This window comes from Aeromonas sp. 61P, from assembly GCF_051919545.1.
Classification (GTDB): domain Bacteria; phylum Pseudomonadota; class Gammaproteobacteria; order Enterobacterales; family Aeromonadaceae; genus Aeromonas; species Aeromonas veronii.
The window spans coordinates 915,172-971,848 of the sequence record NZ_JBQBEL010000001.1 but is presented as its reverse complement, the minus strand read 5'-3'; the positions used below and the strand labels follow the sequence as shown (position 1 = coordinate 971,848).

The 56,677-nt window shown below is 58.6% G+C and carries 52 protein-coding genes, 1 tRNA gene and 3 pseudogenes (2 of these 56 running past the window's edge); 24 read left to right on the top strand and 32 right to left on the bottom strand.

Features of this window, described 5'->3' with window-relative positions; translation table 11 throughout:
- Positions 1–742, top strand: the 3' portion of a protein-coding gene (locus ACTG2O_RS04685; RefSeq protein WP_019446583.1) for an outer membrane protein assembly factor BamD. The gene continues 14 nt to the left of window position 1, outside the view; only the last 742 of its 756 coding nucleotides appear in the window; its start codon lies off the left edge, out of view; the stop codon is at positions 740–742.
- 149 nt (positions 743–891) lie between these two features.
- On the opposite strand, the gene ACTG2O_RS04680 is transcribed toward ACTG2O_RS04685, so the two are convergent.
- The 8 genes and pseudogenes from ACTG2O_RS04680 to yqhD form a co-directional block, all read right to left on the bottom strand.
- Positions 892–2,220, bottom strand: coding sequence for a CoA-disulfide reductase (locus ACTG2O_RS04680; protein WP_236285049.1), 1,329 nt, complete (start codon positions 2,218–2,220; stop codon positions 892–894).
- Between the two features lie 98 nt (positions 2,221–2,318).
- Positions 2,319–3,719, bottom strand: a complete 1,401-nt coding sequence (locus ACTG2O_RS04675) for an L-cystine transporter (protein ID WP_439975399.1) — start codon at positions 3,717–3,719, stop codon at positions 2,319–2,321.
- Between the two features lie 133 nt (positions 3,720–3,852).
- On the bottom strand, positions 3,853–5,154 hold the full coding sequence (locus ACTG2O_RS04670) for an L-cysteine desulfidase family protein (RefSeq protein ID WP_041201971.1): 1,302 nt from the start codon (positions 5,152–5,154) through the stop codon (positions 3,853–3,855).
- Positions 5,155–5,175: 21 nt separating this feature from the next.
- Positions 5,176–5,844, bottom strand: a complete 669-nt coding sequence (locus tag ACTG2O_RS04665) for a helix-turn-helix transcriptional regulator (RefSeq protein ID WP_139412118.1) — start codon at positions 5,842–5,844, stop codon at positions 5,176–5,178.
- 147 nt (positions 5,845–5,991) lie between these two features.
- Positions 5,992–6,771: a substrate-binding periplasmic protein gene (locus ACTG2O_RS04660; protein ID WP_279497100.1), complete on the bottom strand. Its 780-nt coding sequence runs from the start codon at positions 6,769–6,771 to the stop codon at positions 5,992–5,994.
- Positions 6,772–6,869: 98 nt separating this feature from the next.
- Entirely contained in the window at positions 6,870–8,354 is a 1,485-nt protein-coding gene (gene pntB / locus ACTG2O_RS04655) for a Re/Si-specific NAD(P)(+) transhydrogenase subunit beta (protein ID WP_005339759.1), read from the bottom strand.
- Positions 8,355–8,365: 11 nt separating this feature from the next.
- Positions 8,366–9,890: pseudogene (gene pntA / locus ACTG2O_RS04650) on the bottom strand (Re/Si-specific NAD(P)(+) transhydrogenase subunit alpha).
- Positions 9,891–10,397: 507 nt separating this feature from the next.
- Positions 10,398–11,561, bottom strand: coding sequence for an alcohol dehydrogenase (yqhD, locus tag ACTG2O_RS04645; protein WP_439975398.1), 1,164 nt, complete (start codon positions 11,559–11,561; stop codon positions 10,398–10,400).
- 157 nt (positions 11,562–11,718) lie between these two features.
- On the opposite strand from yqhD, the gene ACTG2O_RS04640 reads away from it, so the two are divergent.
- Positions 11,719–12,621 (top strand): AraC family transcriptional regulator, encoded by a 903-nt coding sequence (locus ACTG2O_RS04640; protein ID WP_439975397.1) that lies wholly within the window; start codon positions 11,719–11,721, stop codon positions 12,619–12,621.
- A 17-nt stretch (positions 12,622–12,638) separates the two neighbouring features.
- Positions 12,639–13,151: a lipocalin family protein gene (locus ACTG2O_RS04635; RefSeq protein WP_439975396.1), complete on the top strand. Its 513-nt coding sequence runs from the start codon at positions 12,639–12,641 to the stop codon at positions 13,149–13,151.
- A gap of 65 nt (positions 13,152–13,216) precedes the next feature.
- Here ACTG2O_RS04635 and ACTG2O_RS04630 read toward each other — a convergent pair whose 3' ends face one another.
- Complete coding sequence (locus tag ACTG2O_RS04630) at positions 13,217–15,109, bottom strand: methyl-accepting chemotaxis protein (protein ID WP_439975395.1); 1,893 nt, start codon at positions 15,107–15,109, stop codon at positions 13,217–13,219.
- Between the two features lie 207 nt (positions 15,110–15,316).
- Positions 15,317–15,814: a lactoylglutathione lyase family protein gene (locus ACTG2O_RS04625; protein ID WP_042054839.1), complete on the bottom strand. Its 498-nt coding sequence runs from the start codon at positions 15,812–15,814 to the stop codon at positions 15,317–15,319.
- A gap of 100 nt (positions 15,815–15,914) precedes the next feature.
- Between ACTG2O_RS04625 and ACTG2O_RS04620 the strand changes: the two genes are divergently transcribed.
- Positions 15,915–16,787: a LysR family transcriptional regulator gene (locus ACTG2O_RS04620; RefSeq protein WP_439975394.1), complete on the top strand. Its 873-nt coding sequence runs from the start codon at positions 15,915–15,917 to the stop codon at positions 16,785–16,787.
- A gap of 145 nt (positions 16,788–16,932) precedes the next feature.
- Here the strand turns inward: ACTG2O_RS04620 and ACTG2O_RS04615 are convergent.
- Positions 16,933–17,009, bottom strand: a tRNA-Trp gene (locus tag ACTG2O_RS04615).
- Positions 17,010–17,210: 201 nt separating this feature from the next.
- On the opposite strand from ACTG2O_RS04615, the gene ACTG2O_RS04610 reads away from it, so the two are divergent.
- The 5 genes from ACTG2O_RS04610 (at position 17,211) to ACTG2O_RS04590 (ending at position 20,120) form a co-directional block, all read left to right on the top strand.
- The gene (locus ACTG2O_RS04610; RefSeq protein WP_439975393.1) at positions 17,211–17,753 is read left to right on the top strand and encodes a hypothetical protein; all 543 of its coding nucleotides are present in this window, start codon (positions 17,211–17,213) and stop codon (positions 17,751–17,753) included.
- Positions 17,754–17,852: 99 nt separating this feature from the next.
- A complete protein-coding gene (locus tag ACTG2O_RS04605) occupies positions 17,853–18,047 on the top strand; it encodes a hypothetical protein (protein ID WP_133249581.1) in 195 nt (64 codons plus the stop codon).
- Positions 18,028–18,948 carry an aspartate carbamoyltransferase gene (pyrB, locus tag ACTG2O_RS04600; RefSeq protein WP_005339735.1) on the top strand — a complete coding sequence of 307 codons (921 nt, stop codon included), beginning with the start codon at positions 18,028–18,030 and terminating at the stop codon, positions 18,946–18,948. Before ACTG2O_RS04605 ends, pyrB begins: the two co-directional genes overlap by 20 nt.
- A gap of 15 nt (positions 18,949–18,963) precedes the next feature.
- Positions 18,964–19,428: an aspartate carbamoyltransferase regulatory subunit gene (gene pyrI, locus ACTG2O_RS04595; protein ID WP_005339730.1), complete on the top strand. Its 465-nt coding sequence runs from the start codon at positions 18,964–18,966 to the stop codon at positions 19,426–19,428.
- A 200-nt stretch (positions 19,429–19,628) separates the two neighbouring features.
- Positions 19,629–20,120, top strand: a complete 492-nt coding sequence (locus ACTG2O_RS04590) for an arginine repressor (RefSeq protein WP_005339728.1) — start codon at positions 19,629–19,631, stop codon at positions 20,118–20,120.
- 132 nt (positions 20,121–20,252) lie between these two features.
- Here ACTG2O_RS04590 and ACTG2O_RS04585 read toward each other — a convergent pair whose 3' ends face one another.
- From ACTG2O_RS04585 to arcA, 4 genes are all read right to left on the bottom strand, one after another.
- Positions 20,253–21,659 carry a YfcC family protein gene (locus tag ACTG2O_RS04585; RefSeq protein WP_040070076.1) on the bottom strand — a complete coding sequence of 469 codons (1,407 nt, stop codon included), beginning with the start codon at positions 21,657–21,659 and terminating at the stop codon, positions 20,253–20,255.
- 123 nt (positions 21,660–21,782) lie between these two features.
- Positions 21,783–22,787: an ornithine carbamoyltransferase gene (argF, locus tag ACTG2O_RS04580; RefSeq protein WP_005339721.1), complete on the bottom strand. Its 1,005-nt coding sequence runs from the start codon at positions 22,785–22,787 to the stop codon at positions 21,783–21,785.
- Positions 22,788–22,866: 79 nt separating this feature from the next.
- Complete coding sequence (arcC, locus tag ACTG2O_RS04575) at positions 22,867–23,793, bottom strand: carbamate kinase (protein WP_265776091.1); 927 nt, start codon at positions 23,791–23,793, stop codon at positions 22,867–22,869.
- 62 nt (positions 23,794–23,855) lie between these two features.
- Complete coding sequence (gene arcA / locus ACTG2O_RS04570; protein ID WP_005339718.1) at positions 23,856–25,076, bottom strand: arginine deiminase; 1,221 nt, start codon at positions 25,074–25,076, stop codon at positions 23,856–23,858.
- A gap of 747 nt (positions 25,077–25,823) precedes the next feature.
- On the opposite strand from arcA, the gene ACTG2O_RS04565 reads away from it, so the two are divergent.
- The 3 genes from ACTG2O_RS04565 (at position 25,824) to ACTG2O_RS04555 (ending at position 27,112) form a co-directional block, all read left to right on the top strand.
- The gene (locus ACTG2O_RS04565; RefSeq protein ID WP_174218990.1) at positions 25,824–26,000 is read left to right on the top strand and encodes a hypothetical protein; all 177 of its coding nucleotides are present in this window, start codon (positions 25,824–25,826) and stop codon (positions 25,998–26,000) included.
- Between the two features lie 97 nt (positions 26,001–26,097).
- Entirely contained in the window at positions 26,098–26,745 is a 648-nt protein-coding gene (locus ACTG2O_RS04560) for an AAA family ATPase (protein ID WP_005339716.1), read from the top strand.
- Between the two features lies 1 nt (position 26,746).
- The gene (locus ACTG2O_RS04555; RefSeq protein WP_139405392.1) at positions 26,747–27,112 is read left to right on the top strand and encodes a CopG family transcriptional regulator; all 366 of its coding nucleotides are present in this window, start codon (positions 26,747–26,749) and stop codon (positions 27,110–27,112) included.
- 740 nt (positions 27,113–27,852) lie between these two features.
- On the opposite strand, the gene hemN is transcribed toward ACTG2O_RS04555, so the two are convergent.
- The 4 genes from hemN to ACTG2O_RS04535 form a co-directional block, all read right to left on the bottom strand.
- Positions 27,853–29,226, bottom strand: a complete 1,374-nt coding sequence (gene hemN / locus ACTG2O_RS04550; protein WP_019445786.1) for an oxygen-independent coproporphyrinogen III oxidase — start codon at positions 29,224–29,226, stop codon at positions 27,853–27,855.
- 31 nt (positions 29,227–29,257) lie between these two features.
- Positions 29,258–29,698: a DUF2489 domain-containing protein gene (locus ACTG2O_RS04545; RefSeq protein WP_019445785.1), complete on the bottom strand. Its 441-nt coding sequence runs from the start codon at positions 29,696–29,698 to the stop codon at positions 29,258–29,260.
- 11 nt (positions 29,699–29,709) lie between these two features.
- Complete coding sequence (gene yihI / locus ACTG2O_RS04540) at positions 29,710–30,294, bottom strand: Der GTPase-activating protein YihI (protein WP_439975392.1); 585 nt, start codon at positions 30,292–30,294, stop codon at positions 29,710–29,712.
- An 836-nt stretch (positions 30,295–31,130) separates the two neighbouring features.
- Entirely contained in the window at positions 31,131–31,748 is a 618-nt protein-coding gene (locus ACTG2O_RS04535; RefSeq protein WP_005339710.1) for a c-type cytochrome, read from the bottom strand.
- Between the two features lie 142 nt (positions 31,749–31,890).
- Between ACTG2O_RS04535 and yihA the strand changes: the two genes are divergently transcribed.
- On the top strand, positions 31,891–32,547 hold the full coding sequence (yihA, locus tag ACTG2O_RS04530) for a ribosome biogenesis GTP-binding protein YihA/YsxC (RefSeq protein WP_026034975.1): 657 nt from the start codon (positions 31,891–31,893) through the stop codon (positions 32,545–32,547).
- A gap of 776 nt (positions 32,548–33,323) precedes the next feature.
- Here the strand turns inward: yihA and ACTG2O_RS04525 are convergent.
- The 9 genes and pseudogenes from ACTG2O_RS04525 to ACTG2O_RS04485 all read right to left on the bottom strand — a co-directional run bounded on the left by ACTG2O_RS04525 (position 33,324) and on the right by ACTG2O_RS04485 (position 40,084).
- Positions 33,324–33,584: a DUF1488 domain-containing protein gene (locus ACTG2O_RS04525; protein ID WP_019445781.1), complete on the bottom strand. Its 261-nt coding sequence runs from the start codon at positions 33,582–33,584 to the stop codon at positions 33,324–33,326.
- Positions 33,581–34,399: a shikimate dehydrogenase gene (gene aroE / locus ACTG2O_RS04520; RefSeq protein WP_439975391.1), complete on the bottom strand. Its 819-nt coding sequence runs from the start codon at positions 34,397–34,399 to the stop codon at positions 33,581–33,583. Before aroE ends, ACTG2O_RS04525 begins: the two co-directional genes overlap by 4 nt.
- A 103-nt stretch (positions 34,400–34,502) precedes the next feature.
- A complete protein-coding gene (gene hemF, locus ACTG2O_RS04515) occupies positions 34,503–35,411 on the bottom strand; it encodes an oxygen-dependent coproporphyrinogen oxidase (protein WP_005357520.1) in 909 nt (302 codons plus the stop codon).
- A 112-nt stretch (positions 35,412–35,523) separates the two neighbouring features.
- A complete protein-coding gene (locus tag ACTG2O_RS04510) occupies positions 35,524–36,084 on the bottom strand; it encodes a Sua5/YciO/YrdC/YwlC family protein (RefSeq protein ID WP_019445779.1) in 561 nt (186 codons plus the stop codon).
- A gap of 135 nt (positions 36,085–36,219) precedes the next feature.
- Positions 36,220–36,723 carry a 5-(carboxyamino)imidazole ribonucleotide mutase gene (gene purE, locus ACTG2O_RS04505; RefSeq protein WP_005339704.1) on the bottom strand — a complete coding sequence of 168 codons (504 nt, stop codon included), beginning with the start codon at positions 36,721–36,723 and terminating at the stop codon, positions 36,220–36,222.
- A gap of 74 nt (positions 36,724–36,797) precedes the next feature.
- Complete coding sequence (locus ACTG2O_RS04500; RefSeq protein ID WP_236285043.1) at positions 36,798–37,355, bottom strand: DNA topoisomerase family protein; 558 nt, start codon at positions 37,353–37,355, stop codon at positions 36,798–36,800.
- A 55-nt stretch (positions 37,356–37,410) separates the two neighbouring features.
- Complete coding sequence (locus ACTG2O_RS04495; RefSeq protein WP_005339699.1) at positions 37,411–37,884, bottom strand: DUF494 family protein; 474 nt, start codon at positions 37,882–37,884, stop codon at positions 37,411–37,413.
- Entirely contained in the window at positions 37,877–38,992 is a 1,116-nt protein-coding gene (gene dprA / locus ACTG2O_RS04490; protein ID WP_019445777.1) for a DNA-processing protein DprA, read from the bottom strand. Before dprA ends, ACTG2O_RS04495 begins: the two co-directional genes overlap by 8 nt.
- Before the next feature lies 1 nt (position 38,993).
- A pseudogene (locus tag ACTG2O_RS04485) lies at positions 38,994–40,084 on the bottom strand (LysM peptidoglycan-binding domain-containing protein).
- Between the two features lie 108 nt (positions 40,085–40,192).
- On the opposite strand from ACTG2O_RS04485, the gene def reads away from it, so the two are divergent.
- The 5 genes and pseudogenes from def to ACTG2O_RS04460 all read left to right on the top strand — a co-directional run bounded on the left by def (position 40,193) and on the right by ACTG2O_RS04460 (position 46,017).
- Positions 40,193–40,705: a peptide deformylase gene (gene def / locus ACTG2O_RS04480; protein WP_005357510.1), complete on the top strand. Its 513-nt coding sequence runs from the start codon at positions 40,193–40,195 to the stop codon at positions 40,703–40,705.
- A 12-nt stretch (positions 40,706–40,717) separates the two neighbouring features.
- A pseudogene (fmt, locus tag ACTG2O_RS04475) lies at positions 40,718–41,661 on the top strand (methionyl-tRNA formyltransferase).
- Positions 41,662–41,721: 60 nt separating this feature from the next.
- The gene (gene rsmB / locus ACTG2O_RS04470; RefSeq protein WP_019445774.1) at positions 41,722–43,014 is read left to right on the top strand and encodes a 16S rRNA (cytosine(967)-C(5))-methyltransferase RsmB; all 1,293 of its coding nucleotides are present in this window, start codon (positions 41,722–41,724) and stop codon (positions 43,012–43,014) included.
- An 87-nt stretch (positions 43,015–43,101) separates the two neighbouring features.
- A complete protein-coding gene (trkA, locus tag ACTG2O_RS04465; protein ID WP_005339689.1) occupies positions 43,102–44,478 on the top strand; it encodes a Trk system potassium transporter TrkA in 1,377 nt (458 codons plus the stop codon).
- Positions 44,479–44,574: 96 nt separating this feature from the next.
- Complete coding sequence (locus ACTG2O_RS04460) at positions 44,575–46,017, top strand: TrkH family potassium uptake protein (protein WP_005341967.1); 1,443 nt, start codon at positions 44,575–44,577, stop codon at positions 46,015–46,017.
- A gap of 240 nt (positions 46,018–46,257) precedes the next feature.
- On the opposite strand, the gene typA is transcribed toward ACTG2O_RS04460, so the two are convergent.
- On the bottom strand, positions 46,258–48,069 hold the full coding sequence (gene typA / locus ACTG2O_RS04455; protein ID WP_005339679.1) for a translational GTPase TypA: 1,812 nt from the start codon (positions 48,067–48,069) through the stop codon (positions 46,258–46,260).
- Between the two features lie 351 nt (positions 48,070–48,420).
- On the opposite strand from typA, the gene glnA reads away from it, so the two are divergent.
- The 5 genes from glnA to add all read left to right on the top strand — a co-directional run bounded on the left by glnA (position 48,421) and on the right by add (position 54,237).
- Positions 48,421–49,830, top strand: coding sequence for a glutamate--ammonia ligase (gene glnA / locus ACTG2O_RS04450; protein ID WP_005339672.1), 1,410 nt, complete (start codon positions 48,421–48,423; stop codon positions 49,828–49,830).
- 115 nt (positions 49,831–49,945) lie between these two features.
- Positions 49,946–50,530: a DUF4124 domain-containing protein gene (locus tag ACTG2O_RS04445; RefSeq protein ID WP_019445773.1), complete on the top strand. Its 585-nt coding sequence runs from the start codon at positions 49,946–49,948 to the stop codon at positions 50,528–50,530.
- A gap of 80 nt (positions 50,531–50,610) precedes the next feature.
- On the top strand, positions 50,611–51,666 hold the full coding sequence (gene glnL / locus ACTG2O_RS04440) for a nitrogen regulation protein NR(II) (RefSeq protein WP_019445772.1): 1,056 nt from the start codon (positions 50,611–50,613) through the stop codon (positions 51,664–51,666).
- A gap of 9 nt (positions 51,667–51,675) precedes the next feature.
- The gene (gene glnG / locus ACTG2O_RS04435) at positions 51,676–53,094 is read left to right on the top strand and encodes a nitrogen regulation protein NR(I) (protein ID WP_439975390.1); all 1,419 of its coding nucleotides are present in this window, start codon (positions 51,676–51,678) and stop codon (positions 53,092–53,094) included.
- Positions 53,095–53,235: 141 nt separating this feature from the next.
- Positions 53,236–54,237 (top strand): adenosine deaminase, encoded by a 1,002-nt coding sequence (gene add / locus ACTG2O_RS04430; protein ID WP_075116081.1) that lies wholly within the window; start codon positions 53,236–53,238, stop codon positions 54,235–54,237.
- A 151-nt stretch (positions 54,238–54,388) separates the two neighbouring features.
- On the opposite strand, the gene rmuC is transcribed toward add, so the two are convergent.
- Both rmuC and ACTG2O_RS04420 read right to left on the bottom strand, forming a co-directional pair.
- The gene (gene rmuC / locus ACTG2O_RS04425; protein ID WP_439975389.1) at positions 54,389–55,729 is read right to left on the bottom strand and encodes a DNA recombination protein RmuC; all 1,341 of its coding nucleotides are present in this window, start codon (positions 55,727–55,729) and stop codon (positions 54,389–54,391) included.
- A complete protein-coding gene (locus ACTG2O_RS04420; protein ID WP_005339659.1) occupies positions 55,726–55,941 on the bottom strand; it encodes a hypothetical protein in 216 nt (71 codons plus the stop codon). Before ACTG2O_RS04420 ends, rmuC begins: the two co-directional genes overlap by 4 nt.
- 140 nt (positions 55,942–56,081) lie before the next feature.
- Between ACTG2O_RS04420 and ACTG2O_RS04415 the strand changes: the two genes are divergently transcribed.
- A complete protein-coding gene (locus ACTG2O_RS04415; protein WP_005339657.1) occupies positions 56,082–56,603 on the top strand; it encodes a ferredoxin-type protein NapF in 522 nt (173 codons plus the stop codon).
- Between the two features lie 72 nt (positions 56,604–56,675).
- Here the strand turns inward: ACTG2O_RS04415 and ACTG2O_RS04410 are convergent, their stop codons facing one another.
- Positions 56,676–56,677 carry a 2-nt sliver of an Rrf2 family transcriptional regulator gene (locus ACTG2O_RS04410; protein WP_005339654.1) on the bottom strand. It continues 451 nt past the right edge of the window, so a 2-nt sliver of its 453-nt coding sequence is all that appears in the window; its start codon lies beyond the right edge, outside the window; only part of the stop codon is in view: it crosses the right edge, with 2 bases visible at positions 56,676–56,677.

The following is a 56,677-nucleotide window of genomic DNA, read 5'->3' as shown; positions in this document are numbered from 1 at the left end:
TCACCTGCTGATGTCGCTCGCCTTGGTCGCTACCTTGATCACAGGCTGTTCCAGCACCAAACCCAAGGTACCCGACGAACCGCCGGAGACCCTGTACCAGAAAGCACGCCTCAAACTGGACGTTGGCAATTACGTGCAAGCCACTGAATTGCTGGAGGCTTTGGACTCTCGCTACCCGTTCGGCGCCTACTCCAACCAGGTGCAGCTTGACCTCATCTATGCCTACTACAAGCAGGATGATACCGCTCAGGCGATCGCCAATATCGACCGTTTTATCCGCCTCAATCCGGCGCATAAAAATATCGATTACGTCTTCTATATGCGCGGCCTGACCAACATGGCGGCGGATTACAATTTCTTCCAGAGCCTGTTCGGTATCGATCGGGACGACAAAGACCCGGCTTATGCCCGTCAGGCATTCCAGGATTTCAAGACCCTGTTGCAGAACTACCCCAACAGTGTCTATGCCGCCGATGCCCGCGCCCGCATGATTGGCCTGAAGAATCGTCTGGCCCGATATGACCTGAGCGTGGCCGAGTATTATGTGAAGCGTGATGCACTGGTCGCGGCCGCCAACCGGGCCAAACTGATTGTCGAAACCTACCCCGACACAGCCGAAACCGAGAAGGCACTGGAGATCATGGTCGAGTCTTACGACGCCCTGAAGATGCCGCAGCTGGCCAAGCATGCCCGCGAAGTGCTGGCCAAGAACTACCCGGAGAACCGCCTCGGCCGTGGCTGAGTGATACGGATAAACCGGTAACAAAAAACCGATGCCTTGGCATCGGTTTTTTTATCGCTGCAATTTAGCCACTGATATTACCCGCAGGGGCTCTGCAGAGCTGGGGCAACGTAACAGCGCCTTCCCAACGCCGTCCGTCATCGCAACGCTTACTTCGCGACATTACCCGCTACGTTCAGGGCATCCCAGGTGCGGGAGAAGGGCGGCGCGTAGGCAAAATCCAGCATGCCGAGCTGCTCGGTGGTCACTCCCATGGTGATGGCCACCGCCAGCGCGTCGATACGATGTACCGCCCCCTTGCGACCGAGGATCTGGCCTCCCAGCAGCCGCTTGCTGCCCGCCTCGTAGACCAGCTTGACGTGGATGTCGGACTGACCCGGGCAGTAGTTGGTGTGGCACTTGTCCTTGATCACCACGGTGCGGTAATCGATGCCCATCGCCTTGGCTTCCTGCTCGGAGAGGCCGGTACGGCCCGCCTCCAGCCCCAACACCTTGAGCGCGGCAGAGCCGAGGGTGCCCGGGAACTCCTGCTCGGCACCCGCCAGGTTCTCGCCCACCATGCGCCCCAGCTTGTTGGCGATGGTGGCGAGCGGTACATAGACCTGCTGCTGCTTCACGCTGTGCCAGACGCTGGCACAGTCACCGGCCGACCAGATGTTGGCCAGCGAGCTGCGTCCCTGACGATCCACCTTGATGGCGCCGTTGCCGAGCCGCTCGATGCCGGTATCGGCCAGAAACTCGGTATTGGGCTTGACCCCGGTGCAGACCACCACGATATCGGCCTCGTACTCGCCCTGGCTGGTTCGCACGCCGGTCACCCGGCCATCCCCCAGCAGCGCTTCAACTCGCTCACCCAGATGGAGAGAGACCCCCTGCTCGCGCAGTTCGGTTTCGATGTGTTGGGTGATCTCGCCATCAAACGCGTCGGGGATGACCCGATCCGCCAGCTCGATGAGACGCACCTCTTTGCCCTGATGGACCAGTGCCTCGACCACTTCCAGCCCGATAAAGCCGGAGCCGATCACCACGGCGCGGCGATTGTTCTTGTCTTGCACCGCAGCTTTGAGCGCCAGCCCGTCGGCCATCCGGCGCAGACCGAATACCCCTTGCTGCTGCAGACCGGGGATGGGGGGCATCACTTCGCGGGCACCGGTGGCGATCATCAGCCGATCGTAGCGATCGGTGAAGGTGTCGCCGTTGTGCTCGACTGTCAGCGTCTGCGCGGCAGCATCCAGACTCAGCACCCGGTGGCCAATCTTGACCTCGATCCCCTTGGCGGCGAACTGCTCCGGGGTGAACTCGGCCATGTAGCCGGGCTCCTGAAACTCGTCGCCGACGAAGTAGGGCAGGCCGCAGGCACCGAAAGAGATCACCTCGGAGGCCTCATACACCACGATGTCGGCATCTTTGGCCAGACGGCGCGCCTTGGCCGCCGCACTCATACCGGCGGCTTCGCCACCGATGATCAGAATTCTCATTGTTTTTCCTCTCAATGGCGCAGGGAGGGCATGCCCTCCCTGCGGTCTATGACGGGAAAGGGTCACCCCTTTCCACAGGCAGATCAACCGACAGCAAATCAGACGGTGGACTCTTCGCCGTCCAGACTCACTTCGTGATCGCTGTTGAACACATGCATGTCGGTCTCGCCCATCAGACGGCTGGTGACCGTCCCTGCGGTGATGGAGCCGGAGACGTTGAGCGCGGTACGGCCCATGTCGATCAGCGGCTCGATGGAAATGAGCAGACCGGCCAGCGCCACCGGGAAGTCCAACGCGGAGAGCACGATCAGCGCGGCAAAGGTGGCGCCACCGCCAATCCCGGCCACCCCGAAGGAGCTGACGGTAATGATGGCGATCAGGGTCATGATAAAGCCGGGATCCATCGGGTTGACCCCGACGGTCGGGGCAATCATCACGGCCAGCATGGCCGGATAGATACCGGCACAGCCGTTCTGGCCGATGGTGGAACCGAAGGAGGCGGCGAAGTTGGCGATCCCCTCAGGAATACCCAGCGACTTGGTCTGGGTCTGCACGTTCATCGGAATGGAGCCCGCACTGGTGCGCGAGGTGAAGGCAAAGGCCAGCACCGGCGTGATCTTCTTGAGGAAGCGCAGCGGGTTGATGCCGACCATGCTCACCAGCAGCAGGTGCACGACAAACATGATGGCGATGGCACCGTAAGAGGCCATCACAAAGCTGAGCAGGTTAAGAATATCCGCATAGTTGGAGCCGGAGACCACCTTGGTCATCAGCGCCAGTACGCCAAACGGGGTCAGGCGCAGCACCAGGGTCACCATTCGCATCACGATGGCATGAGCCACGGCCACGAAGTGGCTGAAGCTGGCGAAGATCTCCGGCTTCTTGCGGGCGATGCCGGTAGCGGAGAGGCCGATGAAGATGGAGAAGATCACCACGGCGATGGTGGAGGTCTTGCGCGCCCCGGTCATGTCGAGGAAGGGGTTGGCGGGAATGAACTCCAGCATCATCTTGGCGAACGACATGCTCTCGACGCTACCGAGGGTGGTCTGCAGCGCAGCGCCACGGGCGCTCTCGGCGGCCCCGGATGTGAGCCCTTCAGCGGTCAGGCCAAACAGGTTGGACATCAGGATGCCCGCCCCGGCGGCGATGGCGGTGGTGAAGATCAGCACGCCTATGGTCATGGCGCTGATCTTGCCCAGCGCAGTGCCGCCATTGAGCTTCAAGATAGCGCTGATGATGGAGACCATGATGAGCGGGATGATGATCATCTGCAGCAGCTTCACATAGCCGCTACCCACGATATCCAGATAGTCGATGGTCTGAACAATGACGGACGAACCTGCACCGTAAAGCAGTTGCAACGCGGCGCCGAACAGAATACCGATCCCCAGACCGGCAAATACCCGGCGGGTGAAGCTCACATGTTTTTCCTGTAACCGGTAGAGAAAGAACAGCAAGATGGCGGCGATAGCCAGATTGCCGATAACGCTAAATGTCATGGTATGACTCCCCAAAAAGCGGGCTTGCGCCCGAGAAACAAGAGCAAGCGCCATGCTTGCCCTGGCAACCGTGTCAGACGGTCTGCGCCGTCGTGACAAGAACAAGGGGGTCTATCGCCCCCTTGTCACAGATTCACTGCTTCTGCTGTTTCGCTCGCATGATGTTGATGATTTCGATGTCGGTATCCAGCATCCCCTCTTTGGAGAGGCGGCCCAGATTGGCGATGGTCTGATCCACGTCGTCGGAGACGATCCCCTCGCTCTGGGGGACATGCAGGTTGTTGATAGCCATCAGCGAAGACTTAACCGCCGCCGAGGTGGAAGTGGAGACCTTCATGGAGCAGGCGCTGCCCGCGCCGTCGCAGATGATGCCGGAGACATCGCCAATCATGTTGTTGATGCAGTGGCTGATCTGCTGATACTGGCCGCCCAGCAGCCAGGTGATGGCGGCACCGGCCCCCATGGCGGCGGTACTGGCGGCGCAGAGGGCCGACAGCTTGTTCTGATAGGTCTTGATGTAGATGGCCACCAGATGGCTCATCACCAGTGCCCGGGTCAGCTGCTCGTCGCTCGCCTTGAGGAAGCGGGCCGCCGCGACCACCGGCATGGTGGCGGCAATGCCCTGATTGCCGGAACCGGAGTTGGACATGGCGGGCAGCATGGCACCATCCATCCGAGCATCGGAGGCAGCAGAGGAGAGGCGCATCGCCAGAGTCATCAGGTCATCGGAGAGCAGCTTGCGCTCCACCTGCTCGGTGAGGATCTTGCCGATCTTCAGGCCGTAACCCTGCAACCCTTCGTCCGCCAGCGCCTGATTCATGGTGGCGGCCTCGCGGATAAAGTAGATCTCCGCCAGCGGCACTTCCAATGCAAAATCGACGATCTCCCGCAGGGTCATGGCCGGTTTGGCGGATTTGGCCGGCTGGATCTGCACGCCGGGGGCACTGGCCTGCTCCATCAGCACCTCGCCATCCTTCTCCATCAGGATGATGCGGGTGTGGTCGGTGCAGATCACCACCCGGGCACTGTGCCCTTCAACTTCGGCCAGCACCTCGGCGTAGAGCACGTCCGGCACATCCTTCACATCCACCTTGATGACCGGCAGCAACGCCTTGGCCGCTTCCACCTGTTCTGGTGTGAGGGTCTTGAGCACCTCCAGTCCGGCATCGGGGTTGCCCCCTGTGATGCCGACCGCTGCGGCCACCGGCAGACCGATCATGCCGGTACCCGGCACCCCGACGCCCATGCCGTTCTTGAACAGATTGCCACTGACCCAAACGCTGATGCGGGTCGGGGTCTCCCCCAGCAACTTGCGGCAGTTGGCCGCCGCCAGCGCCACCGACATCGGCTCGGTACAGCCCAGGGCCGGCACCACTTCACGCTTGAGCAGGGTAATAAAGTCGGTCCATTGTGCTTTCATCGCAGTATTTCTCATGTTCAGGGTGCCCGCAGGCAGTTATTGCTTGTTCAGATCCGCTTTGTGATTACGGATATGCAGATAAACAGTATGACGGGAGATGCCGAGCATCCGGGCAACCAGCTGGGCCGCCTCCTTGATCTCGAAGATCCCCATGTCGAAGAGCCGGGTCACTATCTCCTTGTTGCGCACCGTGCAGGAGAGCGAATCGTCCCGATCCACCTTCTCAATCACCTGAGTCACCAGATCGTCCACCGAGCAGGCAAAGGTCTCGTTGTTGAGCGGAGCCGGTGCCGCTGGCAGCGCAAAGGTATCGAGCAGGCTACCAAGGGAGGTATCCAGACTGAAGTTCACGCAGAGCATGCCGATGGGCTTGCCCTGCCGGTTGCTGATAGTGATGGAGGAGGACTTCATCAGCGTCCCGTCGCGGGTACGGCTGAAGTAACTGCTCCACTGGCTGCCCGCCTCCCCCTGCAAGCGGTTGAGGGCAAAGTCGGTGACCGGCGCCCCCTCCCGACGACCGGTGATATGGCCGTTGGCAATCTTGATGACCGATGCATCCAGCGTATCGAACGCATGCAACACCACCTCGCACCCTGCGCCAAACAGCGCGGCCAGCGCCTCGACCGCGGGCTCGAAACTGGCGATCAGATGACGTTCTTCATCCGTTAACGAATTGATCTGGTCAGTGGTGGCTGCTGTGGACATATATAAGTAACTTTGAGTAAACCGCAGTTGATTCTACTATCAACAAGATCAACTAATGTTGAGCGGCATCCCCTTTTTGTTCGCCATTATGCCCACCTTTTAACAAAGTGCGACAAATTGTGAAGCGGCGCACAGCAGGGCGGCAACTCAGAGGTGATAGCGAGCCAGCAACTGCTTGTAGGCGGGGGTCTGTTTGAACGCCTTGAGGGCAGAGGAGAAGCGGATAGCCAGCTGGTCGTGGCCGGGCTTGTGGGTAAACGCGAGGAAGTTGCGGTTGTCGTCGGTCAGCAGACGCGAGCCGTGGCTCACCTGATCCTGCAACCCCTGGGTATGCAGCAAATAGCGACCGACCCGCTCGTTGAGCACCACCCCGTCCAGCCGACCGGCCATCATCAGATGCAGCTGTTTGATGGCATTCCCCTCCCCCGTCATCGGCATCCGGATAACGCCGGGATCGGTCAGAAAATCGGGGCTGTAGGCATAATCTTCCTGAATACCTATCCGCAGATCCTTGAGGTCGGAGAGCTGCTTGAAATCCACCGGACGAACCGTCGGATAGAAGAGCACTTCGCCGCTGTAAGAGAGCGGCTCTTCGGGGTAGTGGAGCCAATGCTGGCGGGAAGGTTCAAAGAATACGTCGACTACCGCATCCCCCTGCTTGAGACGGGCCTGCTGCAGAACCCGCTTCCAGGGCAGCACCCTGATTTCAGTGCGATAACCCATCTGGCGCAACACGGTACAGGCCAGATCGAGATCGGCGCCGGCCAGCTCGCCATTGTCACCACGCATCACATAAGGGGGCCACAGCTCGGTCAGCAGCGTCAGAGTCGGCGGCTCGTTCGTCGCCACGGCCGAACCAGCACCAAACAGGGAGGCCAGCAGCCAGCCGTACAACCCGATCCTTCGCCAACCCTGACACCACATCATGGAGATCCCTCATGGTCCGTATGGATTGAGGATATACAAGGGATGAGCAATAAAAAAGGAGGCCGAAGCCTCCTTGATATTCACTCTCTGAATGGCACTTACAGTGCTTTCAGGATTGCCTCGACGCTGGCCTTGGCATCGCCAAACAGCATCTGGGTATTTTCCTTGAAGAACAGCGGGTTCTGGACACCGGCGTAGCCAGTGTTCATGGAGCGCTTGAAGCCGATGACGTTCTGCGCTTTCCACACTTCCAGCACCGGCATACCGGCGATCGGGCTGCCCGGATCTTCCATCGCGGCCGGGTTGACGGTGTCGTTGGCACCGATCACCAGCACGGTGTCGGTATCGGCGAAGTCGTCGTTGATCTCGTCCATTTCCAGCACGATGTCATACGGGACTTTCGCTTCCGCCAGCAGCACGTTCATGTGGCCAGGCAGACGACCGGCAACCGGGTGGATACCAAAACGCACCTTGACGCCGCGGTCACGCAGCTTCTGGGTGATCTCGGCAACCGGATACTGAGCCTGCGCCACCGCCATACCGTAGCCCGGGGTGATGATGACGGAGCTGGAGTTCTTCAGCAGGTCAGCCACTTCCTCGGCGCTGGTTTCGCGGTATTCGCCCATCTCCTGATCAGCCGTGGAGGCCACGCCATCGGAGCCGAAGCCACCGGCGATCACGGAGATGAAGGAGCGGTTCATCGCCTTACACATGATGTAAGAGAGGATCGCACCGGAGGAACCCACCAGGGCACCGGTGACGATCAGCAGGTCGTTGGAGAGCATGAAGCCCGCCGCCGCTGCCGCCCAACCGGAGTAGGAGTTCAGCATGGAGACCACCACCGGCATGTCGGCGCCACCGATGGAGGCAACCAGATGCCAGCCGAAGGCGAAGGCGATCAGGGTCATCACCAGCAGAGCGAAGGTGGAGCCACCGGCGTTGACGAAGTAGACCATCAGCGCCAGCGAGGCGACCACGGCCAGCAGGTTCAGCTTGTGGCGGTGCGGCAGCATCAGCGGCTTGGAGGAGATGAGACCACGCAGTTTGCCGAAGGCAACCACGGAACCGGTAAAGGTTACGGCACCGATGAAGACGCCCAGGAAGATCTCGACCAGATGGATGTTCAGCATGGCGCCGGTCAGGTGCTCGACCTGAGCAACGCTGTTGGCCTGCTCGAACGCCGCACGGGCGGCTGCCAGAGTGGCATCCAGGTTGGAACCGACGGAGACGACCACCTCAGCAGGGGCAGAGGGGTGCAGATCGATGAAGCTGTTGAAGCCCACCAGCACTGCCGCCATACCCACGAAGCTGTGCAGCACGGCCACCAGCTCGGGCATCTCGGTCATCTCGACCTTGAGCGCCAGACGCACGCCGATGGCACCGCCGATCACCATGGCCAGAATGATCCAGTGAACGCCACTGGTCTCCGGGTTGAATACGGTGGCGAGCAGGGCGATAGCCATACCCGCGATACCGAACAGGTTGCCATGCTTGGCCGTTTCTTGCTTCGACAGTCCCGCGAGACTGAGGATGAAGAGCACGGCGGCAACGATATAGGATGCTGTTACCAGTCCTTGAGACACGTTAAACCCCCTTAATCCTTACGGAACATCTTCAGCATGCGCTGAGTGACGGTGAAGCCGCCGAAGATGTTGATACTGGCAATCAGCACGGCGATGAAGGCCAATGCGGTAACCAGGGTCGACCCTTGCCCGATCTGCAGCAGGGCACCGACCACGATAATGCCGGAGATGGCATTGGTGACCGACATCAGCGGCGTGTGCAGGGCGTGAGAGACGTTCCACACCACGTAGTAACCGACCACACAGGCCAGGATGAATACGGTGAAGTGGGAGAGGAAGGCTGCCGGGGCAACGGAGGCGATCCAGCCGAAGGCGGCGATGCCGAGGGCACCGAACACGAACTTCTTGTTGGAAGGCTTGGCCTCTTCCTTCTTGGCTGCCGGTTTGGCGGCGGCCGGTTTCTGCGGGGCAGCAGAGACAGAGATGGCGGGCGGCGGGAAGGTCACTTCACCGGCCTGGATCACCGTCATGTTGCGCTGAACCACGTCTTCGAAGTCGATGGCAACGTTGCCGTCCTTCTCCTTGCACATCAGCTTCATCAGGTTGACCAGGTTGGTACCGTAGAGCTGGGAGGATTGGGCAGGCAGACGACCCGGCAGATCGGTGTAACCGATCACCTTGACGCCGTTGTCGGTGACATGCAGCTCACCCGGCACTGTGTATTCACAGTTGCCGCCAGCCTGAGCGGCCATGTCCACAATGACGGAGCCCGGCTTCATGCTGTCGACCATCTCTTTGGTGATCAGCTTGGGAGCCGGCTTGCCCGGGATCAGGGCGGTGGTGATGATGATATCCACCTCTTTGGCCTGCTGGGCGAACAGCTCCATCTCGGCCTTGATGAACTCATCAGACATGACTTTGGCGTAACCATCGCTGGATGCGCCGTCTTCGCCACCGAAGTCCAGCTTGAGGAATTCCCCACCCATGGATTCGATCTGCTCGGCCACTTCCAGACGGGTATCGAACGCACGCACGATGGCACCGAGGGAACCGGCCGTACCGATGGCGGCCAGACCGGCTACGCCGGCACCGATCACCAGTACCTTGGCAGGCGGCACTTTACCGGCTGCGGTGATTTGACCGGTGAAGAAGCGACCGAACTGGTGCGCAGCTTCAACCACGGCGCGATAGCCACCGATGTTGGCCATGGAGGAGAGGGCATCGAGGGACTGGACGGGAGATCCGCGGCACCATATCCATCGCCATCACATTGATGTTGCGCTCGGACAGCTTCTTGACCAGCTCAGGGTTCTGGGCAGGCCAGATGAAGCTCACCAGAGTGGCGCCATCTTTAATTTGTGCGATCTCGGCATCGGTCGGCGCATTGACCTTGAAGATAAGGTCGGCTTGCCAGACATTCGGCACCACGCTGGCACCGGCAGCCTCGAAGGCGGCATCATCGAAGCTGGCCGACAGGCCTGCGCCGGTCTCGATGGCGACCTCGAAGCCGAGCTTTTTCAGCTGCTCGACGGTAGCCGGGGTCGCTGCGACCCGGGTCTCACCGGCGAGACTCTCTCTCGGTATTCCAATCTGCATGACTATTCCCTGATGGTTAATAAACAATCGCTGCCCAGTGTCTCACTTCTGACGAAACAAGACATGACCAAAGTGCAGGTCCAGGGCTCTTTGTTATGAAAATCAGTAGGCTTTACCTCAACCTCCTGTCATGGTCAGGCCCCCGCTTTTCAGGCGCGAAGGTGATTAGTATCAAATTTTGGAGTTTTATTACAACCGCAGTCCCGACGGCACTCGTACAGAATTCAGACCATCCCTGGCTACGATTAAAAAAAACAAACCAAATTAGAGGCTTATACCAGTAAAAACGGCTGAAAAAAGTGATCCAACCAGTCAAAAAAAATGTTTTACCGGCCCTCTATCTTAGCGTTTTTTGTTCTTACGAAATCCGCTTTCGTCTCACTTCTCGCAGCGAAACGCCGAAAAGTAACATTTTCCCAACAAAAGCGGGGCCACTCAGCCGCCATATGGCGGGAGAGGGCCCCGACAATTCAATCGTTTCGCCCGTTTGGCACCGATTGGCGGCCCTTACCAGGCCGCTTCATAAATATGCTGGCTCTGCACCAGATCGATATCGCCGTGCTCGCCCAGACGGGTCATGCCGTGCTCACCCAGCTTGCCGATCAGGGTGTCGATACCCAGATCTTTCAGACCGTAGTCGCGCAGTCGGGTCTTGACCCCCATCCGCTCGAAGAAGTCGCGGGTCGCGGCGATGGCATCGTCGATGCGCTCCGCTTCGCTGCCGCTGTGCAGACCCCACACCCGCTCTGCGTATTGCAGCAGCTTGGCATGCTTCTGTTTGCGCTTGGCCTGCAGCAGGGCGGGCAGCACCACCGCCAGAGTCTGGGCGTGGTCGAGGCCGTGCAGGGCAGTCAGCTCGTGACCCAGCATGTGGGTGGCCCAATCCTGCGGCACACCGGCACCGATCAGGCCGTTCAACGCCATGGTGGCGCTCCACATGATGTTGGCGCGTACCTCGTAGTTCTGCGGCTCGGCCAGCGCCTTGGGGCCCTCTTCGATCAAGGTCAGCAGCAAACCTTCAGCGAAGCGATCCTGCACCTTGGCGTTGACCGGATAGGTGAGGTACTGCTCCACGATGTGGACGAACGCATCCACCACCCCGTTCGCCACCTGACGCTCGGGCAGGGTGTAGGTGAGCACCGGATCCAGCACGGCGAAGCGCGGCATCACGAACGGCGAGAAGAAGTGCACCTTGTCGCCACTGCTGCGACGGGTGATGACGGCGCCCATGTTCATTTCGGAACCGGTCGCCGGCAGGGTCAGCACTGAGCCGAGCGGGATGGCGGAACGCACTTCGCTGCCGACGGTCTCGAGAATGTGCCAGGGATCCTTGGCCAGATCGTAGTGCGCGGCAGCGGCGATAAACTTGGTACCATCGAGCACGGAACCACCACCAACGGCGAGCAGGAAGTCGACCCGCTCGGCACGGGCCAGCTCCACGGCGCCCATCAGGGTCTCGTAGGCCGGATTCGGTTCGATGCCGCCAAATTCAAACAGGGTCATGCCAGCCAGCTCGTTACGGATCTGCTCCAGCAAGCCGCTGCGTACCACGCTGCCGCCGCCATAGGTGATCATGACGCGGGCATCGCTCGGAAGCTGCTCGCGCAGCTGGGCGATCTGCCCTTGGCCGAACAGGATTTTGGTCGGGGTATGGAGCGTAAAGTTGTTCATCGACATTGCCTTCTTCTGATAGTCAGGGCGGCCTGGCCGCGAAATCGTGATTGCATTTTTCTCCAGAACCACCCTACCATCAAGACAACATCCTGCTTGATTCTTGCCTATTTCTACAAAGCAGCGAAAACCGGAACTGTCGAATCAAAGAGCACCCATGCAAAACCGTTACAGCGACCTCGCCGCCAGAGTGACCCGCCACGTCACCGCCCCCGGCATCACCCCATCACCGGTGAAACAGGTCAACCTCATCTATACCACCGAGCACCATGGCCGCACCCCGGTGCTCTACCAACCGCGGATGATCGTTATCCTGCAGGGACACAAGGTGGGTTATCTGGCGGATCAGGTGTTTCGCTACGACCCCAACCACTACCTGCTGATGACCCTGCCGCTCCCCTGCGAGTGCGAGTGCTTCGCCTCCCCCGAGCAGCCGCTTATCGGTTTTACCATCGAGATCGATCTGGTCACCCTGCAAGAGCTGCTGCTGGAGCTGGGCGATGCCCTGCCCGCCCCCGCGCCGCAAAAGAGCGGCGTCCACTCGGTCCCCCTGTCCGAAACCATGTTTTGCGCCGCCGAGCGACTGATCGAGCTGATGGACAACCCGCTGCACGCCAGGGTGCTGGGGCCGCAGACGGTGCGGGAGATGCTGTTCCACGCCCTCACCGAGGGGGGCGGCCCGGCGCTGCAAGCGCTCGCCAATCGCCACAACCATGTGGGCCAGATCGCCCGGGTGCTGCGTATGATAGAGTCCCGTTATGCCGATAACCTCACCATGGAGGAGCTGGCGCGGGAGGTGAACATGAGCGTCTCCGCCTTTCACCACCACTTCAAGGCGGTCACCGCTACCTCGCCGTTGCAGTACATCAAGTCGTTTCGCCTGCACAAGGCGCGAATGATGATGCTGCACGACGGCATCAAGGCGGGCACCGCGGCGGCCAGAGTCGGTTACGAGAGCAACTCCCAGTTCAGTCGGGAGTACAAGCGCTTCTTCGGCAGCACGCCGACAGATCAGGCCTCCCGCTTCCGGGATGGCCAGCTGCGCATCATCGAGGGATAACAAGAGAGGGATTACTTATGCGTTCATTGCTTTGCCTGTTCACCGCTTTGCTGCTGACGGCCTGTACCGGGATTGCCGACGGCATCCGCCCCGTTACCGGCTTCCAGCTCGACCGTTATCTTGGCACCTGGTACGAAATCGCCCGCCTCGACCACAGCTTCGAACGGGGGTTGGAGCAGGTGAGCGCCACCTACAGCCTGCGGGACGATGGCGGCGTCAAGGTGCTCAACCGCGGCAAGCAGAGCGATGGCAGCTGGCGCGAAGCCGAGGGCAAGGCCTACTTCGTCGATAGTCCTGACGAGGCGCGGCTCAAGGTGAGCTTCTTCGGCCCCTTCTACGGCGGCTACAACGTCATCGATCTCGATCCCGATTACCAGCTCTCGCTGGTGACCAGCTACAACCACGACTACCTCTGGATCCTCTCCCGCTCACCCAACCCGCCCAAGGCGAAAGTGGATGCGCTGATCGCCAAGGCGAAGTCGCTGGGCTTTGCCACCGACCAGCTGATTTGGGTCAAGCAGACCCCTTAAGCCAGTCGTGAAATAACAAAGGGCAGCCCGCGGGCTGCCCTTTCTGTTGCTGGTGTGGCGGGATGTCAGAGCCGGAAGCGACCGATCTCCTGCTCCAGCCGCTCGGTCAGCGACTTGAGTTCGGCCGCCTGCGCCGCCTCGCTGCCCGCCTGCTCGGCCAGCTCTTGCGAGACGTGGCGGATATTTTCGGTATTGCGGCTGATCTCGCCGGTCACCGAAGTCTGCTCCTCGGCCGCCGCCGCGATCTGGGTCGCCATGTCGCTGATGGAGCCGATCGCCTCGTTGATCCGGGCAAGGCTCTGGTTGGCCGCTTCCGCATCCTCGACGCTGGTACCCGCCAGCTGACGGCTGGTCTCCATGCCACCCACGGCGCGACGGGTGGTCTGCTGCAGGGTCTCGATCATCTGCTGGATCTCGTCGGTGGAGTCGTGGGTACGGCGTGACAGCACCCGCACCTCGTCTGCCACCACCGCAAAACCACGGCCCTGCTCACCGGCCCGGGCCGCCTCGATGGCGGCGTTGAGCGCCAGCAGGTTGGTCTGCTCGGCGATGCCGCTGATGGTCGCCAGAATGCCGCTGATCTTCTGGGCATGGCTGTCCAGCTCATTGATGATCTGGCTGGCATCGGCCACTTCGTCCGCCAAACCGGTAATGCTGCGCTGACTCTGGCCAACCTGGGATTGGCCGGCGACCGCCAGTGCGACCGCATCGGTGGCGGTGGTGGCGGCAAACTCGGCGTTACCGGCGATCTCCTGGGTGGCGGAAGCCATCTCAGTCACCGCGGTCGCCACCATCACGATCTCGTCCTGCTGCTGGCGCACCCGCTGACTGCGAGCCTGCGCCCCGGCCGCCTGGGCACGGGACTGGGCCGCCAGCTCGACGGTCACATCCCGCAACCGGCTGACGATACCGTGCAGCCGCGCCACGAACTGGTTGAAGTTCTGGGCCAGCTGACCCACCTCATCCTTGCTGTGGGTGTTGATGTGAACGGTGAGATCCCCCTCGCCGTGGGCGATGTCGTGCAGGGCGTGCGCGACCCGACCGAGATCGGCGAACAGGTATTTGAAGGTGGCGGTGAGCAGGGTACTGAACACCAGCATCAGCACCAGGGTCAGCCCCACCAGCTCCCACAGCAGACTGCTGAGCGGCGCCTCCAGCACATCGCGATACATCACCATGGCCAGCAGCCAGTCGGTGCCCGGCACCGGTTGTACTGCCAGCAGCACATCCCGCCCGTCGAGGGTGGCGGCGTGCAGCTCGCTGTTTTCGCGGCCCCACTGCTGGAAGGTGGCGGCAGAGAGTCCCGGCGCCAGCTCGGCGATGGGCTTGAGCGCCAGATCCTTCTGCGGATGGCCGACGATGAGGCCGCTGCTGTCGAGCAGCATGGCATAGCCCTCACCCTGCACCTTCATCGCCAGCACTTCGTCGATCAGCTTGTCGAGCGCCAGGTTGGCCCCCACGGCACCAACCAGCTCGCCCTGATGGCGCACCGGCTCGGAAAGAGTGACCACCAGCTTCTGCATGGTGACGCTGACATAGGGGGCAGTGACGATCAGCTGACCCGCTTTCACCGCATCCTGATACCAGGGGCGCTCGCGCGGGTCATAGTTGCCGGTGTTGAGGGAGGGATCCTGCCGGGTCATCACCCCCTGTGCGGAGCCAAAATAGGTGAGCCCGAAGCCGCCCGAGGTGTAGGCCTGCTTCAGGTGCGGTACCAGCTCGGCTTGGGGGTTATCGCTGATCAGGTTGACCAGCGCATGGACGGTGTTCTTGCGATCCGTCATCCAGTCGCCGATGGCGACCGAGTAGGCGTGACCATAGTTGACCGCCTCGCTCTGGATGGCGCTCATGGTGCGGGATTTGAGGGTGTGAAAGGCAACGATGCCGAGCAGTGATGCCATCAGCAGCACCACGCCAAGACTGGTGGCCAGCAGCTTGCCGCGCAGAGAGAGGGTCATGACGACGAATCCTTGTTGTTGTGTCAGGCAGGGAAAACCCTGATGTATCAAAGGCTATCGGCCGCAATATGAACAGACTTTAGTGAATCTGTATATTTTCCCATCTATCAACAACAGAACGCGCTATTCGTGTGAACCAGATCGCTATTCCATGCTACTGACTCTTGTAACAACAAAGCAGCATGCCGCCCGAAGGCGGCCTGTCACTTACCCCTGATATGCACCGGCGGAGTAGGTCAGCTCATAGCTGTGGCTGTAGATCTCGACGATATTGCCGAAGGGATCTTCCATGTAGACCATGCGGTAGGGCTTCTCGCCCGGGTAGTACTCTCGCACCGGCATCCGCTGCTTGCCGCCCGCCGCGACGATGCGCGCCGCCAGCCCCTCGACATCCGGATCCTGCACGCTGAAGTGGAACACTCCGGTCTTCCAGAATTCGAAGTTGTTTTCGCGCTGCTCGCTGTTGGGGAACTCGAACAGCTCGATGCCAATCTTGTCGCCGGTGGAGAGGTGGGCGATGCGAAAAGAACCCCAACCCGGGCCAAACACGTCGTTACACATCACGCCGATGGCAGAGTCATCCTCGGTGATGGTGGTGGCCGGCATGATGAGATACCAGCCCATCACCTTGGTATAGAACTCGACTGCCTTGTCGAGGTCAGTCACCGTGATGCCGATGTGGGAGAAGTTGCGTGGATAGGTCATACGTCACCTTGAAATTGTGTGTGGGAAACAGGTGACATGATAGGAAGGGGCGACATAATGAAAAATAAGGTCAAACTAATGGAAGGCATAAATTAAATTTATGGTTAATCCACTCTGGCTCCACACCCTGGTGGTGGTGCATGAAACCGGCAGTTTTACCCGTGCCGCCGAGCGGCTGAATCTCACCCAGGCCGCCGTCAGTCAGCATATCTCGCGCCTCGAGGCCGAATTTGGCCCCCTGCTGCTGCGCAAGCCCCGTCAGCTGGAGTTCACTCCGCGCGGGCTGGTGCTGCTCGACTTCGCCCGCCAGCAGAAGCAGGCCGCCGAACAGCTGCGGGCACGCCTCTCGGACGATGACCCTCACCACGGCGCCATCACCCTGTCCACCCCGGGTAGCATCGGTCTGCTGCTCTATCCCCTGCTGCTCGACCAGCAACAGGAGCACCCCGGACTCACCATCCAGCACCGCTTTGCCCCCACCCCCGACATAGTGCAGGCGATACTGGCAGGGCGCAGCGATCTGGGACTGGTGGATCATCCGCCGGAACACCCCAGCATCGCCGCCGAGCCCTTCGCCCGCGAACCCCTCTGCCTAGTGGTGCCCAACGATGGCGAGGAGCAGAGCTGGCAGCACCTCTGTCAGCTCGGCTTTATCGACCACCCGGATGGCCGCAGCATGGCACAACGCCTGTTGGGACGACGCTACCCCGGCCAGCGCTTCGGCGAGATCCCGCTGCGCGGCTTTACCAACCAGATCGGCCTGATCCTGGAACCGGTCGCCCGCGGCCTCGGCTTTACCGTGCTGCCCCGCTTCGCCGTCACCGCCTTTGCCCAGCAGGAGAAGATCCGGGTGATCCAGAGCAGCATTGAGGTGATCGACACCCTCTGGCTGATCTACCGCGCAGAGTGGCCACTCCCCGCCCGCCACCAGCGGCTGGTCACCGTCCTGAAACAGCGGGTTGCTGCACATTGAACGCTCTTGCGGCAGACATCGAGATCAATGTGGCCACAGTCACCGGACTGCTAACGGCAAGAAGGAGAAGAGAAAGGAGAGATGGATAAATTGGCGAACGCCGGAAATGCGAAAGGCCAACTCAATGAGTTGGCCTTTCTGAAAATGGCAGGGGCGGCAGGACTCGAACCCGCAACCATCGGTTTTGGAGACCGCTGTTCTACCAATTGGAACTACGCCCCTGCAACAAACGAGGCGTAGTATACAAAGTGGAGATCAAAGGTAAAGGCTTTTTTTACGCTTTCGATGCGATTGCACAAATCCCGAACAAGTCGCGGTTATTTGTGCAGCGAAGCGGGATAACTTGCTGTATTTGCAGCCCTGCCGGGGTAGGAATGGGACATAAATGGGGGTAGGGTGAAATCAGGTACCGGGAGGCCACTTATGCTCAATTACCGACTGCTCCAACAACTGGCGCCCCTCAACTTCAGGGATGAACGCAAAACAGAGCCCCTGCCCGCCTATCTTGAACGGGTCGCGCCGCTGGTGCCCTTTATTCCTGAAAATGTGCTCTCACAGTGGATTTACCGCCATTGGCGCGGTTTTGAGTCCAACTGGAGCTTTATCGATCTCGCCAGCCATCAATTCACCTGTGAAAGCTGGCCCACCGCGCAACTGGTAGAGCAGGTGGACTCCCGCCATATGGAGGTGATCGAGCGCTGGGGGGAGATGCTGCGCAGCAACCGCTATGTCCGCCGCTCCTGGCTCGGCGAGAAGATGCTGAGCGAAGGCACCTGGCCCGAACCTGTCATCGTACTGGCGCCGGAGGAGGGAGCCAGCTACCCGAACGGCCATCCCCTGCCCCGCCCCTACTGCCTGCTGGAAGGGCACCACAGACTCGGTTATTTGCGCGCCATGGTCCGCGATGGGGAATCGCTGCAAGAGACGCACAGAGTGTGGATTTGTCGTCATGTTTCCGTCACTTAAACGTTTTTCATGCTGAAATTGGCATCGGAAATAAAATTTTGACAATTAAAAAAGCGGCCCTATAATCTGTCCGGTTTTGAAAAAGGTCGGGACGAAACGATGCAGTTTTTGATTCAGAAAACAGCCTTGCAGACGGGTGGTGCGCACCAGAGCGGCCCCGTTGTTTCCGGTTCCCACCCCAAAGATCCCCAGTTATTTTTAAAAAAAGCCCCTGTTTCAGGGGCTTTTTTTTGTGCCCGAAAAACCTCCAATGATGTCAAAGGGAATGCAGACGATGACCAATCCACTCTATAAGAAACATGTCATCTCCATTTCGGACCTGACCCGGTCAGAAATGGAACTGGTAGTCTCAACCGCACAACGGTTGAAGGCTGAACCTGACACCAGCCTGTTGAAAGACAAGCTGGTTGCCAGCTGCTTCTTCGAAGCCTCCACCCGCACCCGCCTCTCGTTCGAGACCGCGGTACAGCGCCTTGGCGGCAACATCATCGGCTTCGCCGACGGTGGCAACACCAGCGCCAAGAAGGGCGAGACGCTGGCTGACTCCATCAAGATCATCGGCTCCTACTCGGATGCGGTGGTGATGCGCCACCCGAAAGAGGGCGCGGCCCGTCTGGCCTCCGAGTTCTCCCGCGTGCCGGTCATCAACGGCGGCGACGGCTCCAACCAGCATCCGAGCCAGACCCTGCTCGACCTGTTCACCATCCATGAGACCCAGGGCCGTCTGGACAACCTCAACGTCGCCTTCGTCGGTGACCTGAAATATGGCCGCACCGTGCACTCGCTGGCCCAGGCACTCAGCCTGTTCAACTGCCGCTTCTTCTTCATCTCCCCGGAAGCGCTGGCGATGCCGGACTACATCTGCGAAGAGCTGGAAGAGAAGGGTATCCAGTTCAGCGTCCACCAGACCATGGAAGAGGTGATGCCGGAGCTGGACATCCTCTACATGACCCGCGTCCAGAAAGAGCGCTTCGACGAGACCGAATACAAGCACATGGCCGCCAAGTTCATTCTGGAGCTGGCGACTCTGGAAGGGGCAAAGCCCACCATGAAGATCCTGCATCCCCTGCCCCGCGTCGACGAGATCGATGTGGCGGTCGACAAGACTCCCCACGCTTGCTACTTCCAGCAGGCGGAGAACGGGGTCTATGCACGCCAGGCGCTGCTGGCACTGGTACTGAACGAAACTGTCTGAGCTTAGGGGAATATCATGTCTGACAAAAACCAACTGCAAGTCGAAGCCATCCGTCACGGCTCCGTCATCGATCACATCCCCGCTGGCCAGGGCATCAAGATCCTCAAGCTGTTCCAGCTGGTCGAAACCCAGGAGCGGATCACCGTCGGCTTCAACCTGAAATCCGGCGCGCTGGGCAAGAAGGATCTCATCAAGATTGAGAACACCCGCCTGACCGAGCAACAGGCCAACCAGCTGGCGCTGTTCGCCCCGAAAGCGACCGTCAACATCATCGAAGACTTCAATGTGGTGAAGAAGCACCAGCTGGAGCTGCCGGAGTTCATCGCCGGGGTGTTCCACTGCCCCAACTCCAACTGCATCTCCCACAACGAGCCGGTAGACAGCTACTTCCGGGTGCGCGAAGTGAAAGGCGTCGTGCGGATGAAGTGCAAATATTGCGAGAAGTCCTTCACTCAGGACATCGTCAGCGAGCGTTACTGATATCTGATTGGGCCCTGCGGGGCCCATTTTTGAACCCTGTCACATCACCGAATTTCCAGTCAGCTATAATTTGCCATCGCAAGATGGTAATGCCCGCTCATTCCCTGCATATAGATGGATTATCAGTGTTTTTGCCTGATAACTGACTGCTATGGCAGATATCGCGCGTTTACCTCCGGTCATCATCAAAGGAATTCGCCGTGGTCAAAACCCTCAGTCGTCCCGTTGCCCAAGAGCCCGATCTGGCCCAGCTGGATGCCTGTCGCCAGATCATCGGTCAGCACTGCTACAGCACCCAGGAAGAGATCCGCCGCGAGCTGTCGGAGCGCGGCTTTGCCGACATCAGCCAGTCCACCATCTCCCGCCTGCTGCGCCGCCTCGGCGTTGCCAAGGCGCAGAATGCCAACGGCAAGAAGGTCTACACCCTGGTCGATGAGCAGCTGGAGCCCGCTGGCAGTACCCGCTCTATCCACGACATGGTGCGCGAAGTGGTACACAACCAGCAGATGGTGCTGATCCACACCACCCCGGGGGCCGCCACCGTGGTGGCTCGCCTGCTGGATCGCAACGCCAATCCCGAGATCATGGGCGCCGTCGCGGGCAACGATGTAGTGCTGGTCGCGCCGCGCCATATCAGCCGCACCCGTCAGGCCCATGCCGCCGTGGTGCGCACGCTGGCGCAGGCCCGCTAAGCTCTCTCCCCCAAATGCACTGAGGCGACCCGCGGGTCGCCTTTTTGTTGCCTGCTACTTTGTGCCCATCACTTCTTGCGCCCATAAAAAACGGGAGCCCGCAGGCTCCCGTTTCATCTTGCTTGTCATCCCTCAGGAGAGCACGGCGCCCAGGCTCAGGCAGACCACGATCAACACGGTCAGGATTCCGAGCAACGGAGCCACCCACTTCAGCCAGCGCACATAAGGCACCTTGGCGATGGCCAGACCGCCCATGACCACGGCGGAGGTCGGGGTCACCAGGTTCACCAGACCGGAGGCAGACTGATAAGCAGTCACAACCAGATCGCGACCCACGTTGGCAAAGTCGGCCAGCGGCGCCATGATCGGCATGGTCAGTACGGCCAGACCGGAGGAGGACGGCACCAGGAAGGAGAGCACCACTTCCAGCACGAACATCACGTTGATAAAGACGATGGTGGAGAGGCCGGTCACGATCCCTTCTGCACTGTGCAAAATGGTGTGAGTGATCATGCCGTTATCCATTACCACCACGATACCGCGGGCGATACCGATGATCAGCGCCACACCCAGCAGGTCGCGGGCACCGTCGATAAAGTTGGAGGTCAGCTCCTCTTCGCTCATGCGGGAGATGACACCGACGATGATGGCGGCAGCCAGGAACACACCGGAGATCTGCGCCATCCACCAGCCCAGCACGGCCACACCGTAGATCATCACGGCAAAGGCGGCGACGAAGATACCCAGCACGATTTTACGGGTCAGAGTAAACTCCAGCATCTGGTCGCTCTTGTTGCCGAGGAAGTGGGCACGGTTCTCTTCCCACTTGTCAGCCACCAGAGATTTGCTCGGATCGCTGCGCACCATCTTGGCATAACGCATGACGTAGGCAACGCAGAGCAACCAACCAGCCACCAGCATGGCGACGCGCAGCCAGATACCGTCGGTGAAGGAGATACCGGCGGCGTTGGCGGCGATAACAGTGGCAAACGGGTTGATGGTGGAGCCGAGAGTACCGATACCGGCACCCAGTAGCACGGTTGCCGCCGCCACCACAGGGTCAAAACGGGCGGCCATCATCACCGGCACCAGCAGGGTGTAGAACGGCAGCGACTCTTCGGCCATGCCGTAGATGGTGCCGCCTGCGGCGAACAGCGCCATCAGGATCGGGATCATCCACTCTTCACGGCCACGCAGACGGTCGGTCACACGTTCGATACCGGCATCGATGGCACCTGTCTTGGTCACAATGCCAAGAAAACCACCGATGATCAGGATAAAGAGGGAGACGTCGATGGCGCCTGCCTCATAGGTGTCGTGGTTGTAGAGGCCATCGATAGGTGCCAGCAGCACATCGACGATCCCCTGGGGATTCCCCTCCACCAGTTTGTAGGTACCCGCCACCGGCACTTCTTTGCCGAGGGCTTCGTTCATGGTCATCTCATATTTGCCGGCCGGCACTATCCAGCTCAGGGCGGCCACCAGGGCGATCAGCACAAACAGTATCGTGTAGGCTGACGGGAACTTGAATTTGGTCATGGTCCAGCTTCCTTCTGTGGGTGTGGTATCCATGCAGGCTGCGGGTTGTAGGGTTAGAGGTATTATGCCGCTGTCACATGGTCGAAAAGCCGGGGGTCGCCCCCCGGCACCACTACTGCGACCTTAGTCGCCCAGCGTAGCAACCATCACTGCCTTGATGGTGTGCATCCGGTTTTCGGCCTCGTCGAACACGATGCTGTGCTCGGATTCGAACACGTCCTCGGTCACTTCCAGGCCTTTCATGCCATATTTGTCAGCCACTTCCTTGCCCATGGTGGTCTCGTCGTTGTGGAACGCCGGCAGGCAGTGCATGAACTTCACATCCGGGTTCTTGGTGGCGTTGATGACATCCATGTTGACCTGATACGGGGTCATCAGTTTGACGCGCTGATCCCAGGCTTCTTTCGCTTCACCCATGGATACCCAGACGTCGGTGTAGAGGAAGTCCGCACCCAGCACGCCCTCTTTCACATCTTCGGTCAGGGTGATGCGTGCGCCGGTCTCTTCGGCGATCAGGCGGCACTTGGCAACCAGCTCCTCTTCCGGCCAGAAGGCTTTCGGTGCGACCAGACGGATGTCCATGCCCATTTTGGCGGCGCCGACCATCAGGGAGTTACCCATGTTGTTGCGGGCATCACCCAGGTAGGCAAACTTGATTTGATCCAGACGCTTGCCCTTGCCGTGCTCCAGCATGGTCATGAAGTCAGCCAGGATCTGGGTCGGGTGAAATTCGTTTGTCAGGCCGTTCCAGACCGGAACACCGGCGTAGGCGCCCAACTCTTCCACGATCTCCTGACCGTAGCCGCGGTATTCGATACCGTCATACATGCGACCCAGTACACGAGCGGTGTCCTTCATGGACTCCTTGTGACCGATTTGGGAACCGCTTGGGCCAAGGTAGGAGACTTGCGCGCCCTGGTCGAAGGCCGCCACTTCAAATGCACAACGGGTACGGGTGGAGGTCTTCTCGAAAATCAGGGCGATGTTTTTACCGACCAGATGCTTGCGCTCGTAGCCACCGTATTTGGCTTTTTTCAGGTCGATGGCCAGGTCGATCATGTATTGGATTTCGCGCGGGGTGAAGTCCAGCAGTTTCAGGAAGTTACGGTTACGCAGATTAAAAGCCATGATGAGTTCTCTCTATATATGTTTCAGACCAGTTCGGGCAGTAGTGTTGACTACGCATTCTCAGTACAGATATCGGTAATTACGCATGTACGGTGCGGGTGGCGACGATATTGGTGCCGGCTTCACCCTTGAGGATGGCAAGACCATCTTCCAGCGAGCCGATGCCAACCATGCCACCGGTCGCTTTGACAAATTCACAGGAGGCTTCGACTTTCGGTCCCATGGAACCTGCGTCGAACTTGACCCCGGCCAGCTCGTCCGGGCTGGTGACTCGCAGTGGACGCTGGGTCGGCTTGCCCCAATCCAGATAGACGGCATCGGCATCGGTCAGGATCAGCAGGGCGTCGGCCTTGATCTGCTTGGCCAGATAGGCGGCAGACATGTCCTTGTCGATGACGGCTTCGATACCGGTCAGGCTCTGACCATCCCAAGTCACAGGGATGCCGCCGCCACCGGTACAGATGATGAGGTGGCCCTGGGCAATCAGGGTTTCGATGGCGTCGCCTTCGACGATACGCTGGGGCAGCGGGGATGGCACTACACGGCGGAAGAACTTGCCGTCAGCCTTGACCACCCAGCGCTTCTCTTCTGCCAGGGTGCGGGCTTCAGCCTCTTCGTAGACGGGGCCGATAAATTTGGTCGGGTTGGCGAATGCCGGATCCTTGGGATCGACCTGCACCTGAGTCAGCAGCGCGGTGACGTTGCGGCTTGGCATCAGATTTTTCAGTTCCTGGATCAGCATGTAGCCGATCATGCCCTGGGACTCGGCACCCAGCACATCCAGCGGATAGGGGGACACCTTGGTGTAGGCGCTGTTTTGCAGGGCCAGCAAGCCGACTTGCGGGCCGTTGCCATGCACCAGCACCACGTTGTACTCCTGAGCGATGAGGGCGATGGTCTTGGCGGCAGTTGCGATGTTCTTGCGCTGGATATCCGCTTCCAGTGGCTCACCACGACGGAGCAGTGCATTGCCACCCAGAGCGACGACGACAGTTGGTTTTTTCATAGTGGTTAATCTCGAATTTGGTTCTGTGTGGCGCCAGCTTCTGCCGGCGCCACGCCGTCTCATCAGATGCTGTCGCGTTCCATCGGGCAGCTCATGCAGCGGGCGCCGCCGCGGCCACGGCCCAGTTCATCACCCGGGATGGAGAGAACTGTGATACCGGCCTTGTCATATTTCTCATTGGTGTAGGTATTGCGCTCGTAACCCACCACCACGCCGGGACGTACGGTCAGCACGTTGTTGGCGTCGTTCCACTGCTCACGTTCGGCTTCGAAGCTGTCACCACCAGTGGTGATGATCTTCAGCTGATCCACGCCCAGCGCTTTCTCGATGGCGGTGACGAAGTAACCCTCTTCCTTGATGTTCATACCGGTGGCGCCGCCCGGAGTCAGGCTCCAGCACTGCACGTCCTTGCGGATCACTTCCGGATAAACGGAGAAGGTGTCGATATCCATGTGGGTCATCACGGTATCCAGGTGCATGCAGCTGCGGTGCTTCGGCAGCTCCATAGCGATGACCTGCTTGGCCTGACCATGTTTGAACAGGCTGCGAGCCAGGTGCTCGACACCTTGCGGGGTGGTGCGCTCGGACATCCCGATCAGCACAGCGCCGCGGCCGATCACCAGTACGTCGCCACCCTCGATGGTGGAGTTGTCGTAGTCACGCTCCTCGTCACCGAAGTACTTGATGAAGTCCTGACCGGCAAACATCGGGTGCCAGCGGTAGATGGCCTTCACATGGTTGGTCTCGCGGCGACGAGCCGGCTTGGCCATCGGGTTGATGGAGACGCCACCGTAAACCCAGCAGGAGGTGTCACGGGTAAAGAGGTGGTTGGGCAGCGGCTCGATGATGAAATCGGTCGGAGCGTGCATGCCCACTACCATGTTGACGCCGCTGTAGGGCATCTCGGAGTAAGTGAGGCCGCCGGAGAGAATGCGGGCCAGTTCGCGGTGCGGCATGTCAGCCAGGAAGCAGCGCACGTCGTTGGCAAAAGAAGAGCCGAGGCGGTAGTCGGAGACCTGATGTTGCAACAGCCAGGTTTTGGCTTCCGGCACATCCAGGGTTTCGGCCAGCAGATTGGTCAGCAGGAAAACTTCGACATTCTGATCGCGCAGTACCTGAGCGAATTTGTCGTGCTCCTGACCGGCACGTTCAACAGACAGGACGTCATCGAACAGCAGATCCTGGCAGTTGGAAGGAGTCAGACGCTTCAGACTGAGGTTGGGGCGGTGCAACATGACACGGCGCAATTGGCCAACTTCAGAACCTACATAAAATTTGCTCATGATTATATTCCGTCTAGCAGTGGTCCCTGCGAGTGATTGAATAGATTCCTTCTATTCATGCTCGTGGCTAAGGCGGGATATTCTTTATGTAGGGTAATCGGCTTATGTTCTATCCTGCCCTTGCCTTTCGAGACCGAGGTTAGCCCTGCGAATCACGACAAACTTAGACATTGATCACATTCACTCAGAACTGAATATATTCACCATCCAATCTATGACCCCGGTAGCAAATTGCGCATTTTCCACACAAAGCGCACCGAATAACCATGCAAAACCACCCTGCTATATTTCAGATTGATTCATTTTTTATTCATGCCAGTTCACTGGAGTGATTAAATGCAAATAACAAAAACCGTTAAAAATCATTACTATAAATAACTTTACAAATATAATTTGAATATTGTTCCCTAGGTATTGAATACATCGCCGTGACGGGATGAACGCGGGAGAAATAAATACTCACCTCGACCACATTCACTGCATAAATCTTTTCTTGTTCCAGATCATGGCATTGATGCCAACCCCATCAGGCCAGGCCTCATCAGTCATCACCTCTTTGTGCAGTTCAACTTAATATGCACAAAGTCCGCATCAAGGTGGGCAGCCATCCTCGTCGGTCACCACAACGCCTTTTGATACTTTTTTCATTAATTGAATTTATTCGTCTCACCTTGCGCTGGCGCCAACCTCGACTTAACTCAGAAAGTGATCCAGATCACACAGGAATGGCACTACCAAGGAGTTGTTATGAAGATGAAACCCATGCTGTTGTTCGCGACTTTGCTGCTCTCTGCGCTCCCCACCCTCAGTCAGGCTGAAGGAGCCCCTGCCATGCCCATGGTGGTATGCCATGTCGACAAGGCCCCCCAGATGCTGGTGCCTGACTATGTCTGCCGCTGGCAGGGAGGCAGCGTTCATTACTAGTCGAAACAACGAGAGGAGCATCACTCCTCTCGCCTTGTGATGAGACAGGCCCCTCCTATACTGAAATCAGCGGTTTTCTCATGGATAGGGGAACGTCATGATCTTGTTGGTCGGTGGAGAGAAGGGGGGGAGTGGCAAGAGCTGCCTGGCACAAAATCTGGCGGTCTACCTCAGATCCCAATTTCAGGGGGAGGTGTTACTGGTCGACTGCGACCCGCAGCGCACCACCTCTGACTGGATTCAGGAGCGCAACGACAACCCGGAGCTGCCACAAATCAACTGCGTGCAGCTCTATGGCAATATTCGCAACGACCTGCTCAGCCTGAAAAACCGCTACGACTACGTCATCGTCGATTGCGGCGGGCAAGACAACCGGGCACTGCGCTCCACCATGGCTGTCGCCACCCACGCCCTGATCCCCTTGCGTCCGAAACGCCGCGACCTTAAGACCCTGCCCCATATGGAAGATCTCATCACCACCTGCAAGATGGTCAACCCGACCCTCAATGCAGCAGTAGTGCTGACCCAGTGCCCCGCCCTGCCCAATCAGGTAAAACGCATTCTCGAAGCGAAAGAGGTTTGCTCCTCGTTCGGTGTCGACGTCCTGAACGCCATCACCTATGGTCGCAACGTCTATGACGACAGCGAAGAGAAGGGACTGTCGGTGATGGAGATTGAGCCGGATGGCAAATCCGCCGAAGAGATCCGGGCCATCGCCAAAGAGTTTCTGCAAGTGGGGGTGTGAGATGGGTCTGGCCGATCTGAAGAAAAAGCACCAGCTGCATCACCAGAAGAAGTTCACCGTCGACGAATTTATCGAAGATGCGGAGTTCTACGCCAAGGGCAAACCCAAGGTGGTCAGCCTCGAACTGGGCCTGCATCGTGATGAAGCCTTGTCGGCGCTGGCCTTTATCGAGAGTGGTGAGCACCTGAAGCCCAGCTACAAAAAAGCCACCTTCTCCATGAGCACGGTGGCCATCGACGAGCTGGGTAACCTGACCCAGCAAGACGGCATGAACAAGTCCCTGTTGCTGCGCCTTTTTACCCATTACTTCTCTTCGCTGACTCCTGAAGAGCGCCAGACCATCTATGAGCGGCTCAACCAGCGCTAATAATTTCTCCATTCAGCCGCTCTTTGTGTGCCTCACCAACTCATCCTGAATGACCATCATCAGACTGCAACATCTGTTTCTGAAGCAACCAAAACGCCATGTAAGAGATCTGCCATTCCACATGTAAGCCAACAGCCGAAAAGATCCCCGAGATAATCGGAAGATGAGATCTTAAAACATGAAGATGAGCAACTTAACTAACTGTTTATAAATGAATAAATCGAAACTCACCACTTTCGAAATAGCTAATGACAAAAACGTTTTCCAATCTGGCGTTGTAGCCGGTTAGAAAATCCTTATAGTTACTCATGCACGGACGCAATGAAGTCGGTCAGGAAGATTGGCTGCCAGGGTTGGGCAAATGGACTCACCACAGGATGTGGTAAAGGACACCTCCCAGGACGGAGAAAGTGCGACGGGACAGGATGACTCGTCAGGCCAAGATGGCTAAAGGACACCCCAAAGGATTGGGAAGGGGAAACCTAAAGGAAGAGGTAAACAGTCAGGGATTGCAGGGAGCAACTTCGTTCAAGGATCTGAGCGATACGACTACCGGGGGCGACGCAAGTCGCCCCCATCTTTTTATCTGCGTTTCACCGTCCCCTTGCTTGGCTCTCAATTGCTTGCCTCAGCGCAGAGACTTCTTACCAGAACCTTCCCAACCCGCTGCTTAAGCAAAAATACATATGAAAGGGGCGCCACGATGGCGCCCTTTTCTGTTTTCTAATCGGCAAACAAGCTTATATCACGCGAGAGAACTGTTGCTGGCGCGCCTTGTTGCGCAAGTACACGTCGAAACACATGCAGATATTGCGGATCAGCAGCTGCCCGGTGGAGGAGACCTCCAGGCCATCCTCCGTCATACGCACCAATCCATCGTTGATGAAGGTCTGAAGCAGCTTGAGATCGTCGGCAAAATACTCTCTGAAATTGAGTCCGTGCGCCTGCTCGACAGAAGCAAAGTTCAGACGGAAATCACAGATAAGCCGCTTGATCACCTCACGGCGGATCAGATCATCCTGATTGAGCGAGCAGCCTTTCCACTGGGCATGACCCAGCTCTGCAACCTGTGCGTAATAGGTCTTGAGCTCTTTCTGGTTCTGGGAGTAGGCATCACCGATCATGCTGATGGAGGAGACCCCCAGCCCCAGCAGATCGCAATCACCTTGAGTGGTATAGCCCTGGAAGTTGCGGTGCAGCTTGCCCTCGCACTGCGCCACTGCCAGCTCGTCATCGGGTTTAGCAAAATGGTCCATGCCGATGAACTGGTAACCCTGGCCAGTGAGGAAGGCAATGGTGTCCTGCAGCATGGCCAGCTTCTCCTGCGGCGCAGGCATATCCACCTCTTTCAACTTGCGCTGGGCAGCAAAGCGACTCGGCAGATGGGCGTAGTTGAAGATGGAGAGGCGCGCCGGATCCGTCTTGAGCACCTCTTCCAGCGTATGGTGGAAGCTGGCACGATCCTGATACGGCAGGCCATAGATAAGGTCGAGGTTGGTCGAGCGGAAGCCCAGTTCACGGGCCCGTTCCAACATGGCTTTAATAAAGTCGTTGTCCTGCTCGCGGTTGACCGCAACCTGCACATCCTTGTTGAAGTCCTGCACCCCGAGGCTGATGCGGTTGAAGCCGACATCTCGCAGCACATCCAGCATGGTAATGGCAATCTCGCGCGGATCGACCTCGATGCTGAACTCCCCCTCTTCGGCGAAATGGAAGTGCTCACGCAGCATGGCCATCAGACGGCGCGTTTGTGCTTCATCCAGATAGGTGGGTGTACCGCCACCCCAGTGCAGCTGGGTGACCATACGGTGCTTGAAGAGCGGGGCTTGCGCCTTGATCTCCTGCTCCAGGTAGTCGAGATACTCGTCAGCCTTGTGCTGATGGCGGGTAATGACCTTGTTGCAGCCGCAGTAGTAGCAGAGCTTGTGACAGAAAGGGATATGCACGTAGAGCGACAGATTGCGCTCGGGATACTGGCCGGCAGCGCGGACAAAATCCGGATAGCCGAAGCTCTCGTTGAACTCCAGCGCAGTGGGATAAGAGGTGTATCGCGGGCCACTGTAGTTATATTTTTCGATCAGGGCCTGATCCCACACAATCTGTTCTGCTTGCACGCTCGCTTCCTCTCTTGTTGTTATTGTTGGCTCACCGACCTAACTGAAAATCCTTCAACTGGGCCACATCCTTGAGGATCTGAGCCTCCAGCTCGGCCTCGTAGCCGCTGCGTTCGAGATCCATCTTCATCACTTCATTGCGCTTGAGGGCACGTCTGGCCTCATGAGTCGGCATATCTTTCACCTTCTCATACAGCCCGTACAGACCCGGGAACTCGGCAACGAATGCTCGCCCCCCCTTGATCTGCAACGCATCCAGCAGATTGGTCAGCCGAATGGCGCCTTCGGAGTAATCACACTGCCCCTCCTGCACCGCATGAGCAATGACCCGTACGCTATCCAGAATTCGTTCATTGCGAGCGGTAATCGCCTGCCACTGCATCGCTTGCTGTCGTCTCAGCCTGGCCAGCAGCATGCCTGCATAGATGGCCAATCCTGACAAAATCAGGCCGCCCAACAGGGCGGCCAGCATCCATCCACTCATCACTTTTTCTTCGGCTCAGGCTTGGGTTCCGGCTTGAAATCGACCTGGTTGAAACGGTCCCACAGCTCCTCTTCGGAAGCTGGTTTCTGCTCGTCGAACTCGGCGTCATCGCCATCATCAAACGGCAGCTCATCATCTTCATCATCGTCGTTGTCGATGATGCCCAGCTCATCCATCAGCTCCTGATAACGGTCGACACGCTGATCAACCCAGGCCTGCTCGGCAGCTTCCAGGGTTTCACCGGCATCAAGACGATCCAGCAGATCATTCAAGCGGTCATCGTTTTCGATGGAAGCCAGCTCCTGCTCGGGCGTCACCAGCTTCTTCTCTTTCACCGCCTTGGGTGCTGCCGGCTTCTTCTGTTTGTCATCCACCACCAGAACTACCGGCTTGCGGGAACCGATACGCGGATCTTTGGACTGGCTGTTGCCAGACTTGTTCTTCGGCTGTTCAACTTGCTGACGAGAACCAGCCTTCAGGCCCTTTCGCTTGGCAGCCCGTTTACGCTCACGGCCTTCCTGAGCACTGACATCAGATTCTTTGCGCTTGCCAGTAGGCTTGCGAGTGGGTTGTTTGGCAGACATGAATGGCTAACTCCGAAAATAACTGGTTTGACCCGTACCCGGGATGATCTCACCCGGTGGGATACGATGCGAGGAACAGTAAGGCTGGAACAAGAGCAGGATCCCGCACCAATCAGGCCCAATCAGGCCACTGAACACCGCAGGATCGGTATCCTCTGGGCATGTTGCTGGTATTTTGACACAGAATGGCTAATCGGGTTAATGACCCAAAAGAAAAAAGGCAGCCGAAGCTGCCTTGATATGTTCATGCGTGCGTCATCCTGAATGGCAAAACAATCTGTTTCGCCCTCTCCGTGACAACTTGTCGCCGCATCATATCGTTGTGTGGTCATCCTGACCTTATATTGGTCGTTCCTGAATGTGCGTGTGCCTGTTTGACCCGTCTCGACCGCATCCTGCCATCGTGCCGGGGAGTCTGCATCCCGCAACCCCATCCCGCTCCGGAGATGGTCACCATCCTGATCCTTCAATCCTTTGCCAGCTCATCCGAGCCCATGGCATCCCGCCACGCCAGCCATCCTCTGCTCACAACACCCTGTCGTGAAACCGCCACCCAATCCGTGGGTGAATCCATTAAGCCTACTGTACCAACTCTATAAAGCGGCTCAATCCACTCAAAACATTCTCAACATGTCGAAAAATATCAATACTCATATAACTCATTGATAAATGATGATTATTTGATATTTTATGCAATTTTATGAGCCTTGACCTGCCTTGAGAATGGGAGATCTCTTACAGAACGGGGGGATTAAACCGAGAATTATCTGAAAGCCATAAAAACAACGGGGAGCCCAGGCTCCCCGTTTCAACTCAAATCGACCGTATCGACTATATCAGTGCAGACCCGCTACATATTTGGAGAGGGCTTCGATATCCTGATCAGTCAGTTTCTTGGCAACGTCCCGCATCATGCCATTCGGATCGTTGTCACGCGTCCCGGCACGGAATGCGGTGAGCTGAGCTTTGATATAGGCAGGATGCTGGCCGGACAGGTTGGGATACTTCGCCTGTTCGACACCCGAGCCACGAGGACCATGGCAAGCCGTACAAGCTGCCAGACCGCGACTCATGTCACCCCCCATATAGAGTGCCTTGCCCGCTTCGACCACGTCGTCAGGGACAGCGATAGGGGTAACCTTCAGGCTGGAGAAATAAGCCGCCAGGTCATCCATGTCCTGTTCCGACAAAGGTAACGCCATCGGCCCCATCACTGGCGCAACCCGGCCAATTTGACCAGAAGCGGCAGCCTTCAGTTCAACTAACTGCTTTTTGATATATGATGCGTGCTGACCAGCAATTTTGGGGTACATATCAACCAGGCTGTTTCCGTCCGGTCCATGACAAGCCGCACAAACGGCAGCCTTGGTCTGTCCCGCAGCGGCATCGCCCTTGGCTTGTGCCATCCCCGTTACGCCAACCATCAGAGCAAGAGTAATGACTAGGTTCTTCATGGCGTTCCAACTTTTCGTTATTAGGCTTCCAGATCCCATGCCGCTGAAGGCATGTTAAAATAAACGCGTTTAAGCGACGCTATTTTACACCATTTTACAAAAAAGTAACTCTATAACCCTCTATCTCCATGGGGAATTTACGTTGGATACACAAACTCTGAATTTCAATAAGGTGCATTTTGTGACCAGCGCACCCGACATCCGTCACCTGCCAAATGATGGGGGTGTCGAGATCGCGTTTGCCGGCCGTTCCAACGCCGGTAAGTCATCTGCATTGAACACCTTAACCAAACACAAGAACTTGGCGCGCACCAGTAAGACACCCGGCCGTACCCAGCTGATCAACCTGTTTGAGCTGGAACCGGGCAAGCGTCTGGTCGACTTGCCGGGTTATGGTTATGCGCAAGTTCCGCTGGAAATGAAGCTCAAGTGGCAAAAGTCACTGGCAGAGTATCTGCAGCGCCGTGAGTCATTGAAAGGTCTGGTGATCCTGATGGACATCCGCCACCCGCTCAAAGATACCGACATGAACATGCTGGAGTGGAGCTCGCACCGTCAGTTGCCCGTCATGCTGCTGCTGACCAAGGCTGACAAATTGAGCCCCGGCCCGCGCAACAACCAGGTGATCAAGGTGCGCCAGGCCGTTGCCAACCTCGGTTCCCAGATCCAGGTCGAAGCGTTCTCCTCCCTCACCAATATCGGTGTGGAGAAGCTGGCGCAAACCCTGACCGAATGGTACGTCAGTGGTGACGATACCGACCTGCTGGACGCTGATGAACAGCAACCTGCCGAGGAGTAATCTACTCCTCGCTCTCCTTGCAATTGGCGGAGCACTCCTCCGCTGATTGAAAGGGTTTCAGATTGCCGCTTTCACCTGCCTCACGACAAATACCCCGCATTCGCCTCCCCTGCTATATCCAATACTGCTTACAGTTCATATAGATAGGCAGTTAATTCACAAAAATAATTAACTTAAGTAGGCGTTGATAACGTTTTCAAATTCGTTCTTTCAAAACGAACAAGAATTACAAAATGAGACAAAAATGAAATTTAATTACAAGCTTTAACCGAAAGGGATAAAAATGAGGCCGGACGACAGTGATGCCATCCAGCCTGAAATAATAAGTTCAAAAAATTGGGAAGAAGCTGAATCTTGAGTACCAGACGACAGGTATTCCTCAAGAAGCAGCCTCATTCTATCAAATGTATCGCCAATTTAAAGCATTTACTCTAAATGATGCGCATAAAAAAACACCCCGACGAGAACCTCATCGGGGCAGCTATTCAGCCACATTCAATTACGTGAAATAAAAGGTCTGAAAGATAGAACATCTTACCTCTGTACCCTACGCATACAACTGTACAGCAAAGCAGCAGAAAGTGAAAGTAATTTATGTAATTTAGTTTCACAACTTACAAATTAAGAAAAAATCTTTTACTTTCATGCAGATAAAAAAATCCCCAGTACGAATACCGGGGAGTTATAAAGGTGACTAGCTAGCACTTCCTCAACTATCTAGTTAGTCAGCGCCATTTCAAAGTAGTTCCGCTACAAAACAAAAAAACTTTGAAAAATCAGAGATAGATAGCGCCATCTTCAGCAAACTCTTGTTCTTCAATGAGTTTTTCAGCCATGTCTTCAATATCAAAACGTACACTTTCGAAGGCTCTGACGATGTCATCCTCCCTCGTCAGCGCCAGACCTGTCATTCTCTCCAGCCGCCGCTGGCTGATGTAACAATCTATCAGCGCCCCCATCTGCTGGGCAGGAAAACGCACCCGCTGTTCGTCAGCCTGCCACTCCATCAGATCAGGAAACAGAATACCCTGGTTCATATCACCCCCAAGTTACGCTTCAACTCTCTCAATACCTGTTTAGTCCCGGGACGAATTCCGCGCCACACGGTAAACGCTTCGGCAGCCTGCTCCACCAGCATGCCGAGTCCATCCATGGTTTGACGGGCCCCATGCTGTTTGGCCCAACAGATAAACGCCGTATCCGAGGCGCCATACATCATGTCGTAGATGGCAATATCAGTGTGGATCAGGGCAGGGGCCAACGGCGGCAGCTCCCCTTGCAGGCTGGCGGAGGTAGAGTTGATGACGAGATCGAACGGCCCTGACAACTGCTCATAGGTCTGGGCAGTCACAGGCCCTAGATCGCAGAATTCGGCAGCCAACTGTTGCGCTTTTGCGTGGGTGCGGTTGGCGATCACCAGCTCGCTCGGCAGCTCTGCCAGCAGCGGCGCCAATGCACCGCGCGCTGCTCCACCGGCCCGCAGCAGGATCCGGCTATCCGCCAGCCTCACACCATGGGACTTGAGATCGGCGACCAATCCAGCGCCATCGGTATTATCCCCCAGCAACACGCCATCATCGGTCAGCTTGATGGTATTGACCGCGCCCGCCCTCTTGGCCCTGGGGCTCAAGCAATCGACCAGAGTAAATGCCTGCTCCTTGAAGGGAACGGTGACATTGCATCCCTTGCCCCCTTGGTCAAAGAAGGTGCGCAGGGCTTGGGCAAACTCGTCGACGGCGGGTTCAGCCAGCCCATACTCCAGCTCTTGCTGGGTTTGTCTGGCAAAAAGGGTGTGAATGAAGGGGGACTTGCTGTGGCGCACCGGGTGGCCAAAAACCAGATAACGATCCATCAAAGAGTTCCATCAGAGGGCAATATTCCGATTTAACGGGTTTTCGCACTCGGGAACAAGCCGAATATCGGCCAGCAAAAAGGGGCCATCAAGGCCCCTCGGGTCACAGCCACTCTCGCGGCGTGAGGTAATCGGTGTAGAGCAAGGCTTCAGGAGTGCCCGCCTCCGGCTGCCAGTCATACTCCCAACGTGCCAGCGGTGGCATCGACATCAGGATTGACTCGGTACGTCCGCCGGTCTGCAGCCCGAACAGGGTGCCACGGTCATACACCAGATTGAACTCCACATAACGGCCGCGACGATAGAGCTGGAACTCCCGCTCCCGCTCGCCATAGGGCAGCGCCTTGCGTCGTTCGATAATCGGCAGGTAAGCATCCAGATAACCCCGACCTACCGCTTGCATAAAGGCAAAGCAGTCGGCAAAAGGCCAGCGATTAAGATCGTCGAAGAAGAGACCGCCCACCCCTCGCGTCTCGTTGCGGTGCTTGAGGAAGAAGTAGCGATCGCACCAGGATTTGAACTCGGGGTAGATCTCATCACCAAAGGGTTGGCAGAGATCACGGGAGACCTGATGCCAATGCTGGACATCCTCGGCAAACGGGTAGAAGGGCGTCAAATCGAAGCCACCGCCAAACCACCAAATGGGCTCTTCACCCTCTTTCTCGGCGATGAAGAAACGGACGTTGGCATGGCTGGTCGGCACATAGGGGTTGTGCGGATGGATCACCAGCGACACGCCCATCGCCTCGAACTTGCGACCAGCCAACTCTGGCCGATGGGCTGTAGCAGAGGCAGGCATGGCATCGCCATAGACATGGGAGAAGTTGACGCCCCCCTGCTCGATCACCGCGCCGTGGCGCAGCACACGGGTGCGACCACCGCCACCGCCTTCACGGCTCCAGGCATCTTCCACAAAGTGCCCACTGCCGTCGGCCTGCTCCAGACCACGGCAGATCTCGTCCTGCAACTGCAACAGGAAGGCCTTGACCTGGGCCACATCCGGTTTGCTCATCTTGTCTCCAGTCAGGCAGGATCGTGAACGCCCTGTCCATTTTTATAGTTAAATCAATCCGATGAGCTCACCGCTCAGCGGATTGATAGCAAATCATGACGTATCCGCCTGCTCAGGAGGGGCGAATAATGGCGCCGGTTCGGGCGTCCTTGATCTCGGATGGGTTAGCTTGACCACCCACTTCACCGGGCAGGATATAGGCTAACTTGCTTGCCAGCCGCTCACCGATATCGGCCACCCGACGGGCAGGCTCCTCACCGGTCAGGTTGGCGCTGGTAGAGACCAGCGGCTTGCCAAAGGCACGGCACAAGGCCTGCACCTGAGGATGAGCCGTCACGCGCACCGCGAGGGTCTCGAACTGCCCGGTCAACCAGGCCGGCGTCGTCGCACGGGCAGGCATGATCCAGGTAAAAGGACCGGGCCAGCTGGCTTCAACCCGAGCCAGTTGCTCACCGCTAAGTTGGCTCAGATCGATGTAGTCCTGCAATTGCGCCAAATCGGCAGCAATCAGGATCAACCCCTTCTCCACCGGACGCTGTTTGATGGCCAGCAGTCGCTGCACCGCAACTTCGGAGTCGGGATCACACCCCAGACCAAACACGGCCTCGGTCGCATAAGCAATCACCCCTTCCTGCTGGAGGGCGGCAACCGCCTGTTCAAATTCATTTGGCATAGGAAAAATGCGGCAGCCTGGCTGCCGCCTCGTCACTTAGTAGCAAGTTGAATCCGTATGGCGGCGACCATGGCAAAGTGACGTGTTGCTGTTGCACAGGAAAAATACGACACATCCGGATCGCCACCTATTCACTTACTTGAGTTGAGCCTGCAGGGCGGCATCCTTGGCCATCACCTCTTCGGCATTCTTCTGGCGTTCGGCCCGAACCTTGGCCGCCAGTTCATCATCGGCTACTGCCAGCATCTGGGCTGCCAGATAACCTGCGTTCTTGGCACCGGCTTTGCCGATCGCCACGGTCGCTACCGGTACACCACCCGGCATCTGCACGGTGGAGAGCAGCGCATCCAGCCCCTTGAGCGGACCACCATCGATGGGCACCCCGATCACGGGACGAGTCGTGATGCCGGCTACGGCACCCGCCAGATGCGCCGCCAGACCGGCAGCACAGATAAAGACCTTGCAGCCACGGGCCTCGGCATCGGTCACATACTGATGGGTCGCAGCCGGCGTGCGGTGCGCGGAGGTGACTTTGACTTCCACTGCGATATCAAATGACTTGAGCACCTCGAGGGTAGTCTGCATCACGGGGAAATCAGAATCAGAGCCCATCAATACGGCAACAAAGGGTTTATTCATGGTGGGAATTTCCTTACTCCAAGTGGGGGGTTGAAGTTCACCGAAAACGTTTCAATCCGGTTGCGGCGGCGGGATTATACCTGCTCACTTTGGTGGCCGCATTTCTTTTGCGGACAGACCCAACGCAGAGTTCCCCTCACTTTTTTCTCTACCATGATGCCCCAACCACACGCGGGACAAGGCATGGGGATCGGCTTGTCGTTCACCACATATTTGCAGTGTGGATAGCCATCACAGGAGTAAAACTGCTTGCCGTAGCGGGAGGTGCGGCTCACCAGATGACCCTTGCCGCACTCGGGGCAGAGGATCTGGGTATCATCGCTCTCCTGCAGGGATTCGATGTGCTGACAGGTCGGATACTGGGTACAACCGACAAACAGACCGTAACGCCCCTTCTTTATCGCCAACGGCTCTCCGCAATCGGGACAGGCAGAGCCTTCGAGCACCTTTTCGATGTCGCGGCCGGATGGCGTCAGGGAGCGAATGTAATCACAGGCAGGATAGGCAGAACAGCCGAGAAAGGGGCCATGTTTGCCCTGGCGGATCACCAGCTCGGCCCCGCACTGCGGGCACGGCTCGCGCTCGAAGGCATGTTCGTGGGCTGAAAAGAGGTGATGATCGATTTTTGACATGGGCCGCGCCTTGAAATCCAGATGGCCTGAATTCTACCAGCGCGGCACCGGACTGTCAGTGAATGACGCCGTCTGACTCATCAAACACCAGCTCTTCCATCTGCTGGTAGGCATTTTCACTGCCCGGTACGTTGAACAGCACCATCATGACGACCCACTTCAGGTCATCCAGCTCGATATCCGGCTTGTCCAGCTCGAGCAGGCGCTCGATACAGATCTCGCGGGTTTCGGCATTCAGCACCTGGGCCTGTTCCAGAAAGAGCAGGAAGCCGCGGCACTCGGTGCTGAGGCGTGCCAGCTCTTGCGGAGCATAGATACGCATCGAGCCTTGCGCGCTGGCGGTGACATAAACCTCCCGCTCGCTATCGTGCAGATTGGCCAGTCGCTCCAGCCAGTCGAGTGCCTTGTCGATCTCTTCTTTATCGAAACCGGCCCGGCTCAACTCGTCGGTGAGCTCATCCTGCTCGACCATCACATCTGCATCGCTGTGGATGTAGGTCTCGAAAAGGTACATCAATACATCAAACATGATTCGCCCTCCTCGCTCTGACATATCCACCGGCTACCGCCATCACTGCACCGGCCAGCTCCAGCTCTACCAACCTGCCCAATACCACTTCGACAGGAAGCTGGGCACGCTCGGCAACGGTATCCACGCTCGTGGTCTCATAATCTACGTTATCCAACAAATCGGCATAAGGCAATTCGCTATTATGCGGTTGCTCAGATGGTATGACTGACGGATGTGGCCGTGCGACCCACTCTGGCAGCTCTTCCACTATATCGGCCGCACTCAGCACAAGTTTGGCCCCCTGCTGAATTAATCTGTTGCACCCTATCGCCTGGGCATTTTGCGGGGCGCCGGGTACCGCAAACACTTCGCGCCCCTGTTCAAGCGCATAACGGGCGGTGATCAGCGAACCGCTCTGCTCGGTCGCCTCCACCACCAGAGTTCCCAGCGACAGGCCACTGATAATACGGTTGCGACGAGGAAAATGTTCAGCCAGCGGCCCTTTATCCGGCGCCAGCTCGGAGATAAGCAAACCACCACTCTCCAGAATCTGGCCTGCCAGCCCCTGATGGCGTTTGGGGTAGAGGCAATCCAGCCCGGAACCCAACACGGCAAGGGTGATACCGCCACAAGCCAGCGCCTGCTGATGGCAGACACCATCGATACCGAGCGCAAGTCCCGAGGTGATAGCTAACCCGCATCCAACCAGCTCATTACAGAGGCGGGACGCATTATCTTTGCCTGCATAAGTAGGATGGCGTGTCCCCACCATTGCCAGCTGGGGTTGCGATAGCGCAGCAAGATCGCCACGACAGTAGAGCAACAGGGGTGCCGCGGGAATTTCCCGCAACAAGGGTGGATAAATCGGGTGATCTTGCGGAATAAGGAGATTGTCAGGCAAAGTGGCCCAAGCGAGGCTCTGCTCAACCACAGACGAGGGCCAGCGCAGTTGTTTGATCTGCTCTGACGACAACCCCATACCATGCAGTTGAGCTTCATCGCTCTGGAATAGGGCATCAATACTTCCCCCGGCCCGTTCCAACAGACGAGCAGCGGTCACCGGACCGATACCGGTGACCGCATCCAGAGTTAGCCAGAGCGCCAGACGCGCGTCGGGGTAGTTCACGTCAGAAGTGAGTGACCTGATAACCCGCACTCACCATGTCGTTACTCTGCATGATGAGACCGTAACTCAGCTTGTCATACACCTTGAACAACATGACACGGGCAATCGCTTCAGAGGGCAGTGGTGCCTTCTTGTTGTTGCTGTAAAACACCCGGTTAAAAACCGACGAGAGCTCCTTGTACTGTACATCGCCATTCTTGGTGACCAGAGCAGCTCCGGGCCGTCTGACATCCAGTACATCCCCGGCGACCAGTTGATCGCGGCCGCCCCGGTTGATCAGTACCACATCAAACTTGCCACCGCCCCGGGTCTTGTTCGGCAAATCGATGATATAGCCCGGTGTGATGGCAGGGGCCGCTTTCGGTGTGAAGACGGCGGGCATGTTCTCCTGAGCCGGCAGCGGCATCACCTTGTCGCCCTGCAGCACTTCGCGCTGATTATGAGTCAGAGTCACCTCGGTCCGATCGCCATCAAGACGCGCCACGGCCCGCACCACACCGGCAAAGATCGCCTCCTGGCCCAGCAGTTCACCGGTTTCGCGATCCTTGTAGACCACTCCGGGGTGATAAATGCCATAAACCTGCCCCGGTGTCAGGGAGCCCTGTACATAGAGGGTGTCCCCCTCCAGCATGCCGATATGTTTCTGATCCGACCCCAGCAGATAGGGCAGGGTTTTCTGCTGCTGGCTGTCAGCCAGAATATGGTCGGTTTGCAGGAAAGGGCCGATCTCGCTGATAGGTAGGGTCGGAATGGGGTTGGCTTTGTTCTCGTAACGGGTTTTCGGGCCGAGACGGATGACTTGCTTGCCACCCTGCATCGCCTTACCGAGCCGGGGTTCACCATTGACCCAGCTCAGATGCAGTACATCACCGGGGTAGATCCAGTGAGGATTGGCTATCTGCGGATTGATGTTCCAGAGACGGGGCCAGAGCCAGGGTTCGGAAAGATACTTGCCGGAGATATCCCACAGGGTGTCGCCTTTTTGCACTACATAACTATCGGGGTAACCCGCTTTCAGCCTGAGCTGATCGCCAGTGCTGCCTGACTCACGGTCACCAGCAGGCAGGCGAGGATGGTTTGCTTCAGATACATAACACTCCCTGTTACTTCTGTACGCAAAGTGTTGCTGTTTTTTGTCGGCGTAAATGACTAGAATTACGCCAATATTGACTGCATTTATACGAAACTAAAGAAAAAACTATGGCCATTCTAGATGTATTGCGTTTTCCCGATGAGCGCCTGCGCACCGTTGCAGCCCCTGTCGAGACCTTTACACCCGAGTTACAACAGATTGTAGATGATATGTTCGAAACCATGTACGCGGAGGAAGGCATTGGCCTGGCCGCGACTCAGGTCGACATTCACCAGCGCATCATAGTGATCGATGTCTCTGAAAACCGTGAAGATCCTCTGGTATTGATCAATCCGGAGGTCATCGAGCAGTGCGGCAGCACCGGCATTGAAGAGGGTTGCCTCTCCGTGCCCGGCAGCCGTGCTCTGGTGCCTCGCGCTGAACAGATCAAAATCCGCGCCCTGGATCGCAACGGCAAGCCGTTCGAGCTGGAAGCCGACGATCTGCTCGCCATCTGCATCCAGCATGAGATGGATCATCTGGTCGGCAAGCTGTTTGTGGATTACTTGTCCCCGCTCAAGCGCCAGCGCATTCGCCAGAAGCTGGAAAAGATGGCCCGTGAAGATCGCAAAGTCCTCTGAGGATCTGCCCCATTGAATAAGCTGAAACTGATTTTTGCCGGTACTCCCGACTTCGCCGCCCGTCACCTGGCGGCGTTGTTGTCTTCCGACCACGAGGTCGTTGCCGTTTATACCCAGCCTGACAAGCCTGCTGGCCGTGGCCAGAAGCTCACCGCCAGCCCGGTCAAAGAGCTGGCACTGGCCCACAACCTGCCGGTTTACCAACCTGCCTCTCTGCGCAAGGAAGAGGCGCAAGCCGAGCTTGCTGCACTGGGCGCCGACCTGATGGTGGTGGTGGCCTATGGCCTGATCCTGCCTAAGGTGGTGCTCGATACCCGCGGCTGGGCTGCATCAACGTCCATGGCTCCCTGCTGCCCCGCTGGCGCGGCGCCGCACCGATCCAGCGCTCCATCTGGGCGGGCGATGCCGAAACTGGCGTCACCATCATGCAGATGGATGTGGGGCTGGATACCGGCGCCATGATCCGCAAGGTAAGCTGCCCCATCGCCGCCGACGAGACCTCCGCCAGCCTCTATGACAAGCTGGCCGAGCTGGGCCCGCAGGCTCTGGTCGACACCATCAATGCCATGGCCGCCGGTGAAACCGCTGCCGAGGCGCAAGATGATGCGCTGGCCAGCTACGCCGAAAAACTCTCCAAGGAAGAGGCCCGCATCGACTGGTCGATGGAGGCTGTTGCCATCGAACGCTGCATCCGCTCGTTCAACCCCTGGCCCATCAGCTGGTTTGAAGTGGCTGACCAGACCGTCAAGGTATGGCAAGCCGCCGTCATTGACAGCGACCACAGCCAACCCGCCGGCACCCTGCTCAAGGCCGACAAGCAGGGGATCGATATCGCTACCGGCAAAGGGGTACTGCGCCTGCTGACCCTGCAACCGCCCGGCAAGAAGGCGATGTCCGTTTCGGATCTGCTCAACTCTCGCCGCGACTGGTTTGAACCCGGCACGCAATTGAATTGAACTGGATTGAATTGACACAAGCGGGGCCCAGGCCCCGACTTGCGCATCTAAGGTAACTCTATGAAAACACGTGCACAGGCCGCTCTCGTTATTCAACAGGTGCTGGATCAGGGTCAATCCCTCTCCGCTGTTCTGCCTGCTGCCCAGGAGAAGGTCGCACCCCGTGATCGCGCTCTCCTGCAAGAACTCTGCTACGGCACCCTGCGCTGGCTGCCCCGCCTCGATGCGGCAGTTAACGAGATGATGGACAAGCCGCTCAAGAACAAGAGCCGCATTTTCCACTACCTCATCTTGGTCGGTCTCTATCAGCTCATCTACACCCGCATTCCGGCTCACGCCGCGGTGGCCGAGACCGTCAACGCCGTCAAACTGCTCAAGGGCACCTCCCTGCGTGGCCTCATCAACGGCGTGCTGCGCAACTTCCAGCGCAGCGCCGAAGTCATTCTGCTGCGTATCGACCGTGTTCCCAGCATTCGCCTCGGTCATCCGGAGTGGCTCACCAAGCGCCTGCGTCAGGCCTATCACGATGAGTGGGAATTCATCATGGAGGCGAACAACCAGCGTCCCCCCATGTGGATCCGCAACAACAGCCAGCGCCAGAGCCGCGATGCCATGCTGGCTCGCATGGCCGAAGCCGGCATCAATGCCGTGGCCGGTGAAGAGGGCGAGGATTGCATCCTGCTGGAGCGTCCTTGCGATGTGACCAAGCTACCCGGCTTCGAGGTCGGTGACTGCTCGGTACAGGATGGTGCAGCACAACAAGCTGCGGCACTGCTCGACCCGCAACCGGGCGAGTGGGTGCTGGATGCCTGCGCGGCCCCCGGCGGCAAGACCGCCCACCTGCTGGAGCGTCAGCCCAAGCTGGCTGGCGTGGTTGCCGTCGATGCCGACGAAAACCGCCTCAAGCGGGTGCAGGAGAACCTGGATCGCATCGGCCTGACCGCCCAGGTGATCCATGGCGATGCGGCGGCGCCGGAACAGTGGTGGCCGGAGGGCCAGTTCGACCGCATTCTGCTGGATGCCCCCTGCTCCGCCACCGGCGTTATCCGTCGCCACCCCGACATCAAGTGGCTGCGCCGCGATCAGGACATTCGTGAGCTGGCCGAGCTGCAGCGCCGGATTCTCAATGCCCTCTGGGGCAAGCTGAAGAGCGGCGGCACCCTGCTCTACGCCACCTGCTCCGTCCTGCCGGAAGAGAACCGCGAACAGATCCGCGCCTTCCTTGCCGCGACCAAAGATGCCAAATTGGTGCCATTGCACGAACAGGACACCCCGGATTGCCCGGGTCGCCAGTTCCTGCCGGGTGAAGCCGAGATGGATGGCTTCTACTACGCCAAACTGGTCAAGCTCTGAGCCGGGCATGACAAACCTCATTCGGGAGAGCCGCCAGCTCCGTTCTGGCGCTCCCCTTTACAGCCTCAACGTGAGTAGACGTTCCCTATGAAAATCATCATTTTGGGAGCCGGCCAGGTCGGCGGCACTCTGGCCGAGAACCTGGCCGGAGAGAACAACGACATCACCATCGTCGATACCGACAGCGAGCGCCTGCGCGAACTGCAGGACAAGTTTGACCTGCGGGTGGTCAACGGCCATGGCGCTCACCCCAAGGTGCTGCGCGAAGCGGGGGCTCAGGATGCCGACATGCTGGTCGCCGTCACCAACAGTGACGAAACCAACATGATCGCCTGTCAGGTGGCCTACTCCCTGTTCAACACCCCGAACAAGGTGGCACGGATCCGCTCGCCGGCCTATCTGACCGAGCGGGATCGCCTGTTCCTGCCGGAATCGGTGCCGGTGGATCACCTGATCGCGCCGGAGCAGCTGGTGACCGACTATGTGCGTCGCCTGATCGAATACCCGGGCGCCCTGCAAGTGGTTGATTTTGCAGGTGGCCGCGTCGGTCTGGTGGCGGTCAAGGCCTACTACGGGGGCCCGCTGGTGGGTAACGCTCTCTCCACCTTGCGCGAGCACATGCCCAACATCGAAACCCGGGTAGCGGCCATCTTCCGTCAGGGCCGCCCGATCCGTCCGCAAGGTACCACCATCATCGAAGCGGATGACGAGGTCTTCTTCGTCGCCGCCGCAGGCCATATCCGTGCCGTGATGTCGGAGCTGCAGCGCCTAGAGAGCCCCTACCGCCGCATCATGATCGTCGGTGGTGGCAACATCGGCGCCGGCCTCGCCCGCCAGCTGGAGAAGCGCTACAGCGTGAAGCTTATCGAGCGCAACCAGAAGCGGGCGGAGCAGCTCTCCGAACTGCTGGAGAACACCATCGTCTTCTGCGGCGATGCGGCGGATCAGGAGCTACTGGCCGAGGAGCATATCGATCAAATCGACGTCTTCATCGCCGTGACCAACGAGGATGAGGCGAACATCATGTCGGCGCTGCTCGCCAAGAAGATGGGCGCCAAGAAGACCATGGTGCTGATCCAGCGCGGCGCCTACGTCGATCTGGTGCAGGGTGGCTCCATCGATATCGCCATCTCGCCCCAGCAAGCCACCATCTCGGCCCTGTTGACCCATGTGCGCCGAGCCGATATCGCCAACGTCTACAGTCTGCGCCGCGGCGCTGCCGAGGCGATCGAAGCGATTGCCCACGGTGACGAGAACACCTCCAAGGTGGTCGGCAAGACGGTGGGCGAGCTCAAGCTGCCGCCGGGCACCACTATCGGTGCCGTAGTGCGCGGGGATGAGGTACTGATCGCCCACGATCGCACCAAAATCCAGCAGGATGACCACGTGGTCATGTTCCTGGTGGACAAGAAGTACATCCCGGAAGTGGAGCGGCTGTTTCAGCCAAGCCCCTTCTTCCTGTAACGTCTTCATGCGCACAGGCTGTCAAACCAGACCCGGCTCAGCTCCCCCAAGGGGATGGTCCGGGTCTTTTGTTAATCAACGACCAGGTTATCGAACATGATCAAGCTGCGTCCCATTATCTTCACCCTCGGGCTGGTGCTCTCCAAGCTGGCGCTCTTCATGTGGCTGCCCACCTTGCTGGCACTGCTCACCGGCTCCGAGGGGTTTGTCGAGTTTCTCAAATCGGTGCTGATCACCCACGGCGCCGCCCTGCTCTGCCTCCATTACGGGCGCAAGGCAGAGTTTCATCTGGGGGTGCGGGAGATGTTCCTGCTCACCACCTCGGTCTGGGTGGTGGCCTGCGCCTTCGGCGCCCTGCCTTTTGTTTTCATCACCCACATCAACTTCACCGACGCCTACTTCGAGACCATGTCGGGGGTGACCACCACGGGCTCCACCGTGCTCTCCGGCCTCGACAACATGGCCCACAGCATCCTGTTGTGGCGTTCCATCCTGCAGTGGCTGGGCGGGGTCGGCTTTATCGTGATGGCGGTAGCCGTGCTGCCCTACCTCAACGTCGGAGGCATGAAGCTGTTCCAGACCGAGAGCTCGGACTGGTCAGACAAAAGCGCCCCGCGTGCCAAGACGGTCGCCAACAACATCGTCGTGGTCTATCTGGTACTCTCCATGCTCTGCTTCATGGCCTACTGGGCCAGCGGCATGAACATGTTCGAGGCGATCAACCACGCCATGACCACCCTCAGTACCGGCGGCTACTCCACCTCCGATCAATCCATGTCCCACTTCTCCAACTCGGCTCACTGGATTGGCACCCTGTTCATGTTCCTCGGCGGCCTGCCCTTCCTGCTCTATGTGCAGAGCCTCAACCACAGGGACAACAGCCTGTTCAAGGATGCCCAGGTGCGCGGCTTCTTCTGGCTGGTGGTCTGGGTCACCGTCATCATGACCTTCTATCTGTGGGAGAGAGATCTGTTCGGCTTCTGGGATGCCCTGCGCATCAGCTGCTTCAACATCGTCTCGGTGCTCACCACCACCGGCTACGGCCTTGGTGACTTCGGCACCTGGGGGCCGCTCGCCAGCATCGTCTTCATCGTGCTGCTGGCTCTTGGGGCCTGTTCAGGCTCCACTGCGGGTGGTCTCAAGATCTTCCGAGTACAGGTGGCATTCGCCCTGTTCAGAAAGCAGATGCGCCAACTGATGCACCCCTCTGCCGTGTTTCCGCAGAAGTACAACGGCCGGACGGTCAATGACGCCATCATCCGCTCGATGATCTCCTTCGTACTGGCCTACTTCGCCATCATTCTGGTGATAGCCGCACTGCTGGGCGCCATCGGGCTTGACCCCCTGACGGCCATCTCCAGCTCCATCACCGCCGTTGCCAACGTTGGCCCGGGCATGGGCCCGGTGGTCGGCCCCAGCACCAACTTTGCCAGCCTGCCGGAATCGGCCAAATGGCTGTTGTCATTCGGCATGCTGCTGGGACGACTGGAGATCCTGACGGTCGCCGTGCTCTTCTTCCCCTCCTTCTGGCGCCAGTAATCCCTTACTGCAAGCCAGCAAAAGCCGCAGCGGCCACCCGCTGCGGCTTTCTTATCTCACCCATCCCCACGACCTTCGCTCAACGCTCATCAGCCCCATTACCGGATGGCCTGAACGAGCTCATCAGGATGGACAGAGCGGATCACAGGCATAAAAAAACGGACCCAAACCAGAGGTTTGGGTCCGTTTATCAGTGAACCATCAGCGGCCGCAAGGGCTGCCGAGACTCAGCACATGGCATTAACCACGGCCAGAGCGCTTGCGATCCAGCTCGGTCAGCAATTTCTTGCGGATACGGATGTTCTTCGGAGTCACTTCTACCAGTTCGTCGTTATCGATGAACTCGAGAGCCTGTTCCAGAGTCATGCGGATCGGCGGAGTCAGCACTTGAGCTTCGTCGGTACCGGAGGCACGCATGTTGGTCAGCTGCTTGCCTTTCAGGCAGTTAACAGTCAGGTCGTTGGAACGGGAGTGAATACCGATCACCTGGCCTTCGTACACTTCGGTCGCGTGACCGATGAACAGACGACCGCGGTCTTGCAGACCAAACAGGGCGTAGGTCAGTGCTTTACCGGTAGCGTTGGAGATCAGCACGCCGTTCTGACGCTCGCCGATGCTGCCACCCTTGTGCGGACCGTAGTGGTCGAAGGTGTGGTACAGCAGACCGGTACCTGAAGTCATGGTCATGAACTCGGTCTGGAAGCCGATCAGGCCACGGCTCGGGATCATGAAGTCCAGGCGGACACGACCCTTACCATCCGGGGTCATGTTGGTCATTTCGCCTTTACGCAGACCCAGTTGCTCCATCACGGAACCCTGGTGCGCTTCTTCAACGTCCACAGTTACAGTTTCGAACGGTTCTTGCAGAACGCCATCAACGGTACGCAGGATTACTTCCGGACGGGACACAGCCAGTTCGTAACCTTCGCGACGCATGTTCTCGATCAGGATGGAGAGGTGCAGCTCACCACGACCGGATACACGGAACTTGTCCGGATCATCGGTCTCTTCCACGCGCAGGGCCACGTTGTGGACCAGCTCCTGGTTCAGACGCTCCAGAATATTACGGGAGGTCACGAACTTGCCCTCTTTACCGGCAAACGGTGAGGTGTTGACCTGGAAGGTCATGTTCACGGTCGGCTCGTCAACGGAGAGCGGCGGCAGGGCTTCAACGGCACCGTTATCACAGATGGTGTCGGAGATTTTCAGCTCGCCCAGACCGGTGATAGCAATGATGTCACCCGCTTGCGCGTCGGTAACTTCAGTACGGGACAGACCCAGGTAACCCAGCACCTGACCGACTTTACCGTTACGGGTCTTGCCGTCGGCACCAACGATGGTGACTTGCTGGTTGGTCTTGACGCGACCACGGGTGATACGTCCGATACCGATAACACCCACGTAGGAGTTGTAGTCCAGCTGGGAGATCTGCATCTGGAAACCACCTTCGGCATCAGCCTTCGGCGCTTCAACGTTGTCAACGATAGCCTGGAACAGCGGCTCCATGTTCTCGGACTCGACGTCCTGATCCATGGTGGCCCAACCGTTCAGTGCAGAGGCGTAAACAACTTTGAAATCCAGCTGTTCGTCAGTCGCGCCCAGGTTGTCGAACAGGTCGAATACCTGATCCATTACCCAGTCAGGACGAGCACCCGGACGGTCAACCTTGTTGATGACCACGATCGGCTTCAGACCCTGAGCGAACGCTTTCTGGGTCACGAAACGGGTTTGCGGCATCGGGCCGTCTACGGCGTCAACCAGCAGCAGCACGGAGTCAACCATGGACAGTACGCGCTCTACTTCACCACCGAAGTCGGCGTGACCCGGGGTATCAACGATGTTGATGCGGTAGTCATTCCAGCGGATCGCAGTGTTCTTGGCGAGAATGGTGATGCCACGTTCCCGTTCCAGATCATTGGAGTCCATGATCCGTTCCTGGCCTTCCGTGGAGCGGTCCAGGGTGCCGGACTGCTGCAGCAGCTTATCAACCAGAGTCGTTTTGCCGTGGTCAACGTGCGCAATAATCGCAATATTGCGTAAATTCTCTAACATTCTCGCCTCAATCACCGGGTAAAATTGGGCGCTAATTGTACTCTTGCCTTTGTGATCTGCCTAGCAGAATTGCAGTACATTCGCGCATAACAACAGATCTGGATCATAGACCTCTCTGACAAACCCTGCTTAGATGGGCGGTGACCGTATTTCGCGCACCATTACAGTGCACCAAAACGATCCACCATCGCACTAAATTGATGCAACGCGAGTCGAGATCGCCTGATTTTGGGGAGCCTCTTCAGCAAGATTGCCCTGAAATCAAGCTGTCACAAACTTGGCACGATACTGGCTTATGTGAATACGACGACGCATTCACCCAGAGAGTTTTAACACCGGAGGTTACTTAGCATGTCAGCCCAGAACGTTTTGGCCCTGATCCAGGAACACGAAGTCAAGTTTGTTGATCTGCGCTTTACCGACACCAAGGGTAAAGAGCAGCATGTATCCATCCCTGCTCACCAGGTTGATGAAGATTTCTTCGAAGACGGCAAGATGTTCGATGGTTCCTCCATCGGCGGCTGGAAGGGCATCAACGAATCCGACATGGTGCTGATGCCGGACGCAGCCTCCGCCAAGCTGGACCCGTTCACCGAAGAGACCACCCTGAACATCGTTTGTGACGTGCTGGAGCCTGCCACCATGCAGGGCTACGATCGCGATCCGCGCTCCATCGCCAAACGTGCAGAAGATTTCCTGAAGTCCAGCGGCATCGCTGACACCGTGCTGTTCGGGCCGGAGCCGGAATTCTTCATGTTCGACAACATTACTTTCTCCAACACCATGGGCCACAGCTTCGTGAAAATCGAATCTGAAGAAGCCGCATGGAACTCCGGCACTGCCTATGAGCATGGCAACAAGGGTCACCGTCCGTTCGTGAAAGGCGGTTACTTCCCGGTTGCACCGGTCGACTCTTCCCAGGATATCCGCGCCGCCATGTGTCTGGTGCTGGAAGAGATGGGCCAGGTCGTTGAAGCTCACCACCACGAAGTGGCCACTGCCGGTCAGAACGAGATCGCTACCCGCTTCAACACTCTTACGCTGAAAGCTGACGAAGTACAGGTACTGAAGTACGTGATCCACAACGTGGCTCACGCCTACAACAAGACCGTCACCTTCATGCCGAAACCCATGTTCGGTGACAACGGCTCCGGCATGCACTGCCACCAGTCTCTGGCCAAGAACGGCGTCAACCTGTTCGCTGGCGACCTGTATGGCGGTCTGTCCGAGATGGCTCTTCACTACATCGGCGGTATCATCAAGCACGCCAAGGCCATCAACGCCTTCGCCAACCCGACCACCAACTCCTACAAGCGTCTGGTTCCGGGTTATGAAGCACCGGTCATGCTGGCCTACTCTGCCCGCAACCGCTCTGCCTCCATCCGTATCCCGGTGGTACCGAGCCCGAAAGCCCGTCGTATCGAAGTGCGCTTCCCGGATCCGGCTGCCAACCCGTACCTGGCCTTCGCTGCCCAGCTGATGGCCGGTCTGGACGGTATCATCAACAAGATCCATCCGGGCGATGCCATGGACAAGAACTTGTATGACCTGCCGCCGGAAGAAGCCGCAGAAGTGCCGACCGTTGCCGGTTCTCTGGACGAAGCCCTGGCCGCTCTGGATGCTGACCGCGAGTTCCTGACACGTGGCGGCGTGTTCAGCGATGACTTCATCAACTCCTATCTGGAACTGAAACAGCAGGATGTTGACCGTGTGCGCATGACTCCGCACCCGCTGGAATTCGAACTGTACTACTCCGTCTAAGGCTCAGCAGACTGGCCGTTTAAATCTGGTCAGCTTGCTTAATCGTGACAAAACCCGCCATCTGGCGGGTTTTTTCTCTGATAGGATTAAGCAAAATACCGTCAAGGAGAGATGGATGAACAACAAGCATGGCATAGGGGTGCTCAGCCTCCTGTTGCTGACCTCGTTCGCTGCGGACGCGGCCAAGGTCTACTCCTGGGTCGATGGCAATGGCATCACCCACTACTCGGATGCGCCCCCCCCCGGCAAAAACGCCAAAGAGGTCGATCTGCGGGTCGCCCCGCTGCTGGGCAGCAGCGCGCCCAGATCGGTGCAGGTGGATAACTTCAACAGCCTGACCGGCGCCGATGCCAAGAAAGAGAAAGAGGCGGCCAAGCTGACCATCGAACTGCTCTCCCCGGAACAGGGCAGCACCCTGCGCGACAACACAGGCAACATCGTCTTTCAGGGCACCATCAGCCCCAAACCTCCGACCCAGTATGATGTGCGCCTGACTCTGGATGGCAAAGCCGCCCCCATCGTCAGTAACAGCCTCTCTGTCCGCGTCGAAAACGTCGATCGCGGCGCCCACGAGGCTCAGCTCGAGCTGCTCGCCAAAGACGGTACGATCCTTGCTAAATCCAGTGCAGTCACCTTTTACCTGCATAGAGCGAGCGTGACGCCGGCTCCCAAACCCACCCCCAAAGCCGACCAGGGGTGATATAGCGCACCGATGCGGGTAAACTCTATGCACCATATCGGTGCATAACAGGTGTGTAGCACCGTTTTAGGGAGAAACCTGTGCCAACCCGCTCGGACAACGCCAAAACACTCTTGGATAATTTGCTGACAGCCGTGATCCTGATGGATGAGCGGCTCTGCATCCAGTTCGTCAACCCGGCGGCTGAACAGCTGCTCTCCCTCAGTGAACGCAGGCTGATCGGCATCGAACTGCCCCATCTGCTGGAACATATCTCCCTCGATTTGCAGCGGCTCAAGCAGTGCCTCGTGTCAGGGCAAGGCTTTACCGATAGCGAAGTGACTCTGGTGGTAGAGGGAGAACCGCGACTGGTGGAGCTGAGCGCCACCCCGATGGCCGACCACGAACAGCGTCTGCTGGTGGTGGAGCTGCGCAAGATCGACCAGCAGAAGAAGATCAGTCAGGAGCAGCAGCAACATGCCCAACAGCTGGCGGCCAAGGAGCTGGTGCGCGGGCTGGCCCACGAAATCAAGAATCCCCTCGGCGGCCTGCGCGGCGCGGCGCAGCTGCTGCAAAAAGAGCTGCCGGATCCGGCGCTGCGCGAATATACCGGCATCATCATCGAACAGGCCGACCGGCTGCGGGTACTGGTCGATCGGCTGCTCGGCCCCCAGCGCCCCGGCCGTCACCAGATGCACAATGTCCATTCGGTGCTGGAGCAGGTACGCCGACTGGTGGAGCTCGAACTCCCTCCCTCTGTTCACATCGAGCGGGATTACGACCCCAGCATCCCCGAATTCGAGATGGAGCCGGATCAGCTGCAGCAGGCGTTTCTCAACATAGTGCGCAATGCCGCCGAAGCACTGGGCGATCAGACCGGGCTTATCCGCATCAAGACCCGCACCGCGTTCCAGATCACCATCCACGGCCAGCGTTACCGGCTGGCAGCGGAGATCAAGATCATCGACAACGGCCCCGGCATTCCCGATGCCATTCGCGACACCCTGTTCTACCCGATGATCACCGGCAAGGAGGGGGGCACCGGGCTCGGCCTCTCCATCGCCCAGAACCTGATCGACCAGCACAAGGGGCGGATCGACTGCATCAGCTGGCCGGGTCACACCGAATTCACCATTTTTCTACCGCTTCGCAAGTAAGGGAACCCCATGACCGCCAAAGTGTGGATCGTCGATGACGACAGTTCTATCCGCTGGGTGCTGGAGCGCACTCTCGGCAGCGAAGGCTTCAACTGCGAGAGCTTTGCCGATGGCGAAGCCCTGCTGCACGCCCTTGAGCTGCGCTCGCCCGATGTCATCCTCTCCGATATCCGGATGCCGGGCATCGACGGCCTGAGCCTGCTGGAGCAGATCCACCGCCGTCAGGCCGATCTGCCCATCATCATCATGACCGCCCACTCGGATCTCGATAGCGCGGTCAACGCCTACCAGCGTGGCGCCTTCGAGTACCTGCCTAAACCGTTCGACATCGACGAAGCCGTGACCCTGGTGCGCCGCGCCGAGAATCACCTCAAGGAGCAGCGCACCAAGCGCAAGTCTCGCCAACAAGAGGCCACCGCCACCCCTGAGATCATCGGTGAAGCACCGGCGATGCAGGAGGTGTTCCGCGCCATCGGCCGCCTGTCGCGCTCCAGCATCTCGGTGCTGATCAACGGCCAGAGCGGTACCGGCAAGGAACTGGTCGCCCATGCGCTGCACAAGCACAGCCCGCGCGCCCACAAAAACTTTATCGCCCTCAACATGGCGGCTATCCCGAAAGATCTCATCGAATCGGAACTGTTCGGTCACGAGAAGGGGGCCTTTACCGGCGCCAACAACATCCGCCACGGCCGCTTCGAGCAGGCCGACGGCGGCACCCTGTTTCTCGACGAGATCGGCGACATGCCGCTGGATGTGCAAACCCGGCTGCTGCGGGTGCTGGCCGATGGCCAGTTCTACCGGGTAGGCGGCCACCAGCCGGTGCAGGTGGATGTACGGATCATCGCAGCCACCCACCAGAATCTGGAGAAGCGGGTCGCCGATGGCGAATTTCGCGAGGATCTGTTCCACCGCCTCAACGTCATCCGCATCCATATTCCCGCCCTCAAGGAGCGCCGTGAGGATATTCCCCAGCTGGCCCGCCACTTCCTGCTGCGCGCCGCCAAAGAGCTGAATGTGGAGGCCAAGAGCCTGCACCCCGATACCCAGACCTATATCAGTCGCCTGCCCTGGCCGGGTAACGTGCGCCAGTTGGAGAACGTCTGCCGCTGGCTCACCGTGATGGCCTCCGGGCAGGAGGTGCTGGTGAGCGATCTTCCCCCCGAACTGCTTACCCCCATCACCCACAACGCCGAGCCCGGCCAACCGGCGTTGCCCGGTTGCTGGCAGCAACAGTTGCAGGAGTGGGTAGCCAGCAAGCTGGCGCTGGGAGAGACCGACATCCTGGCCGATGCCATGCCCCAGTTCGAGCGGATCATGCTGGAAACCGCGCTGGAACACACTCACGGCCACAAGCAGGAGGCCGCCCGCCTGCTTGGCTGGGGTCGCAATACCCTCACCCGCAAGTTGAAGGAACTCGCTCTCTCCTGAGTCCTCGGGAAAAACGATTCCCATCACGCCCTGACAAATCACCGTCCACCAGAACCCCGTTTAACCATAAACGGGGTATCTTTTTTGAAAGCCCCGCCTAGAATGGCAGGCTTTCAAACCTGACTCGACGAGGGCGCCCCCATGATTGACAGATCTCTCCCCCTGACCGACCTGCACCGCCATCTGGACGGCAACATCCGCCCGCAAACCATCCTCGAGCTGGGTCGCCAACACAATATCCAGCTGCCCGCCTTTGAGCTGGAAGCGCTGCGCCCCCACGTACAGATCGTCGAAAACGAGCCGAGTCTGGTTGCCTTCCTGAAGAAACTGGACTGGGGTGTGGCCGTGCTGGCTGACTATGACGCCTGCCGCCGGGTCGCCTACGAAAACGTGGAAGATCTGCTGCGCGCCGGTATCGACTATGCAGAGCTGCGCTTCAGCCCGGCCTATATGGCGATGGCCCACAAGCTGCACCCGCAGGGCGTGGTGGAAGCCATCATCGACGGCGTGGCCGCAGGCAGCCGTGACTTCGGCATCAAGACCAACCTGATCGGCATCATGAGCCGCACCTTCGGCACCGAGCAGTGCAATCAGGAGCTGGCCGCCTGTCTGGCCCACCGCGACAAGCTGGTCGCCATCGATCTGGCCGGCGACGAGCTGGGCTTCCCGGGCGAACTCTTTGTCGACCACTTCCGCAAGGTGCGCGATGCAGGCATGCGCGTCACCGTACACGCCGGTGAAGCCGCTGGCCCCGAGAGCATGTGGCAGGCCATTCGCGAGCTGGGCGCCGAGCGTATCGGCCACGGCGTCAAAGCGATTCAGGATCCGGCTCTGATGGCCTATCTGGCCGAACACCGCATCGGCATCGAATCCTGCCTCACCTCCAACGTCCAGACCACCACGGTAGCGAGCCTGACCGAACACCCGATCCGCCAGTTCCTGGCTGCCGGCGTGCTGGCCTGCCTCAACACCGACGATCCGGCAGTAGAAGGGATCGACCTGCCCCACGAATATGAGGTGGCTGCTCCGGCCGCTGGCATGACAGCCAGCGAAATCCGCACCGCCCAGCAGAACGGCCTGACCCTGGCCTTCCTGAGCGATAGCGAGAAGGCCGAACTGAGCGCCCGCGCCGCCAGCCGCTGATCCACAACGGCACTGCAAATAAAAACGGCTCACTTCGGTGGGCCGTTTGCTTTGCGGATTTCTGATGATGGGTAAGCTCTGGGCCAGCAGGCAGATAGTAAAAGGCCCAAACCAGGTTTGGGCCTTTTACTGATGGCTGTAAGGGGAAAAACTACTCCCGCTCCTTGTCGCGCTCCAGTGCCCGCTCCACCAGCGGCTCTGGCAGGCTCTTGGTCACCTCCACCCCCAGCTCGCGGAAACGCTCGACCTGGGCAATCAGGTTGCCACGGCCGTTGACCAGCCGTCCCATTGCCTTGTCGTAGCTCTCCTGCGCCTTGTGCAGGCTGCCGCCCATCTGCTGCATCTCCTCCACAAACAGCCGCAGCTTTTCGTAGAGGCGACCGGCCCGCTCGGCGATCTGGCGAGCATTCTGGTTCTGCCGCTCGTAGCGCCACAGGTTCTCGATGGTGCGCAGTGCCACCATCAGGTTGGTGGGGCTCACCAGCAGGATATTGTTGTCGAGGCCGTAACGCACCAGCGAGGGATCGGCCTCCATCGCGGTGAGGAAGGCGGGCTCCACCGCCACGAACATCAGCACATAGTCGAGGGTGCGCACCCCGGGCAACTGCTGGTAATCCTTGCGACCCAGCTCGCGGATATGGTTGCGCACCGAGGCGACATGCTCCTTGAGCGCCACCGCCTTCTCAAGCTCGTCATCGGCGTTGTACCAGCGCTCGTAGGCGGTCAGCGACACCTTGGCGTCGATAATTATGTCTTTGTCTTGTGGCAGGTGGACGATGACGTCAGGTTGGTAACGCTTGCCCTTCTCCACCTCGATATTGACCTGAGTGTGGTACTCGTGACCTTCGCGCAGACCGCACTCGCTGAGGATCCGCGCCAGCACGACCTCGCCCCAGTTGCCCTGCTGCTTGCTGTCACCCTTGAGGGCGCGGGTCAGCGCCGCCGCCTCTTCGGTCATGCGGGCATTGAGCTCGGCGAGGCGCTCCAGCTCGAACTTGAGGCTGTGGCGCTGGGCCGTCTCCTGCGCGTGAGTCTCCCCTACCTGACGGCGGAAACCCTCCAGCTGCTCCTTGAGCGGAGTGAGCAGCAGATCGAGGCTGTTCTGGTTCAGTTCACGGAAGTTGCCGGAGTTTTGCTCGAAGATCCGGTTGGCAAGATTCTCGAACTGCTGGCTGAGGCGCTGCTCCGCCTCCTGTTGCAGTTGCAGCTTCTCGGCGGCGGCCAACCGTTCGCTGCGCAGGGTTGCTTCCGCATCCTTGAGACGGGCGGTGAGTTTGATCAGCAGGGTCTGCTGCTGATCCAGCTTCTGCTGCCCCTGTTGCCGCTCATCCTGTAGTTCGTCAAAACGCTCCTGCAGCGCCTGATAACGCTCCTGTGCCAGCATCAGCTCCTGAGCCTGCGCCGTGGCGGCCCGTCGTCCGATCAGCCAGCCAAGCCCGAGGGCCAGCACGGCGGCGGGCAGCAAGATCCCCCAGAGCCCGGGGTCGATCATTTGCGGCTCCGCTGACGCAGGAAGAGTTCGAGATAGCGGTTAACCAGGATCCAGAGCACCACGTAGATGAGGTAGGCGGCCAGTACCACCCACTTGTGGGTGTTGACGCCGGTATCGAGCTCGGCGAACTCGATATCCTTGATGCGGCAGTAGGCCCACATCAGCAGGGGAAAGACATAGAGCAGGGACGCACGCCAGAGAAATAGCCACATATGTTTTCATTCAACCACGTAAAAAGACCCGCCTAGCTTACACAAGGGCAACTGCGCTTGCGATCCTGACGGCCGCTATTCTCTGGCCTGCTTCCCGAAACTTCGATAAAATTAACCCCTAATAGGTATCAGGGGCGAGCATGACTCACTATTTCCTCCGTTGGCTGACACAAGGTTGGCAAGCTTCCCGCAAGCCCGCCGTGGTTTGCCATGAAGCGCGCCCGCCGTGGGCCATCGAGGAGTCCCAGTACCTCTCCCTCTGCACCCGCTGTGGCGAGTGTTTCAAAGCCTGCCCGCGCGGTCTGCTCAAACCGGCCACCCAGGAAGAGTACGAGGGGAGCCCGATTGCCGGCACCCCGGTGCTCGATCTCGCCTGTGGCCAGTGCAGCTACTGCGGCAGCTGCGCCAGAGCCTGTCCCACCGGCGCCCTCGACCTTCAACTGGGCCGTCAGGTGCAGACCCGGGTGCAGATTGAAGAGAGCTGCCAGGCACGGCAGGGCTTCTACTGCCTGCTCTGTGAAGATGCCTGCCCGCAACAGGCGATCAAGGCCACAGCCGACGGCATCAACGTCAATATGGATGCCTGCAATGGCTGCGGTGCCTGTGGCCTCGCCTGCCTGCACGGCGCCATCACCCTGATCCGCCAGCCAGGCAGTCGCTAAAAACCACCTGAGTACAAAAGCAAAAGGGGCCATCAGGCCCCTTTCACATCTTGCTCGATATTCCACGCCCCGTC

Excerpts from the sequence above, each read along its gene's own strand:
- ACTG2O_RS04660 (WP_279497100.1), bottom strand. The coding sequence starts at position 6,771 with ATGATGTGGTGTCAGGGTTGGCGAAGGATCGGGTTGTACGGCTGGCTG.
- ACTG2O_RS04560 (WP_005339716.1), top strand. The coding sequence starts at position 26,098 with ATGATCTTGTTGGTCGGTGGAGAGAAGGGGGGGAGTGGCAAGAGCTGC.
- ACTG2O_RS04415 (WP_005339657.1), top strand. The coding sequence starts at position 56,082 with ATGACTCACTATTTCCTCCGTTGGCTGACACAAGGTTGGCAAGCTTCC.
- ACTG2O_RS04535 (WP_005339710.1), bottom strand. The coding sequence starts at position 31,748 with ATGAAGAACCTAGTCATTACTCTTGCTCTGATGGTTGGCGTAACGGGG.
- ACTG2O_RS04635 (WP_439975396.1), top strand. The coding sequence starts at position 12,639 with ATGCGTTCATTGCTTTGCCTGTTCACCGCTTTGCTGCTGACGGCCTGT.
- rmuC (WP_439975389.1), bottom strand. The coding sequence starts at position 55,729 with ATGATCGACCCCGGGCTCTGGGGGATCTTGCTGCCCGCCGCCGTGCTG.
- yihI (WP_439975392.1), bottom strand. The coding sequence starts at position 30,294 with ATGTCTGCCAAACAACCCACTCGCAAGCCTACTGGCAAGCGCAAAGAA.
- ACTG2O_RS04445 (WP_019445773.1), top strand. The coding sequence starts at position 49,946 with ATGAACAACAAGCATGGCATAGGGGTGCTCAGCCTCCTGTTGCTGACC.
- ACTG2O_RS04675 (WP_439975399.1), bottom strand. The coding sequence starts at position 3,719 with ATGACATTTAGCGTTATCGGCAATCTGGCTATCGCCGCCATCTTGCTG.
- aroE (WP_439975391.1), bottom strand. The coding sequence starts at position 34,399 with ATGGATCGTTATCTGGTTTTTGGCCACCCGGTGCGCCACAGCAAGTCC.
- ACTG2O_RS04625 (WP_042054839.1), bottom strand. The coding sequence starts at position 15,814 with ATGACCTATCCACGCAACTTCTCCCACATCGGCATCACGGTGACTGAC.
- pyrB (WP_005339735.1), top strand. The coding sequence starts at position 18,028 with ATGACCAATCCACTCTATAAGAAACATGTCATCTCCATTTCGGACCTG.
- typA (WP_005339679.1), bottom strand. The coding sequence starts at position 48,069 with ATGTTAGAGAATTTACGCAATATTGCGATTATTGCGCACGTTGACCAC.
- hemF (WP_005357520.1), bottom strand. The coding sequence starts at position 35,411 with ATGAGCAAACCGGATGTGGCCCAGGTCAAGGCCTTCCTGTTGCAGTTG.
- ACTG2O_RS04420 (WP_005339659.1), bottom strand. The coding sequence starts at position 55,941 with ATGTGGCTATTTCTCTGGCGTGCGTCCCTGCTCTATGTCTTTCCCCTG.
- ACTG2O_RS04500 (WP_236285043.1), bottom strand. The coding sequence starts at position 37,355 with ATGTCAAAAATCGATCATCACCTCTTTTCAGCCCACGAACATGCCTTC.
- ACTG2O_RS04555 (WP_139405392.1), top strand. The coding sequence starts at position 26,747 with ATGGGTCTGGCCGATCTGAAGAAAAAGCACCAGCTGCATCACCAGAAG.
- def (WP_005357510.1), top strand. The coding sequence starts at position 40,193 with ATGGCCATTCTAGATGTATTGCGTTTTCCCGATGAGCGCCTGCGCACC.
- ACTG2O_RS04680 (WP_236285049.1), bottom strand. The coding sequence starts at position 2,220 with ATGAGAATTCTGATCATCGGTGGCGAAGCCGCCGGTATGAGTGCGGCG.
- ACTG2O_RS04460 (WP_005341967.1), top strand. The coding sequence starts at position 44,575 with ATGATCAAGCTGCGTCCCATTATCTTCACCCTCGGGCTGGTGCTCTCC.
- argF (WP_005339721.1), bottom strand. The coding sequence starts at position 22,787 with ATGGCTTTTAATCTGCGTAACCGTAACTTCCTGAAACTGCTGGACTTC.
- ACTG2O_RS04565 (WP_174218990.1), top strand. The coding sequence starts at position 25,824 with ATGAAGATGAAACCCATGCTGTTGTTCGCGACTTTGCTGCTCTCTGCG.
- ACTG2O_RS04525 (WP_019445781.1), bottom strand. The coding sequence starts at position 33,584 with ATGAACCAGGGTATTCTGTTTCCTGATCTGATGGAGTGGCAGGCTGAC.
- ACTG2O_RS04585 (WP_040070076.1), bottom strand. The coding sequence starts at position 21,659 with ATGACCAAATTCAAGTTCCCGTCAGCCTACACGATACTGTTTGTGCTG.
- yqhD (WP_439975398.1), bottom strand. The coding sequence starts at position 11,561 with ATGAACAACTTTACGCTCCATACCCCGACCAAAATCCTGTTCGGCCAA.
- ACTG2O_RS04620 (WP_439975394.1), top strand. The coding sequence starts at position 15,915 with ATGGTTAATCCACTCTGGCTCCACACCCTGGTGGTGGTGCATGAAACC.
- glnG (WP_439975390.1), top strand. The coding sequence starts at position 51,676 with ATGACCGCCAAAGTGTGGATCGTCGATGACGACAGTTCTATCCGCTGG.
- pyrI (WP_005339730.1), top strand. The coding sequence starts at position 18,964 with ATGTCTGACAAAAACCAACTGCAAGTCGAAGCCATCCGTCACGGCTCC.
- purE (WP_005339704.1), bottom strand. The coding sequence starts at position 36,723 with ATGAATAAACCCTTTGTTGCCGTATTGATGGGCTCTGATTCTGATTTC.
- ACTG2O_RS04630 (WP_439975395.1), bottom strand. The coding sequence starts at position 15,109 with ATGACCCTCTCTCTGCGCGGCAAGCTGCTGGCCACCAGTCTTGGCGTG.
- trkA (WP_005339689.1), top strand. The coding sequence starts at position 43,102 with ATGAAAATCATCATTTTGGGAGCCGGCCAGGTCGGCGGCACTCTGGCC.
- ACTG2O_RS04670 (WP_041201971.1), bottom strand. The coding sequence starts at position 5,154 with ATGAGAAATACTGCGATGAAAGCACAATGGACCGACTTTATTACCCTG.
- ACTG2O_RS04640 (WP_439975397.1), top strand. The coding sequence starts at position 11,719 with ATGCAAAACCGTTACAGCGACCTCGCCGCCAGAGTGACCCGCCACGTC.
- ACTG2O_RS04610 (WP_439975393.1), top strand. The coding sequence starts at position 17,211 with ATGCTCAATTACCGACTGCTCCAACAACTGGCGCCCCTCAACTTCAGG.
- ACTG2O_RS04665 (WP_139412118.1), bottom strand. The coding sequence starts at position 5,844 with ATGTCCACAGCAGCCACCACTGACCAGATCAATTCGTTAACGGATGAA.
- ACTG2O_RS04495 (WP_005339699.1), bottom strand. The coding sequence starts at position 37,884 with ATGTTTGATGTATTGATGTACCTTTTCGAGACCTACATCCACAGCGAT.
- glnA (WP_005339672.1), top strand. The coding sequence starts at position 48,421 with ATGTCAGCCCAGAACGTTTTGGCCCTGATCCAGGAACACGAAGTCAAG.
- arcA (WP_005339718.1), bottom strand. The coding sequence starts at position 25,076 with ATGAGCAAATTTTATGTAGGTTCTGAAGTTGGCCAATTGCGCCGTGTC.
- add (WP_075116081.1), top strand. The coding sequence starts at position 53,236 with ATGATTGACAGATCTCTCCCCCTGACCGACCTGCACCGCCATCTGGAC.
- rsmB (WP_019445774.1), top strand. The coding sequence starts at position 41,722 with ATGAAAACACGTGCACAGGCCGCTCTCGTTATTCAACAGGTGCTGGAT.
- arcC (WP_265776091.1), bottom strand. The coding sequence starts at position 23,793 with ATGAAAAAACCAACTGTCGTCGTCGCTCTGGGTGGCAATGCACTGCTC.
- ACTG2O_RS04605 (WP_133249581.1), top strand. The coding sequence starts at position 17,853 with ATGCAGTTTTTGATTCAGAAAACAGCCTTGCAGACGGGTGGTGCGCAC.
- ACTG2O_RS04545 (WP_019445785.1), bottom strand. The coding sequence starts at position 29,698 with ATGCTGGCCGCCCTGTTGGGCGGCCTGATTTTGTCAGGATTGGCCATC.
- ACTG2O_RS04510 (WP_019445779.1), bottom strand. The coding sequence starts at position 36,084 with ATGCCAAATGAATTTGAACAGGCGGTTGCCGCCCTCCAGCAGGAAGGG.